Origin of the sequence: Nocardioides gilvus (assembly GCF_003194605.1) — a bacterium.
GTDB classification, from domain to species: Bacteria; Actinomycetota; Actinomycetes; order Propionibacteriales; family Nocardioidaceae; genus Nocardioides; species Nocardioides gilvus.
In genome coordinates this window covers 625,917-683,587 of sequence record NZ_QHKY01000001.1, presented here as the reverse complement: position 1 = coordinate 683,587, position 57,671 = coordinate 625,917, and the positions used below count along the sequence as shown (strand labels likewise).

Below are 57,671 nucleotides of genomic sequence, written 5' to 3'. Positions count from 1 at the left end.
CACGTCCAGTCGAAACGGGCGAGCACCTGCTCCGTGCTGGGAGGGGCGCTCGGGGTGGGCGGCGCCGAGACCGGACCGTCGTACGACTCATCGGCCGCGGCAGGGTCGGCGAGGACCGAAGGGGCGGCGAGTGCCGAAGGGGCGGCGAGTACCGCAGGATCGGTCGGATCAACTGGGCTCGCTGGCACGGTGGCGTTCGTCGAGGCCAAGCGAGCAGTCAGCAGTTGAGCCCGCAACTCATCGGCCCGCTCTGTCGTGACGGCGTCCAGCTCGATCCGCTCGGAGTCGACACCGGTACCGATCTGGACCTTCCGCATCCCCAGCAGACGGTGGAGCACGGTGGCTTCGAGGTCGACGCTGCGGATCCGGTCGAGCGGCGCGGTGGAGGTGGACTTGTTGAGCAGTCCCTTGCGCATCTGGAACTGGGTCGCGGTGATCCGGTAGGTGGTCGTGAACCACGGGATCAGACCGAAGAGGGCAATCACCGTGACGACCACGGGGGCTGCCAGCACCCACCAGATGCCGTCCAGGCTGGAGACGCCGAAGATGACCGCAGCGATCGGGAAGATCGCACTCCTCACTGCGCCGATCGGGTCGAGGAGCAGCTTGCGCTTGTCCAACCGCAGCCAGCCCTCGTCCTGGGGACTCGGCTCGGGCGACTCGTCGGGTGGGGTGACGTCGGGGGTCTGCTCGAGGCTCACGTGGCGTCGCCCTCGGTGGCAGCGGTGATCTCGGTGAGGGTGACGACGAGTTCGCGAGCGTCGTCCTGGTCGAGGCCAGCGATCGTGATCGGGCCGGCAGCCGAGGCAGTGGTGACCGTGATCGAGGAGAGCTTGAAGTAGCGCATCAGCGGACCCTGCTGGGAGTCGACGGTCTGCACCCGGCTCAACGGGGCGATCCGGCTCTCTCGACCGATCCACCCTTCTCGGGTGTGGATCGCGATCTCGTTGATCTCCCACCGATGGATCCGGAAACGGATCTGGGGCATCGCGAATATCTCGGCCGCCGAGTAGAGCGCGATCACGGCGACGATCGCGGTGGCCCACCACGGCCGTGAGGGCACCACGAAGTAGATGACCAACGCGATGCCGAGCACGAAGATCGTGGTGATGATCGCCTGTACGCGCCAATAGGTCACCGCGCGGGGGCTGACCCGGTTCGCGGGTTCGCGCAGGGCATCGCTGGGGTCACGCTGCGCATTGCTGGGGTCACGGGGGGTTTCGATCTGCGGCTCGGTCACGGTGCAACCTTTTCACACGCCGCCGACGCCGGGCCGAGCGTTGATTGGGAGCGAAACTCCCACGCCCGTAAACTCACCGCTCGTGGCCCTCACCATCGGAATCGTCGGACTGCCCAACGCTGGCAAGTCCACCCTCTTCAATGCCCTGACCAAGAACGACGTGCTCGCGGCGAACTACCCGTTCGCGACGATCGAGCCGAACGTCGGTGTGGTCGGCGTCCCTGACGAGCGGCTGCCCAAGCTGGCCGAGGTCTTCGGGTCGGAGAAGATTCTCCCGGCGTCGGTCGAGTTCGTCGACATCGCAGGCATCGTCCGCGGCGCCTCCCAGGGGGAGGGCCTGGGCAACAAGTTCCTCGCCCACATCCGTGAGTCCTCCGCGATCTGTCAGGTCACCCGCGTCTTCCGCGACGAGGACGTCACCCACGTCGACGGCGAGGTCAATCCCGCCAACGACATCACCACCATCCAGACCGAGTTGATCTTCGCCGACCTCGAAACGGTGGAGAAGGCGATCACCCGGCTGGAGAAGGAGTCGCGCAAGGTCAAGGACCTCGTCGCGAACCTGGAGGCGGCCAAGGAGGCGAAGGAGGCGCTGGAGTCCGGCACCCCGATCATCGCCACCAAGATCGACCGCGCGCTGCTCCGTGAGCTCTCCCTGCTCACTGCCAAGCCCTTCATCTACGTCTTCAACTGCGACGCCGACGAGCTCGCCGACGACGAGCTCAAGACCAGGATGCGTGAGCTGATCGCTCCCGCCGAGGCGATCTTCCTGGACGCCAAGTTCGAGTCCGAGCTGGTCGAGCTGGACGAGGAGGAGGCCGCGGAGTTCCTCGCCGAGGCCGGCGTCACCGAGCCCGGCCTCGAGGTGCTGGCTCGCGTCGGTTTCGACACCCTCGGCCTGCAGACCTACCTGACCGCTGGCCCCAAGGAGTCCCGCGCCTGGACGATCCCCAAGGGCGCCACGGCTCCCGAGGCAGCCGGTGTGATCCACACCGACTTCCAGAAGGGCTTCATCAAGGCCGAGATCGTCTCCTTCGACGACCTGATGGCCGCGGGCACCATGGCCAAGGCCAAGGAAGCCGGCAAGGTCCGCATGGAGGGCAAGGACTACGTGATGGCCGACGGTGACGTGGTGGAGTTCCGCTTCAACGTCTGAACCGACGCGCTGCCTGCCCGCCAGTCTCAGCCGCTGACCGGGACGTGGGCCCGCAGGAACGCCAGTTGGTCGGACACGACCTGGTCGAAGTGTGGTTCCACGTAGGGGTCGAAGTGCCCGCAGTCGTAGACATGGACCGTTGACTGCGACATCTTGGCGGCGGCCCTCTCGGCGACTCGACGTGGCGTGACGGCGTCGTGAGCAGCGATCTGGACCAGCGCCGGGCAGCTCACGCGACTGGCGTGCCGGGCTGGCGAGTAGAGGCCGACCTTGAGAGCGACCCGGGCTGCGACGTAGGTGGGGTAGTCACCCTCGACGAGACCTGATGCGTCCATTTGACGCGCGAGGCCCGGGACGGCATCTGGGGTGGTCATGACTGCGGTCGTGCCGGGGGCACCCACGGCCTCGACGTAGACAGGAGGTCGTCGACGCAACGCCGCGACCTGGTCGCGCACTGCTGGTCGCACCAGACGAGTCACTGGGCCGAAGCCGGTCGCCCGCACGGCTGCGGGACCGCTGACGTGCGGGACCTGGGCGATGATGGCAGCGAGCCTCTCGCTCCGCCCGGCCAGGGTGATGACGTGCCCGCCACCGAACGAGGTGCCCCAGGCGATGAGCCGCTCCGGGTCGGCACCCGGCAGCACGCGAGCAAAGCTCAGCGCAGACCGCCAGTCCTGGAGTTGCATGCCGACGTCAAGCAACTGCCGGGGGCTGCCTTCGCTCTCCCCGAAGCCGCGATAGTCGAAGACCACGACCAGGTAGCCGGCAGCGACGAAGCGCTCGGCATAGGCATAGAGCCGTAGCGCCCGGACACCGCCGAAACCGTGACCCATCACGATGACCGGTCGAAGGATTTCCGTGGCCGAGGGATCCGCTGCAGGGCGATAGACCCGAGCTGCGCACATGGTCCCATCGGAACGGAAGGTCTGCTCCGAGGTGGTGAACGGGAGATCAGACACGTCGGGCACTGGTCCTCCTACGGTGACTCTTGAATGCAAGCAGGGCTGACGGGAGAGTCGCAGTCCCGGGGCATATTGCGTCCGGTTGCCCGCGGACTGGACAACCAAGTCTGGAAGAAGCGTACAAAGTGCTTCGTTGGCGATGTCGCGACGAAGGCCGCCGAGGCGGCCAACGCACTGACCCGTTTCGATGCGTCCATGGCAAACGCGGTGGGGTGGGGAAGAGGTCAGCCCGTTGGCCGCAGTGTTGCTGCGCACGGAGTCTGCGTCGAGCTCACAGATCGAGCAGATCACTGCCGGAGCCAAGGCCCTGGCGTTGGCCAGCATCGGTGAGTCCGATCGTCCGAACGCTGCTCTGGTTGCAGCCAACGCCGCCGACATGGAGAAGGCCATCGCGCTGGCCCGAGAGGCCCTGGGTGGGGTCGGTGCCGATCAGGCGGTCGCGTGTGCTGTCGCCCTCGGCTCGCCCATGCCGGCGTGCGTCACGACAAGGCGTCGGCGGGGATGTTGTAACGGATCTCGTCGAACTCGAGTTCGATGTAGGTGAACCAGCCCTCTGGGTCCTGCCACCGTCCCTCGCCCGTGGTGAGCAGACGACGCCCGTCGCTGTTCCGATACCCCGACAGGGGAGTTGCCCACGTCTGTCGCAAGAAGGACTTCCCGTCCTCCGAGGCGCGCAGACGATCCTCGGAGACGAAGTCGACGAGGTCGCCGGCGGCGTCGAACGTCAGCTCGGCCGAAACCGTCTGGGCGCCGAGGGTGAGGACTCCCCGCACGCGGTTCGCGTCCACGGACGTCCATCGGACGGGTGCATCAACGATCGCCCCTGGCGCCAGGAGGACGAGTTCGTTGAAGACCGTGACGGTCTCGCCCCGGTCCATCTCGGCGCCGGAGGCATCCACGACGGTGACCAACGAGAGGACCTTGGCTCGCATCGTGGCAGTCGCCTCGGCGTACACGTGCAGGACCGTGACCGGAAGTCCGGACCGGGTCGCGTCCATGAGAAACAGGCGCTCCGGTCGCTCCCCGAAGGTGTTGACCTGCTTGCCGGTGAAGGGCATCCACGCTGCGTCCGGGCCGCTGCGAATGCGGCCGCGGAAGTCGGCGTGCAGGCTGGTGACCCGGGGTTTGCCGACAGCTCCTGAGCGGCGAATGTAGTGCGCCAGGGGGTCGGGCAAGCCGACGAGATCTTCCTCGGCCAGCACCGACGGTGCCGCGTCGGCGTCCGCAAGGGCTTGGGTCGCCTGCTCGTCCCACGCGGCGTGAAAACTGGTCGGCCCCACCGACAGGAACCCGTACGCCGCGACCAACGCGAGCAGCACGTTGATGATCGTGCCCATTTTCGCATCGCTCCACGAGGTTCCGATGGCGACCTGGGACACCACCGCGCCCGTCGCGGCGACCGACCACCACCACGTGGGTGCTCCGAAGGCGATCAGGACGGCCGTGGTGAGGACGAGGGCCGCCGCCAGCAACCACAGGACACCGGTCCGGGCCTCAATGGGGCCCTTGAGCTGGGGAACGCTCGCCCACCCGAACCCCTTCGCGACGCCGAGCAGATGGATGAGCCCGTGGCCCACCAGCACCGCGACCAGGATCCAACGGAGAACAGTGCCCATGCTGACCAGTCCCTTCTCCACCACTCTCCTCCCTATCGCTGTCGCGCGTTAAACGCCGCGGTGTGGCGCGGTACGTTGCACATTCAGGTGGCCTCGGTGCCACTCACCGTGAGACTCGCCCACCGCGAGTCCCACCTCGCGACGTCGGACGGCCAGCATGGAGATCGCACAAGCGCAGCAGGACGTACGCACCATCTATCGCGGCGGTGGGGTGGGCGCCTTGGTCTCAGCGGTCGTGTGGGCCGTGGCCGCAGCGATCGGGCAGTGGGTCGACATGGATCTCGCCGTGGTCGTGCTCTTCGTCGGTGGCGCGTTGATCTTCCCCATCGGGTCCCTGGTCCTGCGGCTGCTGGGCGGCCCGGCGGCTCTGCCCAGCGGCCACCCGATGATCGGCCTGGCGATGCAGGCCGCCTTCATCGTGCCCATCGGGGTGATCCTGGCCGCGCTGGTCTTCTCGGAGCGCCCAGAGTGGTTCTTCCCGTTCGCGGCGTGCATGGTCGGCGCCCACTACCTGCCCTTCATCTTCCTCTACGGGATGAAGGAGTACGGCGTGCTCGCGGCAGTGCTGGTGGTTCTGGGGCTCGGCCTGGTCTTCGAGCCGCAGGGAGTGACGACCGCGGCCTGGATCACTGCAGGCGTGGAGTTGACAGTGAGCCCGCTGCTGTTGCGGCGTGGTCGGTGAGGGGGCTGGCGCAGTGACGAGCGCCCAGGCGGGGCGTGCCCCAGTCCGAGCAGCATGCGTCAACGGCGATCGTTCAGTCGCAGCAGCAGTTTGCGGAGTTCGTCGTACCAGAGCACGACCGAGCCGAGTGCGACGCACGCGGCCCACTGGGTCAGGTCCATGGATGCCGTACCAAAGGCGACCTGGAGGAACGGCGTCTCGACGACCGCGACCTGTAGGGCCACCCCGAGACCGATCGCGCCCCACAGCCACTTGTTGGCGAAGAGGCCGTGGAAGGCGCTCGATGTCTCCGACCGCGCATTGAGGGAGTTGAAGAGTTGTGCGAGGACGAGGGTGGTGAAACCCGCGGTGCGGGCGACGTCGAGCGACTGACTGCCCGCGACGAGGCCGCCGGGCAGGAACAGGTCGATCGCGAAGAGGGTCGAGAGGGCCATGACCAGGCCGATGGACACGATGCCTCTCCACATCCGGGCGTCGATGGCCCGGTCCGTCATCTTGCGAGGTGCCCTTGCCATCACGTCGTCGATCTCTGGATCGATCCCCATGGCGAGGGCAGGTGTCGAGTCGGTGATGAGGTTGATCCAGAGGATCTGGGTGGCCAGCAACGGCAGCACGACCGCGGACCCGTCGCTGGCCTCGTTGAGGCCGATCACCCCGGCCAGGACGACGCCGAGGAAGACAGTGAGCACCTCGCCCACGTTGGACGACAGCAGGTACCGCAGGAACTTCTGGATGTTCTGGAAGATGACGCGACCCTGACGCACGGCAGCGACGATCGTGGCGAAGTTGTCGTCGGCGAGGATCATCCGCGCGGCCTCTTTGGTGACCTCGGTCCCGGTGATGCCCATCGCAACGCCGATGTCGGCTGACTTGAGCGCAGGCGCGTCGTTGACCCCGTCGCCGGTCATGGACACGATCTGCCCGTCGGACTGCAGCGAGTCGACGAGCCTGAGCTTGTGCTGTGGCGCAACCCGGGCATAGACGGAGACCTCACGCGTGAGGGCACGCAGTTCTGCGTCGTCGAGGGTGTCCAACTCGACACCGGTCACGGCGCGGCCGCCAGCCTCGATGATCCCGAGGTCGGTCGCGATGCGGCTCGCGGTGGCCGGATGGTCTCCGGTGATCATGATGACGCGAATGCCGGCTCGACGTGCTTCCGCGATGGCTCCGGCCACCTCGGAGCGCGCGGGGTCGATGATGCCGACGCCCCCCCACGTAGACCAGGTCCTGTTCCCAGGATTCGTCGATCTCGACGTCACCGTCGCGGGAGTGGTCGCTCGCCTTGCGGTAGGCGACTCCGAGGGTGCGGAACGCGTCGGCGGAGAGGCTCTCGACCTGGGCGAGGAGCTCGGCCCGGATCTCCTCGGTGAGCGGGACGGTCTCGCGCCCGACCTGCTGCCTGGTGCAGTGGGACAGGAGTACGTCAGGCGCACCCTTGCTGAGCAGGACGTGGGTGCCGTCGGTCGATTCCTGGTGCAGGGTCGACATCATCTTGCGTTGGGAGGTGAAGGGAATCTCGCCACGGCGCTCGAAGCGGCTCATGCGCTCGGTGGTGCCCTCGAGCTTGCGGGCCGCGACGAGGAACGCAGCCTCGGTCGGATCCCCGACGATCTCCCAGGCGCCGGCCCGCTCGCTCAGCTGTGCGTCATTGGCGAGCGAGCCTGCCGCGAGAAGAAGCCGCGCCTCATGCAGGTGAGCGTCGACGAGCGGGCCTGCAGCACTGCTCACCTTGCCGTCCGGTCTGTACCCGACCCCACTCACCTCGGCGGTCCCCGACGCCGTGACGATCCGCTGGATCGTCATCTCGTTCCGGGTGAGGGTGCCGGTCTTGTCCGTGCAGATGACCGACGCCGACCCCAGCGCCTCCACCGAGCTGAGCTTCTTGACGACGGCGTTGCGCTTGGCCATCCGTTGCACACCGATGGCCAGCACGACCGACAAGATCGTCGGCAGGCCCTCGGGCACTGCGGCGACCGCGAGGGAGACCCCCAGCAACAGCACGATCACCAGGTCGCTCGCCTCGGTGACGCCGTTGACCAGGATGATCGTGAGCATCACGACGAGAGCAATGACGACGACCGCGGTCCCGAGCATCTTGCTGATGCCGGCCACTTCATCCTGCAGAGGAGTGGGTTCCTCGACGGTGGCGTCCAGCATCTCCGCGATGGCACCGACCTCGGTGTCCATCCCGACGCCGGTGACGATCCCGCGTCCGTTGCCCTGGGCCACGGCGGTGCCCTTGAACGCCATGTTCAGCCTGTCGCCGAGGGGCACCTGGTGCCCCAGAGTGGCCGGGTCCTTCGTGACTGCCTCGCTCTCCCCCGTCAGGGAGGCCTCCTGGACGCGCAGCGAGTTCGCGCTCAGCAGACGTACGTCCGCTCCCACGGCGGCGCCCTCGTCGAGCACCAGCACGTCGCCCCGCACCAGCTCCGCGGAAGGAATCGTACGGAGCTCGCCGTCCCGCAGGACGGTGGATGCTGCCGCGGTCATGGTGCCGAGAGCCTCCACGGCGTCCTCGGCCCGGGACTCCTGGGTGTAGCCGAGCACGGCGTTCAGCACGATGATCGCTGCGATGACGAGGGCATCGATGGGCGTGCCCGGTGCGCCGTCGATGAACCAGGCGATCAGCGAGATCGTGACTGCGGCGAGCAGCAGGTAGATGAGGGGATCCTGGAACTGGGCGAGGATCTTTCGCCACGCCGGCACCGCTTTCCTGCCGCGCAACTCGTTCGCGCCATCGGTGGCCAGACGTCGGGCGGCCTCCTGCTCGGAGAGACCGGTGGTCGGGTCCACCCCCAGCTCTCGACCCACGTCGGCAACGTCCAGCAGCGATGGGTCGCCGAGCAGCTGCGTACTCGGTGGACGCACGTCCGTGCGGACCCTACGAGCGGTCAACGAGGCGTGTGCGAGCGACGAGCAGCCGCGGCCGCACCAAGCACGAGACCGACGCTCGCACCCACCACGAGACCCGGTGCAAGGAAGGCCGAGCCACCCAGTGCTGCGCCGACGGCGAGCCCGACTCCGGCTCCGAGCACCATCGCGTTGGGCACCAACAGGGCCCGTGTGTCGTCGACCGGCATGACAGTTACCCCCCACTTCAACGCCGCCACGAGGCGACTGTTTCGACCATACGCCTCAGGACGGGTCTGCCGCCCGCCACGACCCGTCGATGCCCTCGACGCGGACGTGACTCACCGCTAGCGTCGAGGAGCATGGGTGGACGCAGCGTCACAACCAGCACCATCAGTGGACGACCGTTGGACCGGGAGGACCTGCACCGCATCGACGCGTGGTGGCGGGCGGCGAACTACCTGTCGGTGGGTCAGATCTACCTGATGGACAACCCGCTGCTGCGCGAACCCCTGCGTCCCGAGCACGTCAAACCGCGCCTGCTGGGCCACTGGGGCACGACGCCGGGCCTGAACTTCATGTACGCGCACCTCAACCGCGCGATCATGGCGCGCGATCTCGACATGATGTACGTGATGGGTCCGGGCCACGGCGGCCCCGGCCCGGTGGCGGCAGGGTGGCTCGAGGGGACGTACAGCGAGGTCTACCCGGACATCAGCCGGGACCTGGCCGGGATGCATCGACTGTTCAGACAGTTCTCCTTCCCCGGCGGGATCCCGAGCCACGTGGCCCCCGAGACGCCCGGCTCGATCCACGAGGGCGGCGAGCTGGGGTACGCGTTGTCCCACGCCTACGGTGCTGCCTTCGACAACCCCGACCTCGTGGTCGCGGCAGTGGTGGGGGACGGGGAGGCGGAGACCGGACCCCTGGCCGCGAGCTGGCACTCCACCAAGTTCGTGGACCCGCGCCGCGACGGTGCCGTCCTGCCGATCCTGCACCTCAACGGCTACAAGATCGCCAACCCCACGATCCTGGCTCGCATCCCCAGCGACGAACTCACCTCCCTGCTCCGCGGCTACGGGCATGCTCCCTACCTGGTCGAGGGGTCCGATCCCGACCAGATGCACCAGGCCTTCGCCGCCACCCTCGACCACTGCCTCGACGAAATCGCCGACATCCAGCACGAGGCGCGTACGTCTCGGAGGCAACCGGTCGCACGACGTCCGTGGCCGATGATCGTGCTGCGCTCACCCAAGGGGTGGACCGGGCCCGAGACGGTCGACGGACGCCAGGTCGAGGGCTCCTGGCGGTCCCACCAGGTGCCGTTCTCCCGCGCCCGTGAGGACGACGCGCACCGGGCTGTCCTCGAGAAGTGGATGCGCAGCTACCGACCCGAGGAGCTCTTCACCGACGACGGCGCTCCGATCGAGGAGATCGCCGACCTGCATCCCGTCGGCGACCGGCGGATGAGTGCCACCCCCCATGCCAACGGTGGGCTGCTGCTGCGCGACCTGGACATGCCCGACTTCGGCTCGTACGCGGTCGAGGTGGCGGCCCCGGGCACCGGCGCGGTGCCGGCGACCAAGGTGCTGGGCGGGTTCCTGCGAGACGTGATGGCCGCCAACATGGACCGCTTCCGGCTCTTCTCCCCGGACGAGAACAACTCCAACCGGTTGCAGGACGTCCTCGACGTCACCGGGCGCGCCTGGAACGCCGAGATGCTTCCCACCGACGACGACCTGGCCGTCGACGGCCGGGTGATGGAGATCCTCTCCGAGCACACGTGCGAGGGCTGGCTGGAGGGCTATCTCCTGACCGGCCGGCACGGACTCTTCTCCTGTTACGAAGCCTTCATCCACCTCGTCGACTCGATGTTCAACCAGCACGCCAAGTGGCTCAAGGTCAGCAACGACATCGCCTGGCGCAGACCGATCGCGTCGCTGAACTACCTGCTCACCTCGCACGTGTGGCGCCAGGACCACAACGGCTTCTCCCACCAGGACCCGGGCTTCGTGGACCACGTGGTCAACAAGAAGTCGGACGTCATCCGCGTCTACTGCCCGCCGGACGCCAACACGTTGCTCTCCGTGGCCGACCACTGCCTGCGCACCCGCCAGTACGTCAACGTGATCGTCGCCGGCAAGCAACCGGGCCTGCAGTACCTCACGATGGACGAGGCGATCGTCCACTGCACCAAGGGCATCGGGATCTGGGAGTGGGCCAGCACCCACCCCGACCAGGAACCCGACGTGGTGCTCGGGTGCGCAGGCGACGTCCCGACGATGGAGGCCCTGGCGGCGGTGAAGTTGTTGCGTGGGTTCTTCCCCGACCTCGCCATCCGATTCGTCAACGTGGTGGACCTGATGCGTCTCCAGGACGCCCGGGAGCACCCCCACGGTCTCTCCGATCACGCCTTCGACTCAGTGTTCACCCAGGACAAGCCGGTCATCTTCGCCTACCACGGGTACCCCACGCTCATCCACCGGTTGACCTACCGGCGGCGCAACCACGACAACATCCACGTCCGCGGTTACAAGGAGGAGGGCACCACGACCACGCCGTTCGACATGACTGTGCTCAACCAGGTCGATCGCTTCAACCTGGCCATGGACGTGATCGACCGCGTACCCCGCCTGCAGACCGTCGGGGGACCGGTCCGCGAGGCCATTCGGGACAAGCTGATCGAGCACAGGATGTACATCCGCAGCCACGGCGAGGACCTGCCGGAGATACGCGGCTGGCAGTGGCAGCCGGATGCTGGACCCCGGACAGGGACGTCGGATCCTGCTCAGAACAACCCGAAGGGCTGAGGGCGTGCGGATCCTGGTCGTCAACGCTGGCTCCAGCAGTCTGAAGCTCTCCGTACGCGACGGTGAGCGCGAGGTGGCCGCCACCACGGTCGAGAGGTGGGAAGGCGGTGGTCACGGCGCGCCGATCCGGGACTTCCTCGAGGAGAACCCGACCCCTGACATGGTGGGTCACCGCGTCGTCCACGGCGGACCACGCTTCACCGAACCCGTCCTGGTCGACGACGAGGTGCTCGACTACCTCGACTCGATCACCAACCTCGCGCCGTTGCACAACCCCCGTGCCACAGCCGCGATCCGCGAGGTCGCGAAGCTCCTGCCGGGCACCCCGGCGGTGGCCTGCTTCGACACCGCCTTCCATGCGAGCCTGCCTCCGGCTGCGAGCACGTACGCCCTGCCCAAGGAGTGGAACGAGCGATGGCAGTTGCGTCGCTACGGGTTCCACGGACTGAGTCACGCCTACGCCGTACGCCGCGCCGCGGAGGTGCTGGGACGTGATCTCCGCGAGATGCGCGTCGTCTCCTGTCACCTCGGCGCCGGGGCATCCCTGGCGGCGGTCCGGCACGGCCACTCGGTCGACACCACCATGGGATTCACGCCGCTGGCAGGCCTGGTGATGGTCACCCGCTCCGGATCTGTTGACCCCGGCATGGTGCTCTGGCTCCTCCAGAACGCGGACCTGACACCCACGCACCTGCGTGACGTCCTCGAGCACCACTCCGGGATGAAGGGACTGTCGGGGACCAGTGGCGACCTGCGCGACGTCCTCGCGGAGCGCGACAACGGCAACCAGGACGCGGCGCTGGCCTACGACGTCTTCGTCCATCACCTCCGCCGGGAGATCGGAGCGATGGCCGCGAGCGCCGAAGGGCTCGACCTGCTCGTGGTGACCGGAGGCATCGGGGAACACTCCAGCCGGCTGCGACGCGACATGGCGACCGGACTGGAACACCTCGGCGTCCGCATCGACCACCCGGCAAACGAGTCCGCGCACGGCGACACCGACATCAGTGGCCCCGAGGCAACTGCGCGCACCGTGGTGATCAAGGCCTCCGAAGAGTCGGAGATCGCCAGGGAGACGGCGAGTCTGGCGCCGTCGTGACGAACCCTCCCAGGAGTGTGCTCTGCACCGGGGCGCCTTGGTGTCGGGGCACCGTGGTGCCGTGGTGTCGGCGGCGCGCAGTCGGCGCAGTGCTCAGGGGGTCAGCGTCACGCCGCGGACCTTGCGAGCGGGGGCGTGCGCAGTGGGGTCCGCAGCAGGCAGGGTGAACCAGAACGTCGACCCGTCGCCGTCGCTCTCTGCCCAGATCCGCCCGCCGTGGTTGTGCACGATCAACTGGGAGATGGACAGTCCCAGACCCGCGCCGCCCTTCTGCCGACTGTCGTCCTCCTCGATCTGGTGGAAGCGCGCGAAGATTGATTCCAGTTGGTTGCTGGGGATGCCACGGCCTTGGTCGTGGACCGAGAACACGACTTCGCCGCCCTGACGCCGGGCCCGGACCGTCACCGTGGTGCGATTCTCGGAGAACTTCAGCGCGTTGCCGAGCAGGTTGATCAGCACCTGCACGATCGGGTCGGGCTCGCACCACGCGTACGAATCGTCCAGCTGGGTGTGCACGTCGATGTCCTGCTGCGCGGCCAACGGGGAGAGGGTCTGTACCGCTTCGGTCACCAGGGCATTCACCGACTGGACGCTGGGGTCCGTGACGAACACTCCGCCATCGAGCTTCTCCAGGTCGATGATGTCGTTGACCAGCCTGGAGAGTCGCTCGCTGCCCCTGGTGGCCGTGGAGACCATCCGTAGGGCGAGAGGTGGGAGCTGGCCGGCGTCGCCGTCCTCGAGCATCTCCAGGGCCCCGCGGATCGCGGCGAGCGGCGTACGCAACTCGTGGCTGGTTGCGGTGATGAACTCCCGCTTGAGAGCGTCGAGGCGTTCGTAGTGAGCGGTGAGCTCCTCCATCTCCCGGGTGCGCTCGTCGATACGACGCTCCAGCTCCCCACGCAGCTGCCAGGAAGCGCTCGTCAGGGTGACCTGACGTACGCCCAGGGTGATGACGGTGGCGACGGCCAACACGGTGGAGACCTGGTCACGAGGACCGATCAGAGTGGCGAGTGCCAGCGCGCCGAGACCGAAGAGGTCAGCCACCACGGGCCTCACCGAGCCGGGCAGGTTGCGGCGCAGCTCTCTCCGTGGAGTCGGCACATGGACGGCCACCGCAGCTGAGGCGGCGAGCATCAAAGGCGCCAAGGTGTAGCCGACGTCAGCCCACGTGCCCGTCAGATCTGTGCCGCGGGCCGTCAGGAACACATAGCCGTTGTCCGCGAAGGAGTAGACGACGTACGCCATCCCCAGCAGCACCGCGTCGGGCCTGGGCGCGCCCTCGCTGCGCACCAGTACCAGCAGCATCAGCGCCGCACACCAGGCAGAGATGAGGGGGTAGATGCTGAGCAGGGCCTCGTCCACGACCGGCAGGTCCGACTCGTAGGCCCGCCGCAGCACGAGCGTGTAGGTGACGAAGGTGATCGACACGACCAACAGGGCGGCGTCGATGAGCAACGGTCGCCACATGGCGCCAACGAGGTGGAGGACGGGATAGCAGAGCAGACCCAGGCCCGCGGGGACAAAGGCGATGAGGTACACGATGTCGGAGAGCATGGCCTGCGGTGTACCGGTGAGGGTTCCGGTGGACAGGGCGTCCGCCACGGCGTAGATGGCCATGTAGATGCCGAGCATGCTCCAGGAGAAGCGCATGGCCCCGCTCGTGAGCAGCGCGGTACGCGCAGCGAGCCCCGTCGCCACCAGCGCAGTGAGGACACCGATCCGGCCGTCGGAGTGCCAACTGTCGTCGTTGCCGGGGTGCAGCACCAGGACGGTGCAGACCAGACCGAGCGTGATGAGGGCGCCGAGGGTGTACACGAGCGACCGCGAAAGGGTCATCGTGCGAAACCGGCCGTCTTCGCCCACGTCGCTCTTGCTCACTTCTGGGGGTGTGATCTCTACGCGGCACCTTCTGGACCGTCCGTCAATGGTCGCACCTGACCTGCGGAGGCGGAGCCGATTTGTTGAATGGGCGCCCTGTGACGTCCAAAAGCAGCTGCTCGTCGTCACATGGGCTTGGAGTACCTGCTCGATGAGGTTGTGTCTCAGGTCTTCCGCTCCGCGCACTGTTGCTGCGCGACAAGAGCTGCAGGACCGAGGGCTGCCACATCCCCGGCACATGGTCCGAAGCGCAGTACCTCATCGCCTGGTCGCACGGCGGGGTGACAGATCTTCAGAACGCAGCCCTTCTGTGCTCCAAGCATCACCACCGGGCCCACGACCCCGGCTGCGACATGACCACGTTGACCAACGGAGACCTCAGGTTCCACCGGCGAGGGTGAGGGTGCGACACCTCACCCCACTCATGGCTGCCGTTCCGGAAGTTGGGCCAGCAGATCTCCGTGCGCCCGCTGCGGTGGGTTCTCCGATCCCGCCGGTCAAGGCCTGGGCGCGCGCACCATGTAGACGTCGATCGGGTCCTCGCGCTCGATCGTGAACGAATGGCGCGCGTACAGCCGCTGGGCCGGACTTCCGCTGAGGACGTTGAGGCGGAAGGTCGCGGACGGTCCGTGTTCCGCCAGCACGTGGGAAAGAACTGCCGTCCCGATGCCTTGCCCCTGGAGGGTCGCATCGAGGTAGAAGTGTTCGAGCCGGTGCGCGTCGGGCGTTCGCCGTACCGCAATGCAACCGACAGGCTTCGTCGCCACCTCGATGACGTGCGTCGACGAAGCGTCGAACCCGGCGAGAAAACGCCGCCGCACGCGCTCGGGATCGAACCGGCCCAGTCGCTCGAGGTCGGGCCGCATGACGTCGGCGCGCAGCTCAGCGATCCAGTGCGCGTCCCCGTCCACGCAGGGACGCAGTTGCCAGGCCATGCAGAGAGTCTGCAGCGTGCGGGGGAGCGGCGGTGACGCAGGTCACGGCAACCTCTTGACGTGTGCTGCTTTTCACGTATTCTCTTTTAAAGAATGCATTATTCGTCCAAGGAGGCATTGTGAAGTACCTGAGTTTCCAGTTGTCCGGCGCGAGCACGTGGGGCGCCTCTGTCGGGGGTCAGGTGTACGACCTGGGCGCCACGGGTGCAGGTGTGGCCGCCACCCTGCGCGACGCCATTGCCGCTGGCCTGCTGGCCGACTCACTGGTCGATGGGCTGACTCCGGTGGCCGATGAGCGGGACGTGACCTTCCTGCCGGTCATCCCCGAGCCCGGCAAGATCATCTGCGTAGGCGTCAACTACCGCTCCCACCAGGAGGAGACGGGCAAGGCGGAGGTCGGTTCTCCCACCCTTTTCCCGCGCTTCGCCGACACCCAGACTGCCCATGGGGTCCCGGTCGAAATCCCGGCTGTCGCCCAGCAGTTCGACTACGAGGGCGAGCTCGCCCTGGTGATCGGCAAGCCTGCGGTCAAGGTGCCCGCGGCCGATGCATTCGACGTCATCGCCGGCTACTCCATCTACAACGACTTCACCGTCCGGGACTGGCAGCGCGCCACCACCCAGTGGTTCCCGGGCAAGAACTTCCCGAAGACCGGCGCCATGGGCCCGTACTTCGTTCCGGCCTCCGAGATCGAGGATCTGGACTCCGTCACCCTGGAGACCCGCGTCAACGGGGACGTCCGCCAGAAGACCACCATCGAGAAGATGCGCTTCGACATCCCGACCCTGATCGAGCACATCTCCACCTTCACGCCGCTCTCACCCGGCGACGTCATCGTCACAGGAACCCCCGGTGGCGTCGGTCTCTTCATGGACCCGCCGGCCCTGCTCAACGCCGGCGACGTCGTCGAGGTCGAGATCACCGGTCTCGGGGTGCTGCGCAACGAGATAGTCGCGGAAGAGTCGTGACCGTCCTCGCCTGCGCGATGTCTCACTCGCCGCTGATCGGCGAGATCGAGCCGCCTCCGGGCGTCCTCGGTGAGATCGACGCAGCTGTGACGCAGGTGCGTGAGGCGATCGAGGCGTTCGACCCGGACGTCACCGTCATCCTCGGACCTGACCACTTCAACGGTGTCTTCTACGACATGATGCCGCCGTTCTGCATCGGTTCGGCTGCCCAGAGCATCGGTGACTGGGGCACGCAGGAGCGCGCCCTGCCGGTCGACGCCGATCACGCCGGGCGGCTGGTGCGGGCCTCGCTGGAGGCCGACATCGACGTGGCCCAGTCGGAGCGGATGTACGTCGACCACGGCATGACGCAGACGCTCGAGATGCTCTTCGGGGCTGACTACGAACGCCCCGTGGTGCCGGTCTTCGTCAACGCGGTCGGACTCCCCTTGGGACCGATGCGTCGAGTGCGGGCCTTCGGCGAGGCGATGGGAAGAGAGATCGCCACGTGGGGGGAGCGGGTCCTCGTCGTCGGATCCGGCGGACTCTCGCACGACCCGCCGGTGCCGAAGTTGGCGGGTGCCTCCCCGGAGGTGCGTGAGCGACTGATCGATGGTCGCGAGTACACCCCCGAGCAGCGCACCGAGCGGCAACGTCGCGTCATCGAGGCGGCACGCACCCAGGTGAACGAGGGTGTCGGGCAACAGCCGCTCAACGAGGACTTCGACCGACTGGTCCTCGACACCCTCCTCGAGGGCAGCATCGAGGACGTCGACCTCTGGGCCAACGACTGGATGGCCGCCGAGGGTGGCGGGTCCGCCCACGAGATCCGGACCTGGGTGGCCACCTTCGCGGCCGCGCGGGTCGCAGCCGGTCGTACGCCCAAGGTTGCGGGTCGTTGGTACTGGCCCGTCCACGCCTGGGGCACCGGTTTCGGTATCGCCCTGACAGAGCCCATCTGAACGGGCCCATCTGAACGGGCCCATCTGAACGGGCCCATCTGAACCAGACCAGCCTCGGCTGAACACCCCGATCTGTCACGGGGGGCCGGTCCCCCCTCCCGGCTCCCTGTGACTGCAGTTCGTGATTGCTTTCGCCAACCTCTTCCCCAATGTGATCCCCGTTACTAGAATCATCGTTCTAGAACCTCTGTCCATGAGGTGCGATGCCGACCCAGGAATGTGTCGAGTCGGCCGATCCTCGTGAAAGGACCCCCAATGTCGTTGGCCGTAGTCGCCATGTCCCATGCCCCGTCGTTCGGAAACGTCGACCCCGGAGGTGGCACCAAGTCCGAGATCGACTCCGCGATCGTCGAGGTCCAGGACTTCGTGAACGAGTTCGACCCGGAGGTCGTCGTGGTCTTCGGACCCGACCACTTCAACGGTCAGCTCTACTCCCTGATCACCCCGTGGGTGGTCGGAGCCCAGGCTGAGGGGGTCGGTGACTACGGCACCACGGCCGGCCCGGTACCGGTGGACTCCGAGACCGCACGGGCCCTGCACGCCGCCGTGCTGGAGCAGGGCATCGAGATCGGCCGCTCGGAGAAGATGGTCATCGACCACGGCGTCCTCCAGCCCGTCGAGTTCATCTGGGGCCAGCCACTGACCCGTCCGATCATTCCGGTCTTCGTCAATTCCGTCGGGTTCCCGCTGACGCCGATGAGCCGCGTGCGCGAGATGGGCGAGGCCTTCGGCCGCGCCGCTTCGGAGCTCGACAAGCGAGTGCTGCTCTTCGCGTCCGGTGGCATCTCGCACAGCCCGCCGATCCCGCGATGGGACGGCGCCCCCGGTACCCTGCACGAGCGCCTGATCTCCTACGCGCCCACCCGCGAGGAGCGCGCCGCCCGTGAGCAGGCCATCGTCCGCGGCATCCAGGCCATCGCCGACGGCAAGGCTCCCAGCGACCCGCTGAACGAGGAGTGGGACGAGCTCGTGCTCGACGTCTTCCGCTCCGGCGACCTCACGGCCGTCGACGCCTGGGCCAACGACTGGTTCCTCGCCGAGGGTGGCAGCGCCGCCCACGAGATGCGGACTTGGATCGCGGCGTACGCAGCGCTGGCCACCGCAGGCGAGTACGAGATGAGCGTCGACCACTACTGGCCCGTCGAGACCTGGGGTGCCGGCTTCGGCATCCAGGCAGCGATCGGGAAGGGCAACCGATGAGTGACCTCGGCACCTTCTGGCCTGCCGTCGCTGACCTCCCGCACCGGCTTGAGTACGTCCAGGTCGGTCAGTGGCGCACCCGCGTCCTGACCGTCGACGCCCTGGACGGGGCCGGGCCGCAGGGAGAATCGGTGGAGTCGGAGGAGCGCGAGACCGTCGTCCTGCTCAACGGGACCACCGGTCACATCGAGGCGTTCACGCACAACATCCGCGCGCTCGCCTCCCGCTACCGGGTGATCGGCTACGACTACCCCGGACACGGATACACCAGCCTCACCGACCACGACCTCGAGATCCCCGAGTACGAGGAGCACCTCCTCGGCCTGCTCGATGTCCTCGGGCTCGACCGGGCCCACCTGTGCGGGGAGTCCCTCGGTGGGTGGATCGCGATCAAGTTCGCCGCCCACCACCCCGAGCGCGTGAAGACCGTCGTGCTGAGTGCCCCCGGTGGCCGCGTCACCGACGCCGAACGCGTCGACCGCGCCCAGTCGGTCAGCAAGCAGGCGGTCGCCGAGCCGACGTACGAGAACGTGCGCAAGCGTCTCCAGGTGGTCATCCACGACCCGGAGAAGATCACCGACGAGCTGGTCAAGGTCCGCCAGGCGGTCTACTCCCGCGACGGCTTCGGTGCCTCGATGGGTCACATCGGCGTGCTTCGCCAACCGGAGACCCGCTGGCGCAACCGCGTCACCGACGAGGACTACGCGGCGATCCCGGTTCCGGCACTCCTCGTCTGGACCGACCACGAGCCTAGCGGCGGACCCGAGGTGGGCGAACACCTCGCCTCGCTGATCCCGGACGGCGAGTTCCTGATGGTCGAGAACGCAGCCCACTGGCCCCAGTGGGAGAGCCCGGAGCTCTTCAACGCAGCGGCCCTCGACTTCCTCGCTCGCAAGGGTGGACGGCGATGACAGAGACCGTCGAAGAGATCGTCGAACGCCTGTACCGGGCCCGCCGTGACGTCACCACCACGGCGTACGTCAGTCCCTCGCTGCCGGAGCACGACCTGGACGCCGCCTACCGGATCTCCGAGCTCGTGGCCCAGCGCCGCGAGGCGGACCTCGGGGTGCGCAGGGTGGGTCGCAAGGTCGGCCTGACCAACCCGATGGTGCAGAAGCGGGTCGGGGTCTTCGAGCCCGACTACGGGATCATCCACGACGACATGGTCCACCCCTCCGGCGTGGTGCGCGGGGCATCGCAGCACAACTTCCTCCGCATCGAGGCCGAGATCGCCTTCGTGCTGGGAGCGGACCTCGTCGACACCGACCTGGCCAGCATCGAGGCCGCGATCGACCACGTCACCCCGGCGTTCGAGCTCGTCGACTTCCGCTACGACGGCCCGGTCGGCCAGATCGTCGACACGATCGCCGACAACGCCGGCTGCGACGGCATCGTCCTGGGGGAGGAGAAGCACGCCTACGGCTCGGTCGACCTCGCCGGCGTCGAACTCGTCATCACCACCGCCGAGGGGGTCGAGATCACCCGCGGCGTCGGCAGCAACGTGCTCGGCAATCCGATCAACGCGGTGCAGTGGCTCGCCGAGACGGCCCTGCGCATGGGCCAGCCCCTGCGCGCAGGCGAAGTCCTGCTCTCCGGCTCGATCGGCCACATCGAACCGTGGCCGGCAGACGTCGAGTGCACCGCCACCATCACCGGACTGGGACGCGTGCGCGCGACCCTCGACTCGAAGGCCTGAGACCCCATGAAGAACACTGACACCACTGCAGCCAGCTCTGCCACCCCCACCCCGGTCGACGCCGCGACCCGCGTCGCGATCGACCAGCTCCTCGCCGAGTACAACTTCCTCCTCGACCACGGTCGGGCCGACGAGCTCTGGACCCTGGTTGCCGAGGAGTTCGTGTCCCACGGTCCGATGGGAGTGATGGACGGTCGTGACGCCCTCAAGGCCTGGGGCGCCCGTCGGGTCACCCAGGATGCCGGCGAGGTTCGCCACTTCACCGGCGGCACCAGCCTGCGCTGGGAGGACGGTGCCCTCACGGGAGTCACCTACTACATGACCTTCCGTAGCACCCTGCCCGAGCCGACCCACCCGGCCAGCGTCGGAGAGTTCCACCAGACCTTCGTCGAGGTCGACGGTGTCTGGAAGATCCGTAGCCGCGATGTCGTGGCGGTCTTCGGGGGCGCCAACGCCGCCGCCCACGCCCAGCGTGTGAGCGGATCCCCGAGTGACAGGACCGAGGGACAGAAGTGAGCGTCCCCGCCCTGATGCACGTCGCCACCCCCTCGGTGGCGATCGCCGAGAGCGGTCTGCACAGTGGGTACGACGGCCTCGTGCTCGACCTCCAGCACGGCGAGCTGGGACTCGAGACGGCCTGCACCATCATGCGGTCGGTCCCGCGCGGCAACCCGTGGCTCTGGGCCCGGGCTGCCAGCCTGGAGACCGGCGCCATCGGTCGGCTGCTCGACTCCGGTGCGCGCGGCATCGTCGCGCCGACCATCGAGACCGCGGAGCAGGCGCGCGCACTGGTCTCCGCCACCAAGTACCCGCCGCTCGGTGGCCGCAGCCTTGGCCCCAGCCGCCCGGCCCTCTACGACGGTGAGAGTTACACCGAGGCCGGCAATGCGGCCGTGGTGACGGTCGTGCAGATCGAGACCGTGCGCGGTGTCGAGAACGCCGAGGAGATCCTCTCGGTCCCCGGCGTCGACTCGGTCTACATCGGACCGGCCGACCTCGCTGTCTCGTACGGCCTGCCCGGTCGTCCCGACTGGACCGACGGTCCGGTGCACGACGCGCACGTCCGGATCGCCGAGATCGCCCGGGCCCACGGTGTCAGCGTCGGCATCTACGCCCGCACCCCCGAGTTCGCCCGTGGCATCGCTGCCGCTGGCCTCGTCGACTACGTCGGACTCGGCATCGACCTCGTGATGGTCGGTGCCCAGGCCAACGCCCACCTTGCAGCCTTCAGGAGCACCTCGTGACCTCTCCCCACACCACCGACGTCCTCATCCTCGGCGCCGGCCCGACCGGGCTGACCCTGGCCAACCTGCTGGGTCAACAAGGGGTGCGCACCCTGCTCGTGGAGGCGTTGGACGACCTGATCGACTACCCCCGCGCCGTCGGCATCGACGACGAGGCGCTGCGGGTCATGCAGTCCATCGGGCTGGTCGACAAGGTGCTCCCGCACACGGTGCCGGACCAGCGCGTACGCATCGTCAACCAGGACATGAAGGTGATCGCCGAGATCAACCCGACCACCCGCGAGTTCGGGTGGCCGCGGCGCAACGGCTTCGTCCAGCCCCTGGTCGACCGGGTGCTCCTCGACGGCCTCGCGCGCTGGGACAGCGTCACGGTACGGATGGGAGCCGAGGCGGTCGACCTCGTGCAGACCGCCGACGAGGCGACCGTCACGGTGCGGACCGCCCAGGGCACCGAGACGATCACTGCCCGCTACGTCGTGGCCGCCGAGGGTGGCCGATCCTTCGCCCGGATGCACCTGGGCATCGCGTTCGAGGGGGAGACCCGCAAGCAGCGAGGTCTCGTCATCGACGTCGCGGACGACCCGCTGGGTACGCCCCACGCAGTCTTCGGGGGTGACCCGTCGCGGGCCTACGCCACCTTGGCGCTCCCGCACGGGATCCGTCGCTGGGAGTTCATGCTCCATGAGGACGAGGGGGACGAGTTGGTCGAGTCCGACGCCTTCGTCCACGGACTGCTCGCCGACCACGTGCCCGACCCGGCGGGGCTCAACATCATCCGTCGCCGCGTCTACATGCACCACGCCCGTCTGGCCGAGAGGTTCCGCGAGGGCCGTGTGCTCCTGGCCGGCGACGCCGCTCACGTGATGCCCGTCGTGGCCGGGCAGGGCTGGAACTCCTGCATCCGGGACGCGGTCAACCTCGGGTGGAAGCTGACCGCGGTCGTGCGCGGCGACGCCGACGACTCGTTGCTCGACACGTACGCCGAGGAGCGACGCGACCACGTCCGCGCGATGGTGGAGCTCTCGGTCAACATGGCCAACGTCGTCACCAACCGCAGCAAGTTGCGCTCGGCGGCACGTGACGCCGCTGCTGCGGTCGTCGACCGACTGCCCAAGCTGAAGGCGTACGTCTCGGCCCAGGGGTTCAAGCCGATGCCGCGCTACGAGCGGGGCGCGATCGTGCCGGTCGTCATCCCGTCCTCGAAGTCGGTGCCGGTGCCTGAGGGATACAAGCCCGGAGTGGGCACACTCTTCCCGCAGCCACGTGTCACTGCTCCGAGCGGGGGAGAGGCGCTCCTGGACGACGTCACCGGTGCTGGCTGGCGGGTGGTCGTGTGGAACAACGACCCGAGCCGCCTCGTGTCCAAGGAGACCCGGGAGACGCTCGAACGTCTCGGTGGCCGCCTCGTCCGGGTGGTCCCGTCGGTGCAGGCGGAGTGGGCCACGGCAGAGGTCGACGAGGACGTGGTGGTGGTCGGTGACCCGGTCGGCGTCCTGAAGACGTGGTTCCACGGACGCCCCTTCTCGGCCGTCGTCGTGCGGCCCGACCACGTCATCGCGGCCGAATGCCTGGCCCAGGAGTTGGACGGCGTGCTGGGACAGGTCTTCGCTGCAGCCCGAGTTTCTGAAGCATCGAGTACGAAATACACCAAATAATGCAATATGTCTTGACGATTGCATTACACACTCGTAGTGTCGCTGTTACTTGGATCACAGAGGAGCCCGTCCGGGCTCCCCGCCCGGAAGAAGGAACCCCATGAAGAAGACCTTGGTCGGAATCGCCAGCTGTGCTCTTGCGCTCTCGCTGGTCGGCTGCTCCGAAGGATCCGTCGACGGCGGCAAGAACTCCTCGTCCGCCGACGGTGACCTGCGCAAGGTGAAGGTCGGTCTCTTCCCGTCGTCCACCGTGGGGGCCTTCCAGCTGGGCATCGACAAGGGCTACTTCGAGGAGCGGGGGATCGACCTGGAGCTCGTGCTGGGCCAGTCCAGCGCCGCCCAGCTCCCGGCCGTGAACACCGGCAGCCTGGACTTCGTCCTGGCCAGCCCCACCACGCCGCTGGTGGCGAACAGCAAGGGCCTCGACCTCCGCATCGTCTCGGGCTACGGCGAGAACCGTCCCGAGATCCTGACCGACTCCGTCGCAGTCATGGTCGGCAAGGACTCCCCGATCAAGTCCGCCAAGGACCTCGAGGGCAAGAAGGTCGCCATCAACGCAGTCGGCAGCATCGGCGAGATCGGTATCAAGGAGGCCGTCGCGCTCGACGGTGGAGACCCGGAGAAGGTCACCTTCATCCAGCTCGGTTTCGACCAGGTCGGCGCCCAGCTCGGCAGCGGCCAGATCGACGCCGGCATGGCGGGCCCGCCCTTCATGCAGCAGATCCAGGGTGCGGGCGGATCGATCGCCAGCGACTTCATCCAGGAGGCCGGTCTCGGCGGGTCCGAGCTGGTGATGGTCGCCGGCAGCAAGCTCGTCGACGAGGACGAGGCCCTCGTCGAGGACTTTGTCGACGCGCTCGACGAGACCCTCGACTACGCGGAGACGCACCAGGACGAGGTGCGCGACCTGCTGCCGGAGGTCATCGGCACCGACCCCAAGGTTGCTGCCAAGACTGACTTCATCGCGTGGGACGCGGAACTCGACGTCGAGGCACTCGAGAAGTTCACCACCCTGATGACCAAGTACGGCGTCATCGACTCCCAGCCGGACCTCGCAGAGATCGTCTGGACCAAGTGATCGTCTCCGGCCGCGCCGATCCCCCCGGGCGCGGCCGGAGCGCACCATCTCACCCGTTCCACCGCTTCACCGCTTCACCCGTTCCACCAGTTCCGCCGTTTGTCGAACTCTTCCCTTGCAGCCTTCCCTCTCGCCGAAAGGTGCTCTCATGAGCGTCTCGCAGCATGACCTCGCCCTCGCGCAGGTCCAGCCGCGGATCGCGCGCCCGCGCATCGCGACACGAGCCAAGGGCCCCGTGGTCCTGGGCGCGTTGGGCATCCTCGGGTTCCTCCTCACGTGGGAGCTCTTCTCCCGTCTCGGCCCGGTTGACCCCCATTACCTGCCGCCGCCGTCCTTGGTGCTGCCGCAGTTCTTCACCAACTTCACCTACACCGATTTCTGGGTGGCCATCGCTCAGACCATGCGGGCCTGGGCGATCGGTCTCACGGTCGCGGTGGCCTCTGCGGTGGTCGTCGGCGTCGTGATCGGCTCCAGCGACTTCCTGCGCCGGGCCACGCACTCGACGATCGAATTCCTGCGGCCCATCCCAGCAGTCGCCCTGATCCCCGTCGCGGCGCTGCTTTACGGCCCCGAGCTGCAGGCAGAGTTGTTGATCATCGTCTACGCCTGCTTCTGGCTCGTCCTCGTGCAGGTGCTCTACGGCGTCGCCGACGTCGACAACGTCGCCCGGGACACGGCGCTGGTGATGCAGATGAACTTCCTGCAGCGGGTCCGGCACCTTGTCTTCCCCACACTGCTGCCCTACCTGATGACCGGCGTACGGCTGGCCGCCGTGGTCGCGCTGATCCTGGCGGTCGGTGTCGAACTGATCGTCGGGACCCCCGGCCTGGGTCAGAAGGTCGCCCTCGCCCAGATCAACGACGCCAACGTCCAGATGTACTCCCTCATCCTCGCCAGTGGCGTCCTGGGCATGGCCGTCAACGGTGTGATGACCGTGATCGAGCGCAAGTCGCTGTTCTGGCACGAGTCCGTGCGTGGAGGAAAGTCGTGATGAACGCTCTCAAGAGTCTGCTCCACTTCGTGGTGCTCCCGGTCCTGTTGATCGCGCTGTGGTGGTTCACCACCCGCGACGGCGCCAACTTCTTCGTCCCCCAGCCCGGGCCGCTCGTCGACGCCTTCGTCGAGGTGTGGTTGGGAGAGGGCTTCCGCAACGACGTCGTCCCCAGCGTCGCCCGGCTCTTCGCTGCCCTCGCCATCTCCATCGCGCTGGGCATCAGCCTCGGAGTGCTGATCGGCTCCGTGGAGTGGGTGCGGTCGCTCCTGAGCCCGATGCTCGAGTTCGTCCGCGCGGTGCCCTCCACCATCATCATCCCGGTGCTGCTGCTCGTCATCGGCATCAACGACACGATGAAGGTGACGCTCATCGTCCTGGGTTGCATCTGGCCGGTGCTGCTCAACACCGTCAAGGGCGTCGCCTCCATCGACGGCGTCCAGGTGGACACCGGCCGGGTGTACGGGCTCTCGGGTCTGGTCCGGCTGCGCTACCTGGTCCTGCCGGCGGCCGCGCCGCAGATCTTCGCGGGTATCCGACAGAGCCTCGCGGTCGGTCTCGTCCTCATGGTGACCTCGGAGATGTTCGCCTCCACCGACGGAATCGGCTACGCCACCATCAACTTCCAGAACCGGATCGCCATCCCCGAGATGTGGAGCGGCATCGTCCTGCTCGGCCTCATCGGTGTCGCGATGTCGGTGCTGTTCCAAATCGTCCAGAGCCGCGTCCTCGGTTGGTACGTGGGCTTGAAGGAGAGTGCCAAATGACCGAGAACAGAGTGACCGAGAACCGAGTGACCGAGCCCCAGGTGAGTGGACGCCAGGACGTACGCCAGGACGTACGCCTGAGCGTCGACCAGGTCCAGAAGGTCTACCAGCGAGACGGCGAGAGCTTCGAGGCCGTACGGTCCCTGACCCTCGACCTCCACCAGGGAGAGTTCGCCTGCCTGGTCGGTCCCTCCGGCAGTGGCAAGACGACCCTGCTCAAGTGCATCGCAGGGCTGATGGAGCCCACGTCCGGCAGCGTCGTCCTCGACGGCCAGCAGGTCAACGGCCCGGCCAAGGGCATGGCGGTCGTCTTCCAGGAGTACGGCCGCAGCCTCTACCCGTGGATGACCGTGGAGGGCAACATCGAGCTGCCCCTGAAGGTCGCCAAGCTCTCCCGGGCTGAGCGTCGGGCCCGCGTCGACGAGGCGCTGGCCTCGGTCGGGCTGGAGCAGGCCCGCAAGAGCTACCCGTGGCAGCTCTCCGGAGGTATGCAGCAGCGTGTCGCCATCGCGCGCGCGGTGGCGATCCACCCCAGCGTCCTGCTGATGGATGAGCCCTTCGCAGCCGTCGACGCCCAGACCCGTGCGGAGCTCGAGGACCTCGTGCGCAAGGTCTGGAAGGAGCACGACATGACGATCCTCTTCGTCACCCACGACATCGACGAGTCCGTCTACCTCGGCGAGCGGGTGCTCGTGCTGTCGAGCTCGCCGACCGTGGTCCAGCACGACCTCGTCATCGACCTGCCGGCCGAGCGCGACCAACTGGTGACCCGCTCCATGCCGCGCTTCACCGAGCTCCGCGCGCAGGTCTACGAGCAGGTCCAGATCGCGAAGACCAACAAGACCGGTGCCACCACCGTGTCCGCGCTCTGATCCGTCCCCCCCCCCAGCAGTGAAGGCAGGAATCCTCAGTGCACCAGGATGTTGACGTCATCGTGGTCGGGGCGGGGCCGGTGGGTCTCACCGCCGCCCTGCTCTTGGCCGAGAAGGACACCCGCGTGGCGCTCGTCGACCCGCTGTCGGCGCCCAGTGACCTGCCTCGTGCCATCAGCCTCGCCGACGAGTCCTTCCGGATCCTGCAGGGTCTGGGCCTGGACGAAGCCCTCAAGGCACAGACGTACCTGGACACCGGGGCGCGCTACTTCGGCCTGAAGGGACGCCTGCTGGCGGAGTCGAAGCCGGCTCCTTCGCGCAGTGGTCACCCGGCCAAGTCACAGTTCGACCAGCCCGTGCTGGAGCAACTGCTCTGGGACCGCGCCGTCGAGCACCCCATGATCCAGATGCTGTCGGCGCACCGGGTCACCGCCATCGCCCAGGACGCGTCCGGGGCAGGCGTCACAGTGGCGCCGGAGGACGGCTCCGAGACGTTCCAACTGCGCGGCGCCTGGCTGCTGGCCGCCGACGGAGGGCGCAGCTTCGCCCGCGAGGAGCTCGGTGTCGAGCTCGAGGGCTCCACCCAGGAAGAGCGCTGGGTGGTCATCGACCTCCTCGACGTCCCCGGCGAGCGCGAGCCGTTCGCGGAGTTCCACGGCAACGGCGACCGTCCGCTGGTCCTCGTGCCGGGCCTCGACGGCCGGCTGCGCCTCGAGTACATGATGCTGCCCGAGGACGACGCCGACGAGATGGTGCGTCCTGAACGGATCCGGGAGATGGTGCTGCCGTTCCATCCCGAGGCACGCAGCGAGGACATCCGTCGCGCGGTCGTCTACGTGGCGCACCGACGCCTGGCGAGCACGTACCGCGTCGGTCGCTGCTTCCTGGTCGGCGACGCGGCGCACCTGATGCCGCCGTTCTCCGGACAGGGCCTGAACGCCGGTCTCCGCGACGCCGCCAACATCGTCTGGAAACTGCAGGCCGTGCTCGACGGTGTGGGCACCGACCGGTTGTTGGACACGTACGAGTCGGAGCGTCGTACGCACGCCAAGAAGATGATTCGGGTCTCACACCTGACCGGCTCGGTGGTGATGGCGCGGGGTGTCGCCGCGGTGGCACGCGACGTACTCTTCCGGGCGGCTCGGCTGCTCCCGCCGGTGTACGCCTACCTCTCCGGGATGCGCTTCATCACCCCGCCCCGTCACGTCGACGGAGCGGTGGTGGAGCCGACTGCCGAGGTCGCTCCTGAGTTGCGTGCGATGGTGGGCGCGCCGCTGAGCCAGCCCTTTGCGGAGGCCCCCGACGGAGGACGCTCGCTGCTCGACGACCACCTCGGAAACGGTTGGTCCCTGGTCGTGCTCGGCGCCGACGACGAGTTGAGCCTCGCCCCGTTCTGGGCCTCCGCGACCGTACGTCGCCTCGTGCCGGCCACAGCCCGGGCGACCAGCCCGGACCAACTGGTCGACCTCACCGGCGCCCTCACCGGAGCCCTGGCCGACCCGGCCGTGCGCCTTGAGCGGCCGCACGTGCTCGTCGTACGTCCCGACCGCTACGTCGCTGCAGTCTTCACCCCCGAGAGCGAGGACGTCGCGATCAAGGGCCTGCGCCCGTACGTCGACCTCGCCCACACCCTGGAGAACCGATGACTTCCACGCCTCGCCACGACCCGAAGAGGGACGACCTGCACTGGCGCACCGAGCACGAGTCGATCACCGAGTCTGACCACTTCTTGCGCGACGTGGTGGCCAACGCCGAGCTGCCGCCGCTGCTGGCTGCGCTGGCCGCTGCCACCCGCAACCCGGCCCTGCTGCGCGAGGACCTGCGTCCCGAGCTCACCCCGGTCGACACGGTCGGTCACCCGCACGGCGGGATGAGCCCCGAGACCCAGGAACGTGCCCGCGAGGTCGCCTTCGAGGCGTTGCGCCGCCTGCGCGACGAGGCGATCACCAGCGTCGACACCCTGCCCAGCGACGAGGTCGAGCACCTGCTCGGCTATCTGACCCGGGGCACGACGAAGTGGTACGACTCCCTCAAGCACGAACTCGACCTGGCCCCGGACAAGAACGGCGCCCCCGACTGGTCGTTCGCCGACGTCGCGGGTGAGCGTCCCTTCGAGGTCCTCATCGTCGGCTCCGGGGTGGCCGGAGTCGCCGCCGCGCACCGCTACCGGCAGGCGGGCGTGCCGTTCACCCAGATCGAGTCTGCCGACCGGATGGCCGGCACCTGGGCCAAGAACCGCTACCCGGGCGTCCGCCTCGACACCCCCACCTTCGCCTACTCCTACTCGTTCGCCCAGCGCGCCGACTGGCCGCACCAGTTCGCCCAGGGCGCCGAGATCGAGGAGTACCTGGTCGACGTCGCCCAGCGCGCCGGGATCCTCGACGACATCGAGTTCGGCACCCGCCTCCTCAGTGCCCGGTGGGACGAGGAGGACGGCGTCTGGGTCACGGTGACCCGCACGGCGGACGGCGAGCGGACCCGGCGCTTCAACGCAGTGGTCAGCGGCGTCGGCCAGCTCGACCTTCCGAACATCCCCGACGTCCCTGGCGCCGAGACGTTCCGTGGCGTCACGATGCACTCCCAGGAGTGGGACCCCTCCTACGACTGGAGCGGCAAGCGCGTCGCCGTCGTCGGCACTGGTGCGAGCGCGTACCAGATCGTCCCGGCGATGCACCGCGACGTCGCCAGCCTCACCGTCTTCCAGCGCAGCGCCCCGTGGATGCTGCCGGCACCGGCCTACCACGACTCGATGTCGGAGGCCTTCGCCTGGCTGGTGCGCAAGGTCCCGCACTTCGGGCAGTGGTTCCGACTGTGGACGATGGTGCTCGGTACGCCCGGCCGCTTCCACACGGTGCGCGCCGAAGAGGGATGGGAGGGGGCCCCGCTGAGTGTGTCGCCCACCAACCAGAAGGTGCGCGAGGAACTCATCGGACGACTGCGCGAGCAGTTCGAGGGCCGCGAGGATCTCTTCAAGATCGCGGTGCCCCACTATCCGCCGGGCGCCAAGCGGATGCTGCGCGACAACGGGGTCTGGGCCGAGGCGCTACGGGCCGAGCACACCGCCGTCTCGACCTCACCGATCGCGGCGCTCACCGAGACCGGCATCCTCACCGAGGACGGCACCCACCACGAGGTGGACCTGATCGTGTGGGCCACCGGCTTCAAGCCGTCCGACTACCTCGACGGCGTCGAGGTCGTCGGCCGCGACGGGATCACCGTCCACGAGTACTGGAAGGGTGACGCTCGCGCGCACAACGGCGTGACCGTCCCCGGTTTCCCGAACTTCTTCATGCTCTACGGGCCCAACGTCGGGGGAGTGGTCGCCGGCAGCCTGCACTTCATGATCGAGCGGGCCGTCGAGTACAGCCTCAAGGCGGTGCGCGAGGTGCTGACCCGCGAGGTCAAGGCCATCGACGTCACGCCGGAGGCCCTCGACGAGTTCCTCGCCTGGGTCGACGCGGAGAACCGTCAGATGGCCTGGGGTCAGCCGTACGTCCGCACCTGGTACCAGAACAAGGACGGTCGGGTCTCCCAGGTGTGGCCCTTCACGAACGCCGAGTACTGGGAGATCACCGAGCGGATCGATCCCGACGAGCACGAGTTCCTGGACTGAGCCGGCGTGGTGTCCAGGGTGTTCGCTTTGCCGGCCGGCCAGGTGGTCGCGCCGGTGCGCGACGGCGTGTGGGACGCCTATGGGGTCCGGTACGGCTCGCCCGACCCGACCGCGGGGCCGCACGCTCTCTGCGTCGCGCCCGAGGTCGCGCAGTCGGAGCCCAGCGTCTTCCCCCAGGCGCCGGGGCTGCTGGACCCCCTGCTCGGACCGGCTCTGGGTGATCTGCCGCAGTCACCGGACAGTTTCACCCTGCGCATCCAAGGGCCGTCCGACGTCGCCCCCGGTGACGCCTTGCCGGTGCTCTTCTTCGTGCACGGCGGAGGCTTCACGACGGGCAGCGGCGAGGTCAGGTGGTACGACGCGGCGCAGCTGGTGCGCCGGGGTCGGTTCCTCCTGGTCACCGCCAACTACCGGCTCGGGGCTGCGTCCGGGCTGCTGGGAGGCGAGAGCGACAACGTACGTACGCCGGGTGGTCTTGCCTGGCAGGACCTCCTGGCCGCCGCGCGATGGGTCCGCGCGCACATCGCATCGTTTGGGGGAGACCCCGATGACGTGAGCGTCGGCGGCGACTCTGCCGGTGCCTGGTTCGCGCACGCCTTGAGCACCTCGGAGACCACCCGGGGATGGTTCGCCCGGACGCTGCTCGTCAGCATGCCGCGGATGGCCCCGCTGAGCGCCACCGACGACGCAGCGCGACGCACCTCGCTCGCGGCCGCACTCGAGGCCCACCAGGAGGGTGCCGAGAGGCCGTCGTACGACGCCGTGCTCGCGGCCCAGCGGCAGGTGTCGGCCACCTACAGCGGCCGAGGCTTTCCCTTCGCGCCGGCCCAGGACTCGGCGCTCCCCGCCTGGTTGGGGGAGCCGGGGGAGAGCGGGGCCCATCTGCACACCTCGGAGCTGCTGCTGGTGACCACCCGCTCCGAGGCCTCGGCCTTCCTGCGCCACCTCCCCGAAAGCACCTTCACCTCCTCGTGGGTCGACAACTTCGTGGCCACGCACTTCGCCGACACGGAGCAGGTGCGCGACGCCCTGGCCGGCAGGACCGGCTACGAGGCGGCGGTCGCACTGCTCACCTGGTGGCAGTTCGCGTCGCTCGCCCATGACCTCGCCGACAGCGCCACGACCGAGGCAGGGGCGAGCGTGCGCGTGCTCCGCCTCGACCTGCCCAGCCCGCTGCCGCGTGCACTCGTGCCTCACTGCTTTCCGCTGCCGTTCCTCTTCGGTGAGCGAGCGTCGTGGCACGACGCGCCGATGCTGTCCGGGATCGAGGACGACACCTTCGACCAGACCCGGCAGCCTCTGCAGGCGGCGCTGCTCGGACTCGTGCACGGGTCCTCCTCACCGGTGCCGGTGTGGGATCCGGCGGCGCCGCGGTTCCTGCGCGTCCTCGGCGATGCGGCCGCCCCGCAGGATGCGCGTCGGTTGAAGGTGGAGGAGCCGTGAGGCGAGTCATGGACGGGAAGCGCCGGCACCCTTGGGTACCGTGCGCCGCGGTAGGGAGGAAACGATGACACCACGACGCAGGCAACGGACCACGCCGGAGAACGAGCGCGCCATCCTGGAGGCGGCGCTCAGCATCGCCGTACGCAAGGGGTACGACGGGACTGCCATGGCTGAGGTCGCCAAGCAGGCAGGGCTTCCAGTGGGCTCGGTGTACTGGCACTTCGAGAACAAGGAACAACTCTTCGCCCGGCTGATCGACTACTGCTTCGTGACCTGGCAGGCCGACCACACCGGACCCACCAACCGGGACCTGCTGCGCCGCAGCATCGCCGGCTCGGCCGGTGGCTCCAGTGACGTCGGCAACGAACCCGAGGCGTTCTGGACCCTGGCGCTGATGTTCGCGCTCGACCGGCGACTTGAGGGCAACCTGGCCCGGGAGCGCTACCTCGAGGTGCGCCGGCAGATGTTCGAGCTCATGGTCCAACGCGTCGAGCCGCAGATCCCGGCCGAGGTGCTCGCCGTGGAACCGGACTTCGGCCGGAAGATGGTCGTCCTGGGACGCGCCCTGACCAACGGTTTCTACATTGCTGCCGGGGCCGGCGACGACATCGACTTCGAGGAGTACGCCGCCCTCTCCGCCTCGGCCATCGAAGCACTCGTCAACCGTCGGCTCAGTGAGGTCACAAGTGAGGTCACAGCGGCGAAAGGCGTCCCCCAATCCACCCACTGAGCGAAGGAAGAACCGTGAAGAAGAAGGTTGCCGTCGTCGTCGGCGGCGGGTCCGGGATCGGTGCCGCTGTCGTACGTGTCCTGCACGAGGCCGGCCACGAACTGGTCGTGATGTCGCCGTCGGGCAGGGGTCGCGAGCTGGCAGAGTCCCTCGGCGGAGTCGGCCTCGACGGGTCGAACCGGTCGCAGGACGACCTGGCTTCCCTCGTGGACCTGGCGCTCAGGACGTACGGGGGAGTCGACGTGGTCGTCAACAACTCCGGGCACGGCGCCACGGGCCCTGTCCTGGACCTGACTGACGAGGACTGGCAGGACGGCCTCGAGGGCTACCTGCTCAACGTCGTCCGGATGGCTCGGGTGGTGACACCGCACCTCGTGGAGAACGGTGGCGGCAGCATCGTCAACATCTCCACCAGTTCACCGTTCGAGCCCAACCCGCGCTACCCCGTCTCGGCGACCTTCCGGTCGGGGCTGGCCTCCTTCGTGAAGCTCTACAGCGACGAGTACGGACCGGCCGGGGTGCGGATGAACAACGTCCTGCCCGGGTGGACCGTGGCCGACCCGGCAGCCGTCTCCCCGGAGTGGACCCAGCGCATCCCCCTGCGCAGGGCGGCGGCCACCGAGGAGGTCGCACGAGTCGTACGCTTCCTCGCCAGTGACGACGCCAGTTACGTCACGGGGCAGAACATCCGCGTCGACGGTGGCGTGTCGCGCGGCGTCTGAGGCCGGTGCGCCTGGGTGGTGTCAGCGCTCGCCGGTCTCGGCCGACTGGCCGAGGGAACTCTCGATGACGTCGGTCGTGCGGCTGTAGTGCTCGCGCAGTCGCTGCTGCGCGGCGTCGGTGTCGCGGGCCAGGACCGCCTCGAGGATGCCCCGGTGCTCCGCCTCGATGTCACGGGACTCGGCTGCCTGTGTAGGGGCGGTCCACTGTCGGTACAGGACGGTGGCGTCGGCCAGCGTGGCGGCCAGGTCCTGGAGGGTGGCGACGCGGCAGGGCTCGAGGATCTTGGCGTGGAAGGCCTGGTGGGCCGAGAGCCATTCGTGACTGATCCGGTGCGGATCGTCGGTGCGCCGCCGTGGCGTGCGTTCAAGCGTGTGGTGAGCGGCGATCAGCTCCGACTCCCAGGTCAGGTCACCCCGCTCGATCGCCAGAGCGACCCCGAAACCCTCGATGCGGCAACGGAACTCGGTGAGGTCCCGCAACTCGTCGAGACTCAACTCGGCGACGAAGAAACCACGGTTGGGGATGAAGGTCACGAGCTGCTCGCCGGCGAGCCTGGTCAGGGCCTCGCGCATCACCGTGCTGCTGGTGTCGTAGCGCTTCGAGAGCTGGGCCACCTGCAACTTCGCGCCGGGCGCCCACTCGCCGCCCAGGATGTTCATGCGGAGCGATTCCCGGGCCTGCGAACTCAAGGAGTCCCATTGGTTGCTGCGAGCCATGGGGAAACTGTAACCGAGAGGCCGGAAAGTATTCTCGACCCTGAGATGCATATTCCCCGATGGCTACCGATCAGGCGTCCACCACGATGGCGATGACCAACGGGCTGCGGCGGAACTTGCGGTGCGACCAACGGCCGACCTCGCGAGTGATCATCTGCTCGAGCTGGCGGGGGTCGCTGACGCCTTCCTTGGCGGAACGCGCCAAGGTGGTCTCGATGACGCCGATGGCGTCCTTGAAGGCGCCGGGCTCCGGGACGAAACCGCGGATCAGGAAGTCCGGGGTCTCGGCCAGCTTTCCGGTGTCGGCGTCGACGATCGCCAGGACGGTGAGCACCCCTTCCTCGGCGAGGGTGCGACGATCCTTCAGCGTGCTCTCGGTCGCTCCGCCCACGGTCTGTCCGTCGACGTAGACGTTGCCGGCCGGGACCTTGCCGGTGATCTTGGCCCGACCCTTGACCAGGTCGACGACCACGCCGTCCTCGGCCAGGACGACCCGGTCGGGCGCGATCCCGGTCTTGATGGCCAGGTCGGCGTTGGCCTGCAGGTGGCGCCACTCTCCGTGGATCGGCATCACGTTGGTGGGGCGCACGATGTTGTAGCAGTAGACGAGCTCGCCGGCGCTGGCGTGGCCGGAGACGTGCACCTTGGCGTTGCCCTTGTGCACGACCTTGGCGCCCCAGCGGGTGAGGCCGTTGATCACCCCGGAGATGGCGTTCTCGTTGCCCGGGATCACCGAGCTGGCCATCAGGACCGTGTCGCCCTCGGCGACCCGGATCTTGTGCTCGCGGTTGGCCATCCGTGACAGCGCGGCCATCGGCTCGCCCTGCGAGCCGGTGCACACGATCGCGACCTTGCTGGGGTTCATCCGTTCGAGCTGCTCGAAGGAGACCACCAGGTCCTCGGGGTACTTCAGGTACCCCAGGTCGCGGGCCACCCCCATGTTGCGCACCATCGAGCGACCGACAAAGGCGACCTTGCGGCCATGGGCCTGCGCGGCGTCGAGCACCTGCTGGATGCGGTGCACGTGACTGGCGAAGCTGGAGACGATGACGCGTCGCGGGGCCGTACGGAAGACGGTCTCGATCGCCGGAGTCAACTCGCGCTCGGAAAGGGTGAAGCCGGGGACCTCCGCGTTGGTGGAGTCGGTCATGAACAGGTCGACCCCCTCCTCGCCGAGCCGGGCGAAGGCACGCAGGTCGGTGATCCGGTCGTCGAGGGGGAACTGGTCCATCTTGAAGTCGCCCGTGTGCAGCACCAGACCGGCGTTCGTGCGGATTGCCACGGCGAGCCCGTCGGGGATCGAGTGGTTGACCGCCAGGAACTCCAGGTCGAAGCCACCGAGGGTGATCCGGTCACCCTCCTTGACGTGGTTGAGCACCGGCTTGATGCGGTGCTCCTTCAGCTTGGCCTCGATCAGCGCCAACGTGAGGGTGGAGCCGACGACCGGGATGTCGTTGCGCTCGCGCAGGAGGTAGGGGACACCGCCGATGTGGTCCTCGTGACCATGGGTCAGGACGATCGCGACGACCTTGTCGAGGCGGTCCCGGATCCAGGTGAAGTCCGGCAGGATGACGTCGATGCCGGGCTGGTGCTCCTCGGGGAAGAGCACGCCGCAGTCGACGATCAGCAGTTTGCCGCGGTACTCGAAGACGGTCATGTTGCGACCGATCTCGCCCAGACCGCCGAGCGGGACGATCCGCAGACCGTCCTGGGGGAGCTTCGGGGGGGACTTGAGCTCGGGGTGGGGATGGCTCACGGTGACCTCATGCTCGTCGACTGGTGGATGTGTGGCCTCAGCGCGAATGATTCAAGAGAGTTGTCCCTGAAGCTCGGGGAGGAAGCGCGGGTCCTCCGGCGTCATGGATGGTTCTGCTGGGCGCTCATCAATTTACCGTCACATGACGGGAGAGCATCAATCGCGTGTCGGCCAGCGTGCAGTCGTGGCTCAGTGCCCGTCGCCCAGATGCCCGCTCAGGCGAGTGTGCATCTGCTGGCTGGCCTCGTTGAGGCCGCGAATCTCGACGCTCTTGCCCCTCGACTCGAACTTGCGCTGGATGGCGTCCAGCGCAGCGACGGTGGAGGCGTCCCAGATGTGGGCTCCGGAGAGGTCGATGACGACGTTCTTCGGGGCACCGGCGTAGTCGAACTGGGAGTACAGGTCATTGCTGGTGGCGAAGAAGAGTGCCCCAGTGACGGCGTAGACGTGGGTGTCCGCGTCGATCTGGGCCACCTCAGAGACCTCGGTGAGGTGGGCGACCCGACGGGCGAAGAGGATCATGGCGACCACGACGCCCACGCCGACGCCGATGGCGAGGTTGTGGGTGGCGACCACTGCCACCATGGTCGAGATCATCACCAGGTTCTCGCTCTTGGGCAGGCGCCGCAGCGTGGTGGGTCGGATGCTGTGCCAGTCGAAGGTGGCGATCGAGACGACGATCATCACCGCGACCAGCGCAGCCATCGGGATGATCGCGACGAGGTCGCCGAATCCCACGACCAGCACGAGGAGGAAGAGGCCGGCCAGGAAGGTGGAGATCCGGGTGCGCGCGCCCGACGACTTCACGTTGATCATCGTCTGACCGATCATCGCGCAGCCGCCCATGCCGCCGAAGAAGCCGGTGATCACGTTGGCGGCACCCTGGCCGAGACTCTCGCGGGTCTTGTTGGAGTGGGTGTCGGTGATGTCGTCGACCAGCTTGGCGGTCAGCAGTGACTCCAGGATGCCGACCAGGGCCATTGCCAGAGCGTAGGGGGCGATGATCTGGAGGGTCTCGAGGGTGAAGGGGACATCGGGGATGAGCAGCGAGGGGAGGCTGTCGGGCAGCTCGCCCTCGTCACCGACGGTGGGCACGGTGATCGCCATGGTCACGGTGATCACCGTGAGGATGACGATGGCCACCAGGGGCGCCGGGACGATGTCGGTCACCCGGGGGAGGGCGAAGATGATGAGCAGGCCCAGGGCGATCAGCGGGTAGACCAGGACCGGGACGTTGCGCATGTGAGGGATCTGGGCCAGGAAGACCAGGATGGCCAGGGAGTTGACGAAGCCGACCATCACCGAGCGCGGGATGAAGCGCATCAGCTTTGCCACGCCCAGGGCTCCCATGGCGATCTGGAAGATGCCGGCGAGGATGACGGTGGCGATGAGGTGGTCCACCCCGTGGTTTGCGACCACGGGGGCGATCACCAGCGCGACCGCTCCGGTGGCCGCCGAGATCATGGCGGGGCGACCGCCGAGGAAGGCGATCGAGACAGCCATGGTGAAGGAGGCGAAGATCCCGAGCCGCGGATCCACCCCGGCGATGATCGAGAAGGAGATCGCCTCGGGGATGAGGGCCAGTGCCACGACCAGACCCGCCAGCACCTCGGTCTTCAGTCGCCTCGGGTTGCGCAGCGCGGCGAGCACCGAGGTGTCCTGGTCCTCGTGGACTTCGGGCACGTGGACAGCAACAGGGGGGTGTGAGGACACGCGCTTGTCCGTTCTCGGATCAGAGGGACGCCACACCCAGCTGGGCCACGTCGTAGCAAGGAGGAAGGGGTGAGTCTAACGCCGCGTCAGGGCAGCCCCACGCCCAGAAGGGCGGTCCGGGTGACCGTTCCGGTGCTCGCTCAGTCGATGGCCCGGGCCACGTACTCGGGGTGGCCGTAGCCACGCAGCCTGCGGCGCAGCGTGGCCACCACGTAACGATCGGTGAGGCCGGACAGGACCGGGAGCCCTGCGAGTCTGCGGACCAGGAGCACCCGACCGATCAGGAACGGCAGCATCGGCACCGCGCGGAGTTGGTCGGCTCGGGTCACGCGGATGCCCATCCTGGCCGCCCGCTCGGTGTCGCCCTGGAGGAAGGCCTTGACGAAGGTGATGGTGGCGAAACTGCGTTCGAACCGTTCGACGATCCGTCCCCACGGACCGGCGTCGGGATGAAGCCGGGCCGCCAGGGTGGAGCGGACCAACGCCCCGCAGGTGTCGTCGTCGAAGGAGCTGCGCAGGGTCGCCGCCCGTGCCTTGAAGACCCGGATCACGCCCCGCGGGTCGGCAGGGAGCAGCTCGACGGGCAGGCCCAGCAGGAAGCAGCGGTAGCGCGCCAGCTCGATCATGGCGCGCTCGCGCTCGTCGAAGTCGTCGCGGCCGTCCTTCACGGCCGCGACCGAGATCAGGAAGCTGTTGATCAACCCGGCCGGCATCTGGTCGACCTGAGGGATCGGCGGTCCGTGCGTGTAGTGGTTCCACTTGCCCGAGCGCATCGCGTGCACGCGTACGGCCGAGTGCATCAGACGAACCATTGCGGCGGCTTCGAAGCCGGGACCGTGGCGTTCGGTGCCGCCCGGGAGCACGGTCGCGGCGAAGAAGGAGGCCGTCTCCTTGACCCGACGGGCAGAGGTCTCGCCGGTGAGGGCGCCGGTCATCGCCATCGGCAGGGCGGCGTACGCGTTGAGGAAGGTGGCCAGGAAGGCGCCACGGATCACGAACGGGGTCAGCAACGCTGCGTCGATGCGCTCCCACCGGGCACCTTCGGCGACCTGCTCGAGGTCGATCCAGTCCGGCCTGTCCTCCATCGCAGCCATGAACGCTCGCAGCTCCTCCGGTGCGTCCGGCACGGACTCCACGCCGTCGCGACAGGCGGTCCGGAGCATCTCGATCAGGCCGCCCATCCCGTACGTCGGCAGCAGCATGGCGTAGGCATCAGCCACCACGTCACCCAACCGGGTCGCGGTCACCATGAGGTCCATCAGCTCGGTGTCGGCGAGCAGGGCGGCCCGGTCGGCTCCCTTGACATCGTCCAGGTCGCTCGGGTCGTCCAGGGTGAGCGCGAGGCGCTCGGGCAGGTGGTCGGGGTCGGTGATGTCGTACATCGCGGGCAGTTGCTCCCGCTGGTGCCGGACCTTGTCCGACAGTGCCTGACTGCTCATCGACGCCTCCTCCTGACCTCTTCCCACCACACTAGGCGGAGCCTGCGCACTAGTGTCGCCACATGGTCGAGTCGGAGGTCTCCGTCGGTGGACGCAGAGTCATGGTCCGAGACGCCGGTGACCCGGACGGGGTCCCGGTCGTGCACTTCCACGGCACCCCGGGCTCCCGCCTCGAGGTCGACTTCGGAGCAGAGGCGGCCCGTCGGCGCGGGGTCCGCCTGATCACCTTCGATCGGCCCGGCTACGGCCGTTCCGAGGCTGCGCCGACCAGCCTCGACCTCGTGGCGAGAGATGTCGAGGTCATCGTGGAGTCGCTCGGGGTGGGTCGGTTCGCCGCCTCGGGCTGGTCCGGGGGAGGACCGTTCGCCCTGGCGACGGCCGCGACGTTGACCGATCGGGTGGTCCGGGTGGGCATCTGCGGTGGCGTGGCCCCCGTGCAGCAGGTGCCGGGAGCTGGTGAGGCGCTGACGGAGAACGACCACCTCGCCCTCTCGTACCTCCCGGGGGAGCCAGAGCGTGCGGCTGACGTGTTCTTCGCCGGCAACGAGGAGCTGCTCAACCTCATGGTGTCGGTCCTCGACGACGAGCAGGCTCCGTGGATCGACCGGCAGTGGGGCGTGAGCGACCCGGAGGTCGTCGCGGACCCCGCTGCGCGTCGGGCGATCTTCGTCTCGTTCCGCGAAGCGATGCGGCAGGGCGCCAGAGCCATCGCCTGGGACAACGTCGCGTTCGTCGGCCCGTGGGGGATCGACCTCGGGGCGGTCACCTGCCCGGTCCACCTCTGGTACGGCGACCGCGACCAGATGGTGTCGCCGGCGCACGGCGAGTGGCTGGCGAGGGAGTTGCCGGACGCCCGCCTGGTGCGCTGCGCGGGGGAGGGTCACCTGGTGCCGCTGCGGCACTGGGACGAGATCCTGACGGCCCTGAGCCGGGACCTGCCGGGCTGACGCCCGGTGAGATCAGGGCCGCACAGCCCGTTCCTCGGCCGCGTGGCCGGGCTCGAGGCCCTCGGCGTCGGAGAGTCGCAGGGGCGTGAACGGGCCTGAGGTCCGGGCCTCCCGCACGAGGCTGGTCACGCACACGTGGTCGCCGCCGTCGTCCAGGGTGGCGAGGCGGTCGAGGAGGATCCGGTTGGGCAGGTCCTTGATCAGCGGCACCCCGTGTTCGTCGCTCTCGAGGTCGAGGCCGGCGAACTTGTCCGTCTCCTCGCCGGTCCGGGTGCCGAACCGCTCAGCCATCTCGCGGTCGGCGTCGGTGAGGAAGTGGACTGCGAAGTGCGCGCTGCGGAGGCTGGTGCGATACGTGTGGTTGGCCTTCGAGAGCCAGAGGCAGTAGTGCTCGCGGTCGATGCTGGACTGGGCATGGAAGCCCACCAGGCAGCCGGCGCGTTCGTCCTCGGCCGCGGTGGTGACCACGACCAGGGGCGGGTCGATCGACGCCATCAAGGTGTCGAACGCGGTCTCGCTCATGCCAGGTGCCTCTCGTCCACGTCTGTGACTCGAACACTTCTACCCTCCCGGGGAGCGCGCAAACGAGGGCGGCTCCGCCGCAACCAGAGGCGCGTACGTCCTTCGGTCGCGGCGGAGCCGGGTGTGTCGGGTGAAACCGGGTCAGCTCACCGGATCAACTACTCGGGGATTCCACTCTCCGGGGGTGCGTCGTCGGCCTGGCCCGAGGTGTCCTCGGTGATCTCGGCGTCGCCGATGTCGGTCACCAGCACCGGGGTCAGCTCCTTTGATCCCCGGCCCTCGAGCTCGACGATGCGCATCCCGGAGATGCCCAGGTGGCTGTCGGTGCCGTAACGGAAGGGCGCGAGCTGCGGGCCGTCGAGCCCTTCGCCCTGCTCCTCCATGAACTCGACGAGTCCTTCACGGGTGAGGTCCTCACCGACGCCCTGGAGCGCCTGGACGAGGGCGTAGGCGTGGGACATGCCGTAGATCTTGTAGTTGCTGAGGTCGCCCTTCTCGCCGTGCTCCTCCCAGACCCGCTCCCACAGCTGGACCCACGGGTCGTCGCCCTGGTCGAGGGTGGGGATGTACTCGGTCGTCATCACGCCGTCGAGCGCTCCGGCTCCGGGCTTGACCGCGCCCTCGGAGAACTCGGCCAGCAGCGAGCCGACCAGTGGCGAGTCAGAGCCCACCGAGGAGACGAACCACTGCGGCTCGTACCCCAGCGACAGGGAGACCAGGCGGGCCAGCGCCGTGTAGGCGGGAGTGTTGAAGCCCAGCACGAGGTCCGCGCCGGCGCCCTGGAGGCCCGCGATCTGGGGGCCGACGTCGGTGTTGCCCGACGTGTACCGCTCGACCCCCACGATCTGCTCCTCGAGGAACTGCCGCGCGCCCTTCTCGGCGTCCTCACCGAAGTCGTCGTCCTGGAGGAAGAGGCCGACCTTGGCGTCCGGCATGTTCTCCGCGACGTACTGGCCGATGATCTTGGCCTCGCTCTCGTAGTCGGGCTGCCAGCCGAAGGTCATCGGCCGCGCCTCGGGGTCGTCACCCCACATCAGCGACCCGGAGGAGACGAAGAGGTCGGGCACGCCCTCCTCGTTGAGCTGGTCCACGACGGCGCTGTGGGTGGGGGTCCCCAGCCCACCGACCATCGCGAAGATCTCGTCCTGCAGGAGGAGCTCGTTGGTCACCTTGGTGGTGTTGGTCGGGTTGTAGGCGTCGTCGCGCACCACGTACTCGATCTGTCGTCCGTGGACGCCGCCGTTGGCGTTGACGAAGTCGAAGTAGGCGCGGGCGCCGGTCGGGATCTCGTTGTAGCCGGGTGCGGCCACACCCGTGAGCGGGAAGTGCGCCCCGATCGTGACCTTGTCGTCGGTGACGCCGACCGTGGAGCCGGAGTCGGCTGCGTCCCCGTCGTCGTCGTCCCGACCGCCCGCGCCGCAGGCAGAGAGGACCAGGGCCGAGGCGACGAGGGCCGCCACGGGTGTGAGTCGGACTTGCTTCATGCGTTTCATCTGGGTGCTCCCTCTGTTGTGGTGGCCGTGCGGTGGTCACCGGATGGGTCAGTGAGTTGCTCATCGGGCGGGCTGTCGGGGTCAGGTCTGGTGGAGGTGGAGGCCTCGACGGAACGGGCGGCCAGGGCGCGGCGGGCGCGGCGCCGGGTGAGGGCCCCCCGGATGACTCCGAAGAGTCCGCCGGGCGCCAGCAGGATGACCAGCACCATGACCAGGCCGTAGACCAGCGGCGCGAGCTCGGCCGCCCGGACGTCGTCGAGCCCGGCGTCGCGACCGATCTGGGTGACGAACTGCGGCAGGAAGGTCAACAGCGCAGCGCCGAGCAGGGCGCCGGTCAGCGACCCCAGGCCACCCAGGACCACGGCGGCGATGAGGGTGAGGCTCAGCGCCAGGGTGAACGATCCGGGGGCGGCGAGACGTACGACCAGGGCCAGCATCGAGCCGGCCGCACCGGCTGCGGCGGCGCTCACCATGAAGGCCGAGACCCGCGAGCGGCCCACGACGATGCCCGCCAGCTCGGCCGCCACCGGGTCGTCGCGCACCGCGCGCCACCGTCGGCCGACGCGGCTGTGCGACAGGTTGGCCAGCAACAGGAAGGAGAGGATCAAGGTCGACCAGGCAAGGAACGCGATCCATCCCCGGGGCGTCAGGTCGGAGGCAGTGAGGAAGTACGTCGCATCCTCGGCCCAACCCGGCGGCGGTGGCGCGACCACCGGAATGCCCTGCTCGCCTCCGAGGGTCTCGCGGAAGTGGAGGGCCAGACCGGGGACGGCCACGGCCAACGCCAGCGTTGCGCCCGCCAGGTAGGGGCCGTGCAGCCGAGCCGCCGCCACGCCGACCAGGGCACCCACCAGCGTGGCCGTGCAGACGGAGATGAGCACGACCAGGACGAGGGGGGTCGAGGCGTCACGATCAGGGAGGAGCAGCGCTGTGGTGTAGGTGCCGACCGCCATCAGGGCACCGTGGCCGAGGGAGAGCTGACCGTTGAGCCCGGTCAGCACCGTGAGGCCGCCGGCGGCGATGGCCAGGCAGGCCATCTCGGCCAGTTGGAAGCGGCGGAAGTCGCTGACGGCGGTGAGGGCCATGACCACCACGACCATCCCGAGCGCCGCCACGAGCAGGTGCCGAGCCAGGGTGGACCCGACGAGCCGGGAGATCCGTTCCATCAGACCCTCCTGGCCGCGGTGGTCGAGAAGATGCCGCCGGGGCGGACCATGAGCACGATCATCAGGATCAGCAGGGCCGCGAGCGCGACGAGCTGGGAGCCGAGGTAGCCACTGACGAAGGCGAGGGTGACGCCGAGCAGCAACCCTCCGACCACGGCGCCCAACGGACTGTCGAGACCTCCGAGCACGGCTGCGACGAACCCGAGCACCACCACTGAGTCCATGTAGGAGGGGTGGATCAGGCTGCCGCCGGCGATCAGCAGGCCGGCCAGTGAGCCGACCAGCGAGGCCAGCGCCCAGCCCAGCGTCATCATCCGCGGCACGCGGACCCCCAGCAGCCGCGCCACCTCGGGGTTGAAGGCGGCTGCGCGCATCCTCAGCCCGAGGTCGGTGAAGCGGAAGAGGGCCACCAGCAGGCCCATCACGACCAGCACCGCGATGATGGTGAAGATGCCGAAGCCGGTGAGGGCGACCGTACGTCCGCCGACCTCGATGCCGCGTACGCCGAAGGGGGCGGGGAAGGAGCGGAAGTCGTTGCCGAAGACCACCGCGGCCGCTGCGTGCAGCACGATGAAGAGCCCCAGGGTCAGGATCACCGCGTTGATCTCACCCTTGCCCTGCACGTGGCGCATCACCCCGCGTTCCATGATCGCGCCGAGGACGAGTCCCGCGGCGAGGGCCACCGCGAACCCGATCCAGTAGGAGAACCCGGCGTCGATCACGGCCAGCGCCACGAAGGTGGTGACCATCGCCATCGGGGCCTGGGCGAAGTTGACCACCCGCGTCGAGCGCCAGATCAGCACCAGCGCCAGGGCGAAGGCGGCGTAGACCATCCCCGTGGTGAGTCCGCCGAGGGCGGTGTTGATGAACTGCTGCACTGTCGAGCTCTCTTCGGGTCGGGGGCGGGGGTCGGGTCGGGCAATCAGTCAGAAACCGAGGTAGGCGTGGCGGAGCTGGTCGTCGGCGGCCAGTCGCGAGGCCTCCTCGTCGGCCACCACGCGGCCGAGGTGGAGGACGACGCCGCGGTCGGCGACGGAGAGGGCGCTGATTGCGTTCTGCTCGACCAGGAGGACCGAGAGGCCTTGGTCGACGACGAGGCGACGCAGCAGCGCGAAGATCTGGGCCACCACGCGTGGTGCGAGGCCCAGCGACGGCTCGTCGAGCAGGAGGATCTCGGGGCGTGCCATCAGGGCCCGACCGATCACCAGCATCTGGCGTTCACCGCCCGAGAGCGTCCCTGCCAACTGGTTCCGACGCTCCGCGAGGACGCCGAAGAGGTCGTACGCGAGGTCCAGGTCGCCGGGTCGCACCCGGCCGCGGCCCAGACCGCCGAGACGCAGGTTCTCCTCGACGCTGAGCTCGGTGATGACTCCGCGGCCTTCGGGCACGTGCGCCAGCCCGAGGGCGACCATTGACTCGGCCGGCAACCGGTCTATCGGCCGCCCGTCCAGGGTGATCGAGCCGGCGCCCGCCCGGTGCAGTCCGGAGACGGTGCGCAGCAGGGTGGTCTTCCCGGCGCCGTTGGCACCGAGCACGGCGGTGATGGCCCCGCGCGCCGCGCTGAAGGACACCTCGCGCAGTGCGGTGACCGGACCGTGGGAGACGGTGAGTGAGTCCACGGCGAGCATCAGACGTCCTCCCCGAGGTAGGCCTCGAGCACGGCCGGGTCGTTGCGCACCTGCTCCGGCGGGCCGTGGGCGATCACCCGGCCGAAGTCCAGAACGGTGATGTCGTCGCAGATCCGCATCACCAGATCCATGTGGTGCTCCACGAGCAGGACCGCCATCCGGTCGGTCAGGCCGCGTACGAGCTCGCCCAGGTCGTCGATCTCGTCGGCGGCCAGGCCGCTGGCGGGCTCGTCGAGCAGCAGCAGCTCGGGCTCGCCCACCAGGGCGCGGGCCAGTGCCACCTTCTTGCGCAAGGGGTAGGGAAGGCTTCCGGCCACCAACGGCGCGAGATCCGCGATGCCCAGCTCGGCCAGGGCTCCCAGGGCCCGCTCGCGCAGCGCCCGCTCTTCGCGACCCGACGTCGGCCAGGCCAGCGCGGAGGCCCAGAAGCCGGTGCGGGCGTGGCGGTCGGCACCGATCATCACGTTGTCGAGCACGGTGACGCGGTCGAAGAGACCGAGGCCCTGCAGGGTGCGAGCCATCCCCAGCCCAGGCAGGTCTGAGGGCCGCAGCCGGGTGAGGTGCTCGCCCCGCCGCAGGATCTGGCCCTCGTCGGGTCGGACGAAGCCGCAGGCCACGTTGAAGAGCGTGGTCTTGCCCGCTCCGTTGGGACCGATCACCCCGTGCACGGTGTGGGGCCGCACCGTGAGGGCGGCATCGGAGAGCGCGACGAGACCGCCGAAGCGGACAGTGACCCGGTCGAGCTCGAGTTCTGCGACCCGGCTCGCCCCGGTGGAGCCGGGGCTCGGACGGCTCGCGGTGGGCTGCTTGCTCACTGGACTCCTCGTGCGGACCGGACCGGCTTGTGCTGACCGGACGGGCCGCGTTCTGTGCGATGTGACCTGTACCACTTTGGTTGGCTTGCCCACCCAGGTCATTGGGCGCACAGCCCAGAAGTCCTTGGTCCCGGGGCCTCGACCGTGGCTGAGCCTCTGGTCACGACTGTGCTCGGAGTGCGAACGTGGGGCGCATGCACACCAGCGACAGCACGTCCGAGGAAGCGTTGCGCACCGCTTGGGCGCTGCTCCTCGACCAGGCGGACTCGATCGCGGACACCATCACGCTCTCCCTCTTCGAACGTGACCACGAGTTGTGGGAACGGATCGGCCCGGAGTTCCGTGCAGACGTCCGCGGCAGCACCCGGCAACACATCCATCGCGGGTTGCGGATCCTCTCGGGGACCCTCGAGGAGCGGCACGGTGAGGACGAGAACGCGGTCGAGCTCTGGCGCGAGACGGGTCGCCGTCGAGCCCGGCAGGACGTCCCGCTCGAGTTGGTCCTCAACGCCTACAACCTCGGCGCCCGCACGCTGTGGGAGGCGCTCGTCGGCCGGGTCTCGGCAGACCCGGCCATCGGCGTCGGCGACGAGGTGCTGCTGCTCGCGGCACGCAGCGTGTGGACCACGCTCGACGTGCAGAACACCGTGCTGATCGATGCCTACCGGCGCGAGAGCTCACGGATGCAGCGCCAGGACCTCCAGCGTGAGCAGGGGATCCTCGACCACCTGATCGAGGGCCGCGGCGCCGACCCCGAGTTCGCCGAGGAGGCGCGTTCCGCGCTCGGCATCGAGGCCGACGACGCCGTTGCCTGCGTCGCGGTGATCCAGGACCGCGGTGCCGTGGGTGATGTCCTGGCGCCGACCGAGGACCGCCTCGACCGACTCCAGATCGTGGCCCGCTGGCACGTCCGCTCCGGGGTCCACTACGGGCTGCTGTCCGGCCCACTGCCCGGTGAGGACGGACTGGTGGATCTCTTCGCCCCCAACGTCGTGGGCCGCACCGGCATCGCGATGTCCACCGACGGGGTGGCCGGGTTCGCAGCCGCCTTCCAGTTCGCCTGCCGAGCCGCAGAGACCGTGCCCCGGGGCGTACGCCAGGTGGTGGCACTCTCCGACCGGCTGCCCGAGGTGCTCCTGGCGGGCAGCCCCCTGGTGGCGCCCCGACTCCTGGCCGAGACGCTGGCGCCGGTCATGGCCCAGCCGCGCGCCCAGGCCGATGTCCTGCTGGAGACCCTGGAGGCCCTGTTGCGCCACGACGGGTCGCCGACCCACGCGGCCACCGACCTCTACTGCCACCGCAACACGGTGATCTACCGGATGAAGCAGATCGAGCAGATGACCGGCCGGTCGCTCACCGACCCGCGCGACAAGATGCTGCTCGGGTTGGCGTTGATGGCGCGGCACCGGGGCTGACCGGCCAGCCCCGGCCTACTCGACCGAGCCGTGCAGGACCTCGCGGAAGAGCGCGCAGGTCTCCTCGATCGCGGCCTGGGCCGCCGGTGAGTGACGGCCCATGTCCACGAAGCCGTGGATCATGCCCGCGAAGACCCGACTCCGCACCGGGACCCCGGCCTCGGTCAGTGCCTCTGCGTAGGCCATTCCCTCGTCGCGCAGCGGATCGAACTGCGCCGTCACCACGACGGCGGGGGCCACACCGGCCAGGTCGCCGTTGATCGGGGAGAGGTGCGGGTGTGCGGGGTCGGGTGCGTCGCCCAGGTAGTGGGTCGCGAACCACACCATCGTGGCCTGGTCGAGGAAGTACCCTTCGGCGTTCTCCGTGCGTGAGGGGAGGTCGGCCAGCAGATCGGTGCCCGGGTAGATGAGCAGCTGACCCGCGAGCGGGATCCCGTCGTCGCGCAACCCCTGGGCCGCGATGGTGGCCAGGTTGCCGCCGGCGCTGTCGCCGGCCACGCCCAGCGCCCCGTTGCCTCCCAGCAGGTCTGCGTCGTCCACGTGCTCGGCGGCCCAGCGGGTCGCGGCCAACGCGTCCTCGACGGCGGCCGGGTAGGGATGCTCCGGGGCGAGCCGATAGTCCACCGAGAGCACGACCGCGTCGCAGAGCGTGGCGATCGTGCGCGCGGTCAGGTCGTGGGTGTCGAGGTCGCCGATCACCCAACCGCCACCGTGCAGGAAGACCACCGTCGGCAACGCACCTTCACGAGGCCGGTAGATCCGGGCGTCCAACTCCCCGTCGCCACCCGGGACGGTGGTCGCGGTCACCGAGGCGACCTCGGGGACCGAGGCCGGATCGCGAAGGTCGACGGTGAGCGTGCGGAACATCCGGCGCGCCTCGGCCGGCGAGGTTTGGTGCATCGGCGTGCCCGAGGCCATCAGCCCCAGGAGCCCGGCGAGGTGTGGGTCCAGGCGTGGATCCAGTGTGGGGTGCAGCTCGGTCATCGTTCCTCCTGGTCCGGACCTGACGGTGCTGTCAGGGGGTCGAGCGCTTCATGCTTTTCGAGCTCGGTCATCAACTCAGACAGGTGGTGCTGCCCGTCCCCGAAGAGGTGGTCGAGCGCTGTCAGGTGAGCGGTGACGTTGCCGACAAGGTACTCCGCGGTCATCGCGATGCCGCCGTGCAGTTGGATCGCCTCCTGGCCGATGTGTCGACCAGCGCGGCTCACCTGCAGCGCGGCGCGGGCCACGGCCCGGCGGGTCTCGTCGGCGTCCCCGGTCGCGGCCACCATGGTGGCCCACGCCACGATGCTGCGGGTCAGCTCGAGGGCGACGTACATGTCGGCCGCTCGGAAGGTGAGCGCCTGGAAGTGGTTGAGGGTCACCCCAAACTGCTTGCGGCTGCGCAGGTAGGCCGTCGTCGTCTCCAACGCCACCTCCATGCCGCCCAGCGCCTCGTGGCAGGCCGCGATCCGAGCCCGGTCCAGGGCCGTCGCGATCTCCCTCGTGACGTCTGCTCCCGGCTCTCCGAGCGGGGTGCCCGCGGTGGCGTCGCACTCGACACGGGTGACCCGGGTGCCGTCGTACGCCGTCGTGGTGGTGCGGGTGGTCGCGTCACCGTCGACGAGGAAGAGGCCGGTGCCACCGTCGGGGAGGCGGGCGCTGATGAGCAGCTGCTCGGCGTCCCCGGCCAGCACCGGCTCCTTGACCCCCGACAGCGTCCAGTGGCCGTCGTCGTCGGTGGCCGTCACGTCGGTGGCGATGTTGCTCCAGCGGTTCCCGGGTTCGGCATGGGCCAGCGCGACCCGGCGCTCCCCGGCGGCGAGGGCGGTCAGGATCTCGGTGCGCTGCTCGGCGCTGCCGACAGCGGCGACCGTCCCGCCGGCCAGCACCACCGAGGCCAGGAAGGGTTCCGGTGCGAGGACCCGTCCGAACTCCTGGGCCACGAGGCCGACCTCGACCGGGCCTGCGTCCATCCCGCCGTCCTCCTCGGCGAAGGGGAGGCCCAGCACGCCCATCTCGGCCAGCTGGCGCCACAGGCTCTCGTCATGACCGAGCTCCGTACGGACCGCGCGCCGCCGCTCCTCGAAGTCGCCGTACCTGCTGCGCAGCAGGGCTCGGACCGCATCGCGCAGGGCGAGTTGTTCGTCGTCGTGGGTGAAGTCCATGTCGCTCTCCTACAGTCCCAGGATCGTGCGGGCGATGATCTGGCGTTGGATCTCGTTCGACCCGCCGTAGATCGAGGCCTTGCGGTAGTTGAGGTAGACGGGCGCCGAGCGTCGCGCCCAGAGCGGGAGGTCGCTGACGCCCGCCGAGGCCGGGGTGAGCGAGGCCGGACCGGCGAGATCCACGACCAACTCGCTCACCTGCTGCTGCAGCTCGGTGCCACGGAGCTTGAGCACCGAGCTGGCCGGGTGCGGTTCCCCCTCCTCGGAGTGGGCCACCACGCGCAGCGCGGTGAGCTCGAGGGCGAGGAGCTCGTTCTCCAGGGTCGCGATCCGGGCTCGGGTCAGCGGGTTGTCCAACTCGGCCCCGGCGAGCCGCTTCGCCCGGGCCAGCGTCCGCTTCACCTGGGCCACCGGGGCGACCCCGACCCGCTCGTTGCCGAGCAGGAACTTGGCCATCGTCCAACCCTGGTTGACCTCCCCGACGAGGTTCTCGGCAGGCACGCGCACGTCGGTGAACCAGACCTCGTTGACCTCGTGGCCACCGTCGATGAGCTCGATCGGGCGGACCTCCAGACCGGGGGAGGACATGTCGATCAGCAGCATCGAGATGCCGCGCTGCTTCTTCGCCTCGGGATCGGTGCGCACGAGGGTGAAGATCCAGTCGCCGTACTGGCCGAGCGTGGTCCAGGTCTTCTGGCCGTTGACCACCCAGTCGTCACCGTCGCGGACCGCGGTGGTCCGCAGGCTGGCCAAGTCGGAGCCGGCATCGGGCTCGGAGAAGCCCTGGGACCACCAGATGTCCAGGTTGGCGGTGGCGGGCAGGAAGCGCTCCTTCATCTCCTGCGAGGCGAACTGCGCGAGGACCGGCCCGATCATGCTGGTGTTGAAGGGGAGCGGGGTGGGCACTCCGGCCCGCTGCATCTCCTCGTGCCAGAGGTGGCGCTGCAGTTGGGTCCAGTCCCGACCGCCCCACTCGACCGGCCAGTGCGGCACGGCCAGACCAGCGGCATCGAGCGCGCGCTGACTCGTACGGATCATCTCTGCGGTGACCTCGCCACCGTCCAGGACGGTGTCCCGGATCTCGTGCGGCACCACCGTGGTGAACAGTTCCGCCATCTCGTGGCGGAAGGCCAGGTCCTGGGCGGACAGCGTCAGCCGCATCGGCACCCCTCTCGTCGTGTCCGGTCCATCATCGTCACGATGCTGCGCTCCCGTACATGGGCGCGGCGCACAAAGCGCGCCATGTACAGGGCGCACGTGCTGGGCAGGCGACCACACAATCGCTACTGTCGTCGAGTGACCCAGACCACCGTGCAGGACGCAGCCCCTCTCAGCGAGTCGCGACAACGACGCCTGCGTACGTTCAACCTGGTCGCCGCTGCCCTGCACGTGGCCCAGGCGATCGCCGTGGTCGTGCTCGCCACCGACTTCGCGCTCCCCGTCACGGCCAGCTACCTGGCCGGACCGCCCGGGACGGCGCCGCAGGAGCCCACTGTCCTCTTCGACCTGTCCACCGGGTTGGCGGTGGCGGCCTTCCTCGCGCTCTCCGCGCTGGCGCACGTCATCGTCTCCACCCTGTGGTGGCGTGGCTACGTCTCCGACCTGGCGCGCCGGATCAACCGGGCCCGCTGGGTGGAGTACTCGTTGTCGTCGTCACTGATGATGGTGGTGATCGCGCAGCTGGTGGGGATCGCCGACGTCACCGCGCTGCTCGCGATCATCGGGGCCAACGCCTCGATGATCCTCTTCGGCTGGCTGCAGGAGAAGTACGAGGAGCCCGGCGGCGGAGGGTGGCTGCCCTTCTGGTTCGGGTGCATCGCCGGGGCCGTCCCGTGGATCGCGGTCGTCATCTACGTGATTGCCCCGCAGTCCCCGTCGGACGCGACCCCGCCCGGATTCGTCTACGCCATCGTGGTCTCGCTCTTCGTCTTCTTCAACATCTTCGCGCTCAACCAGTGGCTGCAGTACCGGGCCAAGGGGAAGTGGGCCGACTACCTCTTCGGCGAGAACATCTACATCGTGCTCAGCCTGGTCGCGAAGTCGCTGCTCGCCTGGCAGGTCTTCGGGGGCACGCTTGCCGGCTGAGGACACCGTGGAGCCGGACACCGTGCAGTCGGACACCGTGCAGTGGGAGACCCACCCCGTCACGCCGGAGCGCTTCGACGACTTCGCTGACGTCATCAACCCGAACCGTCGCGAGAACCACTGCTGGTGCCTCTCTCACCGCTGCACCGCCGGCGAGATCAGCGAGTTGGGGCAGACCCGGGCCGAGGCGATGCAGGCCCTGACGCGGCGCGAACCACAGGGTGTCGTGACTTATCGCGACGGTGTGCCCGTCGGGTGGTGCAGCATCGGTCCCCGCTCCCACAACACCCGGCTCACCCGGTCGAAGCTCATCCGGCCGATCGACGACCTGGATGTCTGGAGCATCATCTGCGTCGTCGTCCGGGCTGGTCACCGGCGTCAGGGCGTCACCGCGCAGATGCTCACCGGAGCCCTTGCGTACGCCGCGCAGCAGGGTGCGCCCGCTGTCGAGGCCTACCCGGTGGACCCGCAGGGGCGGATGGACCTCACCATGGCCTTCGTCGGGACCCGGACCATGTTCGAGCGGGTCGGTTTCGAGGTGGTCGGCACCACCGAGGCGGTGGCGAGCAAAATGCCGCGACTGGTGATGCGCCGGATGCTGTGACCGCCCGACGTCCGGCGGTGCGACGCAGGTTCAGACGACCGGATCGGCGGCCGTGAGGTCGCGCAGCACCTCGTACTGGCGCACCAGGAAGGCCTTCTCGTCCAACTTCTTGCGGCGCATCCAGGTGGTGAGCTCCAGGTTGCACTTCGAGGCGTTGCAGGAGCGGCACGCCGGCACCACGTTGTCGATCGTGTAGCGGCCACCACGAGAGATCGGGAGCATCGTGTCGCGCTGGAGTGCCGGTTCGTCGGCTCCGCAGTACGCGCACCCGCCCCACGCCTCCATCAGGTCGTGCCACTGCTGGTCGGTGAGGTCGTTGAGCACTCCGGCGACCCGGCGGCGACGACGACGGGCGTACGTGGAGGCACGGCTGCGGGGAGGCACACCAGAACCCTAGGACCTCGAGGGCGGTCCTGAGCGGCGCCCGCCCGGTCCGGCGATAGTGTCGGACCCGCACCGTGGCACGACAGATTGCCGGACGGGTCCGGCACGAGTGGGGAGCAGTGAATGACTGACGCATCACCGGGGACCGGCCGACCACTCTTCTCCGTGGTCTCGGCCTGCTACCAGGTGGCCGACTTCCTCCCTGCCTACATCGCCTCGATCGAGGCCCAGGACATCGATCCCCGACGCCTCGAGGTGGTGATGGTCGACGACGGCTCCACCGACGACACCTCGCGTCTCCTGGCCGAGTGGGCAGCGCGTCGCCCCGAACTCGTGCGCGTCGTCCGCCAGGACAACGCCGGACAGGGAGCCGCCCGCAACGCGGGCATCGACGTCGCCACCGGGGAGTGGGTGACCTTCCCGGACCCCGACGACGTCCTGGCCCCGGACTACTTCAGCCGCGTCGCGGCCTTCCTGGCCAAGCACCCGAGCAGTGACATGGTCGCGGCCAACCGGTGGCTGATGGACGACCGTACGGGTGAGTCCGAGGACAAGCACCCGCTCGCCGGCCAGTTCCGTGGTGACACCCAGCGCAACCTCGCGGTCCACGACCGCTTCTTCCACGGCGGTGCCCCGTCGGCCTTCGTACGCTCCACGCGGCTGGCCGAGAGCGGCCTGCGCTTCGACCCGCGCATCCGCCCGAACTTCGAGGACGGGCACTTCTGCGCTCGCTACCTCCTGGCCAGTGAAGAGCCGCTGGTGGGATTCGTCGGCTCCGCGGTCTACCACTACCGCAAGCGCCAGGACGGCACCTCGTCGCTGCAGAACGCGCTCTCCAACCCGGGCCGCTACACCGACGTCCTGCGCCTCGGCTACCTCGACGTCCTGGAGCGGGCCGAGGAGGCGTACGGGCAGGCCCCGCTGTGGCTGCAGAACTTCATCCTCTACGAGCTCTCCTACTACCTCGGGCGGGAGGATGGGCAGGTCGGCACGCTGGCGCCGCCCGCGGTGCGTGAGGAGTTCCACGCGCTGGTCGCCAGGATCGTCGAGAAGCTGGCACCCGAAGTGGTCATGGCCTACGTCGTCACCCGGATGTCGCCGCTCACCAGGGCCGTCCTGCTGCACGGCTGGTCGAGCGAGCCCTGGGTCTCAGACGAAGCCGTCGTCACTGCCCACGACCCCGAGCAGGGCCTGGTACGGCTCACCTACCGCTACGCCGGCGACGCCCCCACCGAGGAGCTGCTGCTGGGGACCCGCGCCGTGGTCCCGACGGCAGCCAAGACGCGCGACGTGATGATCCAGGGTCGTGCCGTGCTGCACGAGCGCATCATCTGGGCGCCGAGTCGGCGACTGCGGCTACGGGTCGGCGGACGTCACCTGCCGATCCTCCTCGATCCCCCGGAGCGGCAGGCGATCGTGGTGCGACCCCATCTGCTCGAGAAGCGTCCTGACCCCGCCCAGCTGCTCGAGCCGGCGCCCGGTCCCGAGCTGACGCGGGAGGAGCAGGCGGTGCTGCGCGCGTCGCAGGGCCGCCGACGGCGTGAGCGCTACCGCGACGCCTGGGTGTTGATGGATCGGATCCACAACGCCGACGACAGCGCCGAGCACCTCTTCGCGCACCTGCGCACCAAGCAGCCGGGGACCAACGCCTGGTTCGTGGTGGAGGCCGGCACTCCGGACTGGAAGCGGCTGCGCAAGGCGTACGGGGACCGCGTCGTGGCCCACGGCGGCAAGGAGTGGATGGCGCTCATGCTCAACGCCACCCACCTGATCTCCAGCCACGCGGACGCGGCCGTGGTCGACCCGCCGGCTCTGCGTCCGTTCGCTCCCCTGAAGCGACGCTTCACCTTCCTACAGCACGGTGTCATCAAGGACGACCTGTCGGGCTGGCTCAACCGCCGCGACATCGACCTCTTCGTCACCAGCACCCAACCCGAGTACGAGTCGATCGTGGGCGACCACACCGCCTACCGGGTGACCTCCAAGGAGGCGGTGCTGACCGGGCTCCCGCGTTTCGACCTGCTCCACCGGGCCGGACGTCGATTCCCTCCGGAGCAGCGGGACCTGCTGCTCGTCTCGCCCACCTGGCGCGAGTACCTCGTGCCACAGCTCGAGGCGGGTTCGCAGCGACGCACGGCCTACGACTGGATCCTCGAGAGCCACTACATGAAGTCGTGGACCGGCCTGCTGGCCTCGCCGGAGCTGGCCGAGCTCGCCGCGCGCCACGGCCTGAGGATCGCGATCCTGCCGCACCCCAACATGGAGGCCGCGCTCGACGCCGCAGCGCTGCCCGCCCACGTGGAGCGGCTGAGCTTCGACGACGAGGTCGACGTACGTGAGCTCTTCGCCCGCGCCGCCGTCCTGGTCACCGACTACTCCTCGACGGCGTTCAACTCCGCCTACATCGCGCGCCCGGTGGTGTACTTCCAGTTCGACGCCGACGAGCTCGGCGAGGCCCGCCACGTGGGCCTGCCCGGCTACTTCGACTACGCGCGCGACGGTTTCGGTCCGGTGACGCACACCATCGAGGAGGCGGTCGCGGAGATCACCGCCACCGTCGACTTCGGTCGCGAACCCCGCGCGCCGTGGTCGGAGCGCATGGATGCCACCTTCGGCTTCCGCGACGACCAGTGCTGCGCCCGCGTCCTGGCAGAGATCAAACGGATGGAGAAGCGTCGACGCCTGGTCCTCGCGGACCGTCCGGGGGAGGCCCCGTCATGAACGAGCCGTTCGGGGTGCACTCCGAGGTCGGGACGCTGCGCAAGGTGATGGTGTGTGCGCCGGGCCGGGCGCACGCGCGCCTGACCCCCAGCAACTGCGACGACCTGCTCTTCGACGACGTCATGTGGGTGGAGAACGCCAAACGGGACCACCTCGACTTCGTGGAGCAGATGCGGGCCCGTGGTGTCGAGGTCATGGAGATGCACGACCTGCTCACCGAGGCGCTCGCGGTGCCGGGAGCGAGGGCCTGGATCCTCGACCACCAGATCGTGCCCAACCAGGTCGGTGCCGGCCTGGTCGAGGAGGTGCGCAGCTTCCTCGACGGGCTCGCCGACCGGGAGTTGGCCGAGACGCTGATCGGCGGTCTCTCCACGTACGAGTTCCCCGGGGATGGCAGCGGTGACCTGATGAAGTTCATCCGGGACTCCTCCGGGGTCGCCGAGTACCTGCTCCCGCCGTTGCCCAACACGCTCTACACCCGCGACACCACCTGCTGGATCTACGGCGGTGTCACGCTCAACCCGTTGCACTGGGCGGCGCGCAAGGAGGAGACCATCCTCACCGCCGCCATCTACCGCTTCCATCCGGACTTCGCCGGGCGGGTCAACGTCTGGTGGGGGGATCCCACCCTGGACTGGGGTCTCTCCACGGTCGAGGGCGGCGACGTGATGCCGATCGGCAACCGGACTGTCCTGGTGGGGCTCTCGGAGCGCACGTCACGACAGGGCATCGGCTCGCTGGCCAAGGCGCTCTTCACCCAGGGTGCCGTGGACCGGGTCATCGTCGCTGCGTTGCCCCGGGCCCGCGCGACCATGCACCTCGACACCGTCTTCACCTTCGCCGACCGTGACTGTGTCCTCCTCTACCCCGACATCATGAACGGTGTACGCACCTTCTCCCTGCGGCCCGGTGAGGGGGACGCGCTCGACGTACGGGCCGAGGAGAAGCCGTTCACCGAGGTCGTCGCCCATGCGCTGGGACTGCCGCGTCTGCGGGTCGTCGAGACCGGCGGCAACGCGTACGTCCGTGAGCGCACCCAGTGGGACAGCGGCGCCAACCTGATCGCCCTCGAGCCGGGCGTCGTGATGGCCTACGACCGCAACACCCACACCAACAATCTGCTGCGCGACGAAGGCATCGAGGTGGTCACGATCGTCGGCGCCGAGCTCGGGCGAGGCCGCGGGGGAGGCCACTGCATGACTGCGCCACTGCTTCGGGACGCAGTCGACTTCTGAGCCCGACCCGCCGCGGGCGGTAACGAAGCGATAACTTCCGTGCCCGGCGGGTGAGGATCACGGTTGCCGAGTGGCTGAGCGCGGTAAAGGACCCCTGCCGAGGCGAATCCGAGCGCTGGAACAGTGCTGCAGCATCGCTGGAACAGCGCTGGGATCCGCCTCGGAGCGCCGGAGGGGCTGAAGGTTCCGATAGCCTCGATGGTCTGACCGAAGCGAGACTCTCGACCCCACGTCTGCGTGTGGGGCAGCCAGACGGAGGCAGAATCAGCATGAAGAACTTTCCCCGTACGACCCCGTTGCGGCGTGGCCGCGCCGCTCTCGTCGGCGCGCTCACCGCGACCGCCCTGCTCGCGCTCTCGGCCTGCGGATCCGACGACGACGCGAAGTTGCTCAACGACGGTGAGATGGTGGTCGCGATGAGTGGTGAGTTCCGCCCGCTCAGCCACTTCGAGGGCAACGAGCTCACCGGCTTCGACCACGACATCGCCGTTGCCATCGGCGAGGAGATGGGCGTCGACGTCAAGACGGAGACGGGCGGCTTCGACACCTTGATCCAAGGCATCAAGAGTGAGCGGTACGACGTCCTCATCGCCTCGATGACGCCCAATGAGGAGCGCGACAAGCAGGTCGACTTCACCGACCCGTACTACACCTCCGGTGCGATGATGTTCGTGCCGACCGACAGTGACTGCCAGGATCCCACCCAGATGGATTCGCCGAGGGTGGGTGTGGCCACCGCGACCACCTACGAGGACTACCTCAAGGAGCAGGACTGGCCGGGAGAGATCGTCAACTTCACCTCCGACGTCACCGCTCTCGAGGACGTGGACGCCGGGCGACTGGACGGCGCCATGACCGACAGGCTGGTCGGGCTCTTCCAGATCGATCAGGCCGACCGCGACCTGCGCGCCTGCGGTGAGCCGCTCTACACCGAGGAGCCGGCCTTCGCGGTGAGGGAGGGCAACAGCGAGTTGGTCGACGAGCTCAACGACGCGCTGGCTGCGATCAAGGAGAACGGGACCTACGCGGAGATCAGTGAGAAGTGGTTCGGCGAGGACATCTCCTGACGTCATGAACTTCTTCGAACACCTGGTCGACACAGCGCCGATCTTCCTCGACGCCACGGTGGTGACGCTTCGGCTCACCGCCATGGCGTTGGTCTTCGCCATGGCGCTGGGTGCCCTGGTCGCCTGGATGTCGATGAGCTCGGTCGCGCCCTTGCGGTGGATCGCGGTCGCGTTCATCGGCCTGATCCGGGGCACCCCACTCATCGCGCAGATCTTCGTCCTCTACTTCGGCATCACCGAGGTCGTGCTGTTGCCGGCGTTCTGGGCCGGGACGATTGCGCTCGGCGTGCACAACTCCGCCTACATCGCCGAGATCATCCGCTCGGGTTTCCAATCGGTGCCCGACGGTCTCAACGAGGCCTCGCGGTCACTGGGCATGTCCCGGATGCAGACCCTGCGACGGGTCCGCGCCCCCTTGGCTCTGCGAGCCATCCTGCCCGTCCTGGGCAGCCAGTTCATCATCGCGGTGAAGGACTCCTCCTTGGTCGCGTTCATCGGCATGAGGGAGCTCTTCCAGTCCTCCCGCAACCTGGCTGCCTCGACCTACGAACCGTTGACGATGTACCTGATCGTCTCGCTCTACTACCTGGCCATCGTGCTCGCGCTCACCTTCGTCGTGAGCCGCATCGAGCGTCGGCTCAGCGTTCACCGGAGGTGACGCCCATGACC

The 57,671-nt window shown here is 68.6% G+C and carries 53 protein-coding genes and 1 pseudogene (2 of these 54 cut by a window edge); 31 read left to right on the top strand and 23 right to left on the bottom strand.

All coding sequences use genetic code 11. The features are described 5' to 3' along the window. Positions 1–701, bottom strand: partial view of a PH domain-containing protein gene (locus DNK52_RS03315; RefSeq protein ID WP_110239470.1) — the 5' portion only. It extends 970 nt beyond the left edge of the window; 701 of the gene's 1,671 nt are visible here — the first part of the coding sequence; its start codon is at positions 699–701; the stop codon falls past the left edge of the window. Then, positions 698–1,240, bottom strand: a complete 543-nt coding sequence (locus DNK52_RS03310) for a PH domain-containing protein (RefSeq protein ID WP_239455356.1) — start codon at positions 1,238–1,240, stop codon at positions 698–700. Before DNK52_RS03310 ends, DNK52_RS03315 begins: the two co-directional genes overlap by 4 nt. Positions 1,241–1,322: 82 nt before the next feature. On the opposite strand from DNK52_RS03310, the gene ychF reads away from it, so the two are divergent. Further along, positions 1,323–2,396 (top strand): redox-regulated ATPase YchF, encoded by a 1,074-nt coding sequence (gene ychF, locus DNK52_RS03305; protein WP_110239468.1) that lies wholly within the window; start codon positions 1,323–1,325, stop codon positions 2,394–2,396. A 26-nt stretch (positions 2,397–2,422) separates the two neighbouring features. On the opposite strand, the gene DNK52_RS03300 is transcribed toward ychF, so the two are convergent. Together DNK52_RS03300 and DNK52_RS03295 are read right to left on the bottom strand one after the other, a co-directional pair. After that, complete coding sequence (locus tag DNK52_RS03300; RefSeq protein ID WP_204163346.1) at positions 2,423–3,355, bottom strand: alpha/beta hydrolase; 933 nt, start codon at positions 3,353–3,355, stop codon at positions 2,423–2,425. A 482-nt stretch (positions 3,356–3,837) separates the two neighbouring features. Beyond that, positions 3,838–4,974, bottom strand: coding sequence for a DUF6544 family protein (locus DNK52_RS03295; RefSeq protein WP_162598580.1), 1,137 nt, complete (start codon positions 4,972–4,974; stop codon positions 3,838–3,840). A 157-nt stretch (positions 4,975–5,131) separates the two neighbouring features. Here DNK52_RS03295 and DNK52_RS03290 point away from each other — a divergent pair, with 157 nt between their 5' ends. After that, positions 5,132–5,656, top strand: coding sequence for a DUF7010 family protein (locus DNK52_RS03290; protein ID WP_110239464.1), 525 nt, complete (start codon positions 5,132–5,134; stop codon positions 5,654–5,656). Between the two features lie 59 nt (positions 5,657–5,715). Here DNK52_RS03290 and DNK52_RS16250 read toward each other — a convergent pair whose 3' ends face one another. The 3 genes and pseudogenes from DNK52_RS16250 to DNK52_RS03280 form a co-directional block, all read right to left on the bottom strand. Beyond that, positions 5,716–6,831 (bottom strand): cation-translocating P-type ATPase, encoded by a 1,116-nt coding sequence (locus DNK52_RS16250; RefSeq protein WP_239455355.1) that lies wholly within the window; start codon positions 6,829–6,831, stop codon positions 5,716–5,718. 94 nt (positions 6,832–6,925) lie between these two features. Further along, a pseudogene (locus DNK52_RS03285) lies at positions 6,926–8,449 on the bottom strand (cation-translocating P-type ATPase); the annotation flags it as partial. A gap of 98 nt (positions 8,450–8,547) precedes the next feature. Beyond that, positions 8,548–8,736, bottom strand: coding sequence for a hypothetical protein (locus DNK52_RS03280; RefSeq protein WP_110239462.1), 189 nt, complete (start codon positions 8,734–8,736; stop codon positions 8,548–8,550). 132 nt (positions 8,737–8,868) lie between these two features. Between DNK52_RS03280 and DNK52_RS03275 the strand changes: the two genes are divergently transcribed. Both DNK52_RS03275 and DNK52_RS03270 read left to right on the top strand, forming a co-directional pair. Then, the gene (locus tag DNK52_RS03275; protein ID WP_110239460.1) at positions 8,869–11,316 is read left to right on the top strand and encodes a phosphoketolase family protein; all 2,448 of its coding nucleotides are present in this window, start codon (positions 8,869–8,871) and stop codon (positions 11,314–11,316) included. Positions 11,317–11,320: 4 nt separating this feature from the next. Continuing rightward, on the top strand, positions 11,321–12,415 hold the full coding sequence (locus tag DNK52_RS03270; RefSeq protein WP_239455354.1) for an acetate/propionate family kinase: 1,095 nt from the start codon (positions 11,321–11,323) through the stop codon (positions 12,413–12,415). Positions 12,416–12,508: 93 nt separating this feature from the next. Here DNK52_RS03270 and DNK52_RS03265 read toward each other — a convergent pair whose 3' ends face one another. Beyond that, positions 12,509–14,293 (bottom strand): sensor histidine kinase, encoded by a 1,785-nt coding sequence (locus DNK52_RS03265; protein WP_162598579.1) that lies wholly within the window; start codon positions 14,291–14,293, stop codon positions 12,509–12,511. A gap of 188 nt (positions 14,294–14,481) precedes the next feature. Here DNK52_RS03265 and DNK52_RS16495 point away from each other — a divergent pair, with 188 nt between their 5' ends. Continuing rightward, on the top strand, positions 14,482–14,694 hold the full coding sequence (locus DNK52_RS16495; protein ID WP_162598578.1) for an HNH endonuclease: 213 nt from the start codon (positions 14,482–14,484) through the stop codon (positions 14,692–14,694). Between the two features lie 96 nt (positions 14,695–14,790). Here DNK52_RS16495 and DNK52_RS03255 read toward each other — a convergent pair whose 3' ends face one another. Beyond that, complete coding sequence (locus DNK52_RS03255) at positions 14,791–15,228, bottom strand: GNAT family N-acetyltransferase (protein ID WP_110239454.1); 438 nt, start codon at positions 15,226–15,228, stop codon at positions 14,791–14,793. A 119-nt stretch (positions 15,229–15,347) separates the two neighbouring features. On the opposite strand from DNK52_RS03255, the gene DNK52_RS03250 reads away from it, so the two are divergent. From DNK52_RS03250 to DNK52_RS03170, 17 genes are all read left to right on the top strand, one after another. Then, the gene (locus DNK52_RS03250; protein ID WP_110239452.1) at positions 15,348–16,196 is read left to right on the top strand and encodes a fumarylacetoacetate hydrolase family protein; all 849 of its coding nucleotides are present in this window, start codon (positions 15,348–15,350) and stop codon (positions 16,194–16,196) included. After that, a complete protein-coding gene (locus tag DNK52_RS03245; protein ID WP_110239450.1) occupies positions 16,193–17,137 on the top strand; it encodes a 3-carboxyethylcatechol 2,3-dioxygenase in 945 nt (314 codons plus the stop codon). Before DNK52_RS03250 ends, DNK52_RS03245 begins: the two co-directional genes overlap by 4 nt. Positions 17,138–17,392: 255 nt before the next feature. Continuing rightward, the gene (locus DNK52_RS03240; protein WP_110239448.1) at positions 17,393–18,337 is read left to right on the top strand and encodes a 3-carboxyethylcatechol 2,3-dioxygenase; all 945 of its coding nucleotides are present in this window, start codon (positions 17,393–17,395) and stop codon (positions 18,335–18,337) included. Next, a complete protein-coding gene (locus DNK52_RS03235) occupies positions 18,334–19,248 on the top strand; it encodes an alpha/beta fold hydrolase (protein ID WP_110239446.1) in 915 nt (304 codons plus the stop codon). The genes DNK52_RS03240 and DNK52_RS03235 overlap by 4 nt, the downstream gene beginning before the upstream one ends. Continuing rightward, the gene (locus DNK52_RS03230; protein ID WP_110239444.1) at positions 19,245–20,033 is read left to right on the top strand and encodes a 2-keto-4-pentenoate hydratase; all 789 of its coding nucleotides are present in this window, start codon (positions 19,245–19,247) and stop codon (positions 20,031–20,033) included. The genes DNK52_RS03235 and DNK52_RS03230 overlap by 4 nt, the downstream gene beginning before the upstream one ends. 6 nt (positions 20,034–20,039) lie before the next feature. Beyond that, on the top strand, positions 20,040–20,549 hold the full coding sequence (locus DNK52_RS03225) for a nuclear transport factor 2 family protein (protein WP_110239441.1): 510 nt from the start codon (positions 20,040–20,042) through the stop codon (positions 20,547–20,549). After that, entirely contained in the window at positions 20,546–21,277 is a 732-nt protein-coding gene (locus DNK52_RS03220; protein WP_204163344.1) for an HpcH/HpaI aldolase family protein, read from the top strand. Before DNK52_RS03225 ends, DNK52_RS03220 begins: the two co-directional genes overlap by 4 nt. After that, a complete protein-coding gene (locus DNK52_RS03215) occupies positions 21,274–22,932 on the top strand; it encodes a bifunctional 3-(3-hydroxy-phenyl)propionate/3-hydroxycinnamic acid hydroxylase (protein ID WP_110239439.1) in 1,659 nt (552 codons plus the stop codon). Before DNK52_RS03220 ends, DNK52_RS03215 begins: the two co-directional genes overlap by 4 nt. A 100-nt stretch (positions 22,933–23,032) precedes the next feature. Then, entirely contained in the window at positions 23,033–24,010 is a 978-nt protein-coding gene (locus DNK52_RS03210; RefSeq protein WP_110239437.1) for an ABC transporter substrate-binding protein, read from the top strand. 148 nt (positions 24,011–24,158) lie between these two features. Continuing rightward, positions 24,159–25,001, top strand: a complete 843-nt coding sequence (locus tag DNK52_RS03205; protein ID WP_110239436.1) for an ABC transporter permease — start codon at positions 24,159–24,161, stop codon at positions 24,999–25,001. After that, a complete protein-coding gene (locus tag DNK52_RS03200) occupies positions 25,001–25,768 on the top strand; it encodes an ABC transporter permease (RefSeq protein ID WP_110239434.1) in 768 nt (255 codons plus the stop codon). Before DNK52_RS03205 ends, DNK52_RS03200 begins: the two co-directional genes overlap by 1 nt. After that, positions 25,765–26,640, top strand: a complete 876-nt coding sequence (locus DNK52_RS03195) for an ABC transporter ATP-binding protein (RefSeq protein ID WP_110239432.1) — start codon at positions 25,765–25,767, stop codon at positions 26,638–26,640. Before DNK52_RS03200 ends, DNK52_RS03195 begins: the two co-directional genes overlap by 4 nt. A 38-nt stretch (positions 26,641–26,678) precedes the next feature. Then, on the top strand, positions 26,679–28,286 hold the full coding sequence (locus DNK52_RS03190; RefSeq protein ID WP_110239430.1) for an FAD-dependent monooxygenase: 1,608 nt from the start codon (positions 26,679–26,681) through the stop codon (positions 28,284–28,286). Continuing rightward, positions 28,283–30,253: a flavin-containing monooxygenase gene (locus tag DNK52_RS03185; RefSeq protein ID WP_110239428.1), complete on the top strand. Its 1,971-nt coding sequence runs from the start codon at positions 28,283–28,285 to the stop codon at positions 30,251–30,253. The genes DNK52_RS03190 and DNK52_RS03185 overlap by 4 nt, the downstream gene beginning before the upstream one ends. A gap of 18 nt (positions 30,254–30,271) precedes the next feature. Then, positions 30,272–31,696 carry a carboxylesterase family protein gene (locus DNK52_RS03180; RefSeq protein ID WP_162598577.1) on the top strand — a complete coding sequence of 475 codons (1,425 nt, stop codon included), beginning with the start codon at positions 30,272–30,274 and terminating at the stop codon, positions 31,694–31,696. Between the two features lie 64 nt (positions 31,697–31,760). Next, positions 31,761–32,426 (top strand): TetR/AcrR family transcriptional regulator, encoded by a 666-nt coding sequence (locus tag DNK52_RS03175; RefSeq protein ID WP_110239424.1) that lies wholly within the window; start codon positions 31,761–31,763, stop codon positions 32,424–32,426. Positions 32,427–32,440: 14 nt separating this feature from the next. Then, on the top strand, positions 32,441–33,148 hold the full coding sequence (locus DNK52_RS03170; protein WP_110239422.1) for an SDR family oxidoreductase: 708 nt from the start codon (positions 32,441–32,443) through the stop codon (positions 33,146–33,148). A gap of 21 nt (positions 33,149–33,169) precedes the next feature. Here the strand turns inward: DNK52_RS03170 and DNK52_RS03165 are convergent, their stop codons facing one another. The 4 genes from DNK52_RS03165 to DNK52_RS03150 form a co-directional block, all read right to left on the bottom strand. After that, a complete protein-coding gene (locus DNK52_RS03165; protein ID WP_162598576.1) occupies positions 33,170–33,865 on the bottom strand; it encodes a GntR family transcriptional regulator in 696 nt (231 codons plus the stop codon). A gap of 70 nt (positions 33,866–33,935) precedes the next feature. Further along, the gene (locus tag DNK52_RS03160; RefSeq protein WP_110239419.1) at positions 33,936–35,621 is read right to left on the bottom strand and encodes a ribonuclease J; all 1,686 of its coding nucleotides are present in this window, start codon (positions 35,619–35,621) and stop codon (positions 33,936–33,938) included. Between the two features lie 189 nt (positions 35,622–35,810). Next, on the bottom strand, positions 35,811–37,304 hold the full coding sequence (locus DNK52_RS03155; protein ID WP_239455353.1) for a SulP family inorganic anion transporter: 1,494 nt from the start codon (positions 37,302–37,304) through the stop codon (positions 35,811–35,813). Between the two features lie 170 nt (positions 37,305–37,474). Then, the gene (locus tag DNK52_RS03150; protein ID WP_110239415.1) at positions 37,475–38,773 is read right to left on the bottom strand and encodes an oxygenase MpaB family protein; all 1,299 of its coding nucleotides are present in this window, start codon (positions 38,771–38,773) and stop codon (positions 37,475–37,477) included. A 62-nt stretch (positions 38,774–38,835) separates the two neighbouring features. On the opposite strand from DNK52_RS03150, the gene DNK52_RS03145 reads away from it, so the two are divergent. Then, the gene (locus DNK52_RS03145; protein WP_110239413.1) at positions 38,836–39,720 is read left to right on the top strand and encodes an alpha/beta fold hydrolase; all 885 of its coding nucleotides are present in this window, start codon (positions 38,836–38,838) and stop codon (positions 39,718–39,720) included. A gap of 12 nt (positions 39,721–39,732) precedes the next feature. Here DNK52_RS03145 and DNK52_RS03140 read toward each other — a convergent pair whose 3' ends face one another. From DNK52_RS03140 to DNK52_RS03115, 6 genes are all read right to left on the bottom strand, one after another. Further along, the gene (locus DNK52_RS03140; RefSeq protein ID WP_110239411.1) at positions 39,733–40,242 is read right to left on the bottom strand and encodes a flavin reductase family protein; all 510 of its coding nucleotides are present in this window, start codon (positions 40,240–40,242) and stop codon (positions 39,733–39,735) included. A 158-nt stretch (positions 40,243–40,400) separates the two neighbouring features. Further along, on the bottom strand, positions 40,401–41,726 hold the full coding sequence (locus tag DNK52_RS03135; RefSeq protein ID WP_110239409.1) for an ABC transporter substrate-binding protein: 1,326 nt from the start codon (positions 41,724–41,726) through the stop codon (positions 40,401–40,403). A 5-nt stretch (positions 41,727–41,731) separates the two neighbouring features. Then, positions 41,732–42,901 carry a branched-chain amino acid ABC transporter permease gene (locus DNK52_RS03130; protein ID WP_204163343.1) on the bottom strand — a complete coding sequence of 390 codons (1,170 nt, stop codon included), beginning with the start codon at positions 42,899–42,901 and terminating at the stop codon, positions 41,732–41,734. Next, complete coding sequence (locus tag DNK52_RS03125) at positions 42,901–43,779, bottom strand: branched-chain amino acid ABC transporter permease (RefSeq protein ID WP_110239405.1); 879 nt, start codon at positions 43,777–43,779, stop codon at positions 42,901–42,903. The genes DNK52_RS03130 and DNK52_RS03125 overlap by 1 nt, the downstream gene beginning before the upstream one ends. Positions 43,780–43,827: 48 nt before the next feature. Next, a complete protein-coding gene (locus tag DNK52_RS03120; RefSeq protein WP_110239403.1) occupies positions 43,828–44,529 on the bottom strand; it encodes an ABC transporter ATP-binding protein in 702 nt (233 codons plus the stop codon). Next, the gene (locus DNK52_RS03115) at positions 44,529–45,344 is read right to left on the bottom strand and encodes an ABC transporter ATP-binding protein (protein ID WP_239455352.1); all 816 of its coding nucleotides are present in this window, start codon (positions 45,342–45,344) and stop codon (positions 44,529–44,531) included. Before DNK52_RS03115 ends, DNK52_RS03120 begins: the two co-directional genes overlap by 1 nt. Positions 45,345–45,538: 194 nt before the next feature. On the opposite strand from DNK52_RS03115, the gene DNK52_RS16415 reads away from it, so the two are divergent. After that, positions 45,539–46,759 (top strand): PucR family transcriptional regulator, encoded by a 1,221-nt coding sequence (locus tag DNK52_RS16415; RefSeq protein WP_110239398.1) that lies wholly within the window; start codon positions 45,539–45,541, stop codon positions 46,757–46,759. Positions 46,760–46,774: 15 nt separating this feature from the next. Here the strand turns inward: DNK52_RS16415 and DNK52_RS03105 are convergent, their stop codons facing one another. From DNK52_RS03105 to DNK52_RS03095, 3 genes are read right to left on the bottom strand one after another with little or no spacing between them, the layout of a single operon-like run. After that, positions 46,775–47,743: an alpha/beta hydrolase gene (locus DNK52_RS03105; RefSeq protein ID WP_110239396.1), complete on the bottom strand. Its 969-nt coding sequence runs from the start codon at positions 47,741–47,743 to the stop codon at positions 46,775–46,777. Further along, positions 47,740–48,906 carry an acyl-CoA dehydrogenase family protein gene (locus DNK52_RS03100; protein WP_110239395.1) on the bottom strand — a complete coding sequence of 389 codons (1,167 nt, stop codon included), beginning with the start codon at positions 48,904–48,906 and terminating at the stop codon, positions 47,740–47,742. Before DNK52_RS03100 ends, DNK52_RS03105 begins: the two co-directional genes overlap by 4 nt. 9 nt (positions 48,907–48,915) lie before the next feature. Then, on the bottom strand, positions 48,916–50,067 hold the full coding sequence (locus tag DNK52_RS03095) for an acyl-CoA dehydrogenase family protein (protein ID WP_110239393.1): 1,152 nt from the start codon (positions 50,065–50,067) through the stop codon (positions 48,916–48,918). Between the two features lie 135 nt (positions 50,068–50,202). Between DNK52_RS03095 and heR the strand changes: the two genes are divergently transcribed. Then, positions 50,203–50,991, top strand: a complete 789-nt coding sequence (heR, locus tag DNK52_RS03090) for a heliorhodopsin HeR (RefSeq protein WP_204163342.1) — start codon at positions 50,203–50,205, stop codon at positions 50,989–50,991. After that, on the top strand, positions 50,981–51,595 hold the full coding sequence (locus DNK52_RS03085) for a GNAT family N-acetyltransferase (protein WP_239455351.1): 615 nt from the start codon (positions 50,981–50,983) through the stop codon (positions 51,593–51,595). Before heR ends, DNK52_RS03085 begins: the two co-directional genes overlap by 11 nt. 30 nt (positions 51,596–51,625) lie before the next feature. Here DNK52_RS03085 and DNK52_RS03080 read toward each other — a convergent pair whose 3' ends face one another. Further along, complete coding sequence (locus DNK52_RS03080) at positions 51,626–51,979, bottom strand: HNH endonuclease (protein WP_239455350.1); 354 nt, start codon at positions 51,977–51,979, stop codon at positions 51,626–51,628. 123 nt (positions 51,980–52,102) lie between these two features. On the opposite strand from DNK52_RS03080, the gene DNK52_RS03075 reads away from it, so the two are divergent. The 5 genes from DNK52_RS03075 to DNK52_RS03055 form a co-directional block, all read left to right on the top strand. Next, positions 52,103–54,700, top strand: coding sequence for a bifunctional glycosyltransferase/CDP-glycerol:glycerophosphate glycerophosphotransferase (locus DNK52_RS03075; protein ID WP_110239391.1), 2,598 nt, complete (start codon positions 52,103–52,105; stop codon positions 54,698–54,700). A gap of 47 nt (positions 54,701–54,747) precedes the next feature. Then, entirely contained in the window at positions 54,748–55,935 is a 1,188-nt protein-coding gene (locus DNK52_RS03070; RefSeq protein WP_239455407.1) for an arginine deiminase, read from the top strand. Positions 55,936–56,204: 269 nt separating this feature from the next. After that, positions 56,205–57,002, top strand: coding sequence for a transporter substrate-binding domain-containing protein (locus tag DNK52_RS03065; RefSeq protein ID WP_110239387.1), 798 nt, complete (start codon positions 56,205–56,207; stop codon positions 57,000–57,002). 4 nt (positions 57,003–57,006) lie between these two features. Beyond that, entirely contained in the window at positions 57,007–57,660 is a 654-nt protein-coding gene (locus tag DNK52_RS03060; RefSeq protein ID WP_110239385.1) for an amino acid ABC transporter permease, read from the top strand. Between the two features lie 5 nt (positions 57,661–57,665). After that, positions 57,666–57,671, top strand: partial view of an amino acid ABC transporter ATP-binding protein gene (locus DNK52_RS03055; protein WP_110239383.1) — the beginning only. Its footprint extends 774 nt past the window's final position; only the first 6 of its 780 coding nucleotides appear in the window; it begins with the start codon at positions 57,666–57,668; its stop codon lies beyond the right edge, outside the window.

Excerpts from the sequence above, each read along its gene's own strand:
- DNK52_RS03135 (WP_110239409.1), bottom strand. The coding sequence starts at position 41,726 with ATGAAGCAAGTCCGACTCACACCCGTGGCGGCCCTCGTCGCCTCGGCC.
- DNK52_RS16415 (WP_110239398.1), top strand. The coding sequence starts at position 45,539 with ATGCACACCAGCGACAGCACGTCCGAGGAAGCGTTGCGCACCGCTTGG.
- DNK52_RS03140 (WP_110239411.1), bottom strand. The coding sequence starts at position 40,242 with ATGAGCGAGACCGCGTTCGACACCTTGATGGCGTCGATCGACCCGCCC.
- DNK52_RS03295 (WP_162598580.1), bottom strand. The coding sequence starts at position 4,974 with ATGGGCACTGTTCTCCGTTGGATCCTGGTCGCGGTGCTGGTGGGCCAC.
- DNK52_RS03150 (WP_110239415.1), bottom strand. The coding sequence starts at position 38,773 with ATGAGCAGTCAGGCACTGTCGGACAAGGTCCGGCACCAGCGGGAGCAA.
- DNK52_RS03060 (WP_110239385.1), top strand. The coding sequence starts at position 57,007 with ATGAACTTCTTCGAACACCTGGTCGACACAGCGCCGATCTTCCTCGAC.
- DNK52_RS03095 (WP_110239393.1), bottom strand. The coding sequence starts at position 50,067 with ATGCGGCTGACGCTGTCCGCCCAGGACCTGGCCTTCCGCCACGAGATG.
- DNK52_RS03100 (WP_110239395.1), bottom strand. The coding sequence starts at position 48,906 with ATGGACTTCACCCACGACGACGAACAACTCGCCCTGCGCGATGCGGTC.
- DNK52_RS03120 (WP_110239403.1), bottom strand. The coding sequence starts at position 44,529 with ATGCTCGCCGTGGACTCACTCACCGTCTCCCACGGTCCGGTCACCGCA.
- DNK52_RS03200 (WP_110239434.1), top strand. The coding sequence starts at position 25,001 with ATGAACGCTCTCAAGAGTCTGCTCCACTTCGTGGTGCTCCCGGTCCTG.
- DNK52_RS03280 (WP_110239462.1), bottom strand. The coding sequence starts at position 8,736 with ATGCCGGTCGACGACACACGGGCCCTGTTGGTGCCCAACGCGATGGTG.
- DNK52_RS03075 (WP_110239391.1), top strand. The coding sequence starts at position 52,103 with ATGACTGACGCATCACCGGGGACCGGCCGACCACTCTTCTCCGTGGTC.
- DNK52_RS03235 (WP_110239446.1), top strand. The coding sequence starts at position 18,334 with ATGAGTGACCTCGGCACCTTCTGGCCTGCCGTCGCTGACCTCCCGCAC.
- DNK52_RS03070 (WP_239455407.1), top strand. The coding sequence starts at position 54,748 with ATGGTGTGTGCGCCGGGCCGGGCGCACGCGCGCCTGACCCCCAGCAAC.
- DNK52_RS03145 (WP_110239413.1), top strand. The coding sequence starts at position 38,836 with ATGGTCGAGTCGGAGGTCTCCGTCGGTGGACGCAGAGTCATGGTCCGA.
- DNK52_RS03240 (WP_110239448.1), top strand. The coding sequence starts at position 17,393 with ATGTCGTTGGCCGTAGTCGCCATGTCCCATGCCCCGTCGTTCGGAAAC.
- DNK52_RS03210 (WP_110239437.1), top strand. The coding sequence starts at position 23,033 with ATGAAGAAGACCTTGGTCGGAATCGCCAGCTGTGCTCTTGCGCTCTCG.
- DNK52_RS03065 (WP_110239387.1), top strand. The coding sequence starts at position 56,205 with ATGAAGAACTTTCCCCGTACGACCCCGTTGCGGCGTGGCCGCGCCGCT.
- DNK52_RS03225 (WP_110239441.1), top strand. The coding sequence starts at position 20,040 with ATGAAGAACACTGACACCACTGCAGCCAGCTCTGCCACCCCCACCCCG.
- DNK52_RS03255 (WP_110239454.1), bottom strand. The coding sequence starts at position 15,228 with ATGGCCTGGCAACTGCGTCCCTGCGTGGACGGGGACGCGCACTGGATC.
- DNK52_RS03185 (WP_110239428.1), top strand. The coding sequence starts at position 28,283 with ATGACTTCCACGCCTCGCCACGACCCGAAGAGGGACGACCTGCACTGG.
- DNK52_RS03130 (WP_204163343.1), bottom strand. The coding sequence starts at position 42,901 with ATGGAACGGATCTCCCGGCTCGTCGGGTCCACCCTGGCTCGGCACCTG.
- DNK52_RS03290 (WP_110239464.1), top strand. The coding sequence starts at position 5,132 with ATGGAGATCGCACAAGCGCAGCAGGACGTACGCACCATCTATCGCGGC.
- DNK52_RS03175 (WP_110239424.1), top strand. The coding sequence starts at position 31,761 with ATGACACCACGACGCAGGCAACGGACCACGCCGGAGAACGAGCGCGCC.
- DNK52_RS03230 (WP_110239444.1), top strand. The coding sequence starts at position 19,245 with ATGACAGAGACCGTCGAAGAGATCGTCGAACGCCTGTACCGGGCCCGC.
- DNK52_RS03195 (WP_110239432.1), top strand. The coding sequence starts at position 25,765 with ATGACCGAGAACAGAGTGACCGAGAACCGAGTGACCGAGCCCCAGGTG.
- DNK52_RS03275 (WP_110239460.1), top strand. The coding sequence starts at position 8,869 with ATGGGTGGACGCAGCGTCACAACCAGCACCATCAGTGGACGACCGTTG.
- DNK52_RS03165 (WP_162598576.1), bottom strand. The coding sequence starts at position 33,865 with ATGGCTCGCAGCAACCAATGGGACTCCTTGAGTTCGCAGGCCCGGGAA.
- DNK52_RS03105 (WP_110239396.1), bottom strand. The coding sequence starts at position 47,743 with ATGACCGAGCTGCACCCCACACTGGATCCACGCCTGGACCCACACCTC.
- DNK52_RS03205 (WP_110239436.1), top strand. The coding sequence starts at position 24,159 with ATGAGCGTCTCGCAGCATGACCTCGCCCTCGCGCAGGTCCAGCCGCGG.